The organism is Hungatella effluvii, from assembly GCF_003201875.1.
Lineage (GTDB): Bacteria > Bacillota > Clostridia > Lachnospirales > Lachnospiraceae > Hungatella > Hungatella effluvii.
Window position 1 is genome coordinate 173015 of sequence record NZ_QJKD01000011.1, and the last position, 57671, is coordinate 230685.

Below are 57671 nucleotides of genomic sequence, written 5' to 3' on the forward strand. Positions count from 1 at the left end.
GTTTTCCGAGGTGGCCGCAGTGGTACCGGGCCGTGTGCTGCTCACCTCATTTTCCGTCCTGATGGCAAGATATAAAGGATTCCTGGATGCGGCGGCAAGCGGAGTGAAGGCCGTGAACCAGCTGCAGGACGGGGACCGGATTCTCATATCCGAGGGATGTACCCACCACCGGCAGTGCAATGATATCGGCACGGTGAAGATTCCGGCCTGGATTAAGAAATATACAGGGAAGAATGTCATCATCGAAACGTCCTCGGGGCGAAGCTTTCCGGAAGACTTATCCGGTTACCGCCTGGTGATCCACTGCGGCGGCTGTATGCTTAATGAGAGAGAAGTCAGATACCGCATGCAGTGCGCGGGGGACGCGGGCGTTCCCTTTACGAATTACGGTATGGTCATTGCGCAGATGAAGGGGATTCTGGAGCGAAGCGTGGAAATCTTCCGGAAGGTTCAGTGATTAGTCCGGGAAAATTATTTCCGGCTTGCGGGAATAGAAGCAGAGCAGGAAGGATAACGGGATCCGCGTTATCTTTCCTGCTTTTTGTTTCCGGCTGTGAACACAATAGAAAATGGAAAAAAATACCATATATGGAGTTTAAGGACTACTCAGCGTGCGTTCCAAATACTGTTTATTTCATGTAAAATAATAAAAGAAGTATTTTACATCAGGAAGGATTTATTTTACATGAATGATAACAGAAGTAAAAATCAGCCACGAGTACGGAAATTTCCATCAGAGCCGGCCGGGGAGAAGGGCCCGGGACGTGCATCAAAGGGCGGACGAAAAAAAGAGGAACTGCTGCGTGAAATGGGAAACCGCCTGAGGCAAATCAGGCTGGAAAAGAACTGGACTCAGGATAAGATGGCGGAATGTCTCGGTATTACGAAAGCATTCTATGGAAAAATCGAGAGGGGAGAGAGCAGCATTGCCCTGGAAAAACTGGCCCTGTTGAATGAAACCATGGACATTGACTTAAACTATCTGATAACCGGGGAGACAATTCCGGTACTTCCGATCAATTTCCAGGATGTTCCCCGCGAGAAACGATACAGCATGGAACAGCTTATCAAGTATGCCGTCAGTCTGGCATCAGCAAAAGAGGAGTGACAAAGAAATGAGAATTTTATCGTTGACAATCAGACTTCACGCCCCGTGGGTCCATTCTTTAAAGGAGAAGCGGATGGTGGTGAAGAGTCTGACTGCAAAGCTTCGCAATAAATATAACGTATCCGCAGCAGAGACCGATGAACAGGATATTCACCAGATTATCGTCATCGGAGTGGCCTCAATTGCCGCAAACCACGCGCAGGCCGACAGTATGGAGGAGGAAATTCTGCATTTTGTGGAGTCGAATACGGAGGCGGAGCTGGTGGAACACGTGAAAGAAGTATTTTAAAGGCAGGGATAAAAAATGGCTTTGTAAAAGAAACTTGACAGAAGTGGAAAAAAGGAATATAGTTACTATACTGTAAAGTTACTTAACAAGAGCGGAGGCAGCTACATGAACGATTATTCACAGATGACGGTACTTATGGAACGTATCATTCATAAATACAATCAGTGGGAGAACAGAAAACGCACGTATGGCACAAAGATGCTGCTGACCCGATCAGAGATTCACACGATCGCGGCCGTGGGAGACAATCCGGGAATCAATATCACTGCTCTGGCCTCTGCGCTGGGAGTTACGAAAGCTGCTGCCTCGCAGATGATATATAAACTTGTGGATAAAGGCGTCGTGGAGAAGGCGGTATCCCCCTATTCGGACACGGAGGTGGTCTTAAACCTGACGGAGGAAGGGCAGAAGAATTATATCGCCCACAGGGATATCCACACCCGCTCGGATGAAGAATCTCTCCGGCTGATTCAGGAGATGCCGGAGCCGTTCTGCAGAGAGATGATTCAGTTCCTGACCGCGTTTGAAGAAATTATGGATAAGAGATTAAAAGAAGAATAGGCTGTCGCTGGCAGCATTTCTTTTTCTTACATTGTTAAGTATATTTACAGTATATTATATTTACAGTATATCATATTAACGGTGCGTTATATTAACAGCACATTACATTAACAGCGTACCACATTAATAGAGAAGCATAAGGAGGAAATCATGATGCAGGAATATCGCACGAAGGAACTTTACGGAGATTTTTATGAGAATGAAGGAAAACCGCTGGTGGTAATCATAGGCGGCAGCAGGCCGGGACTTCCGGCGCCTTTGAACCAAGATTTTTTAGAACGATTAAAGAAAGATTTTCAGGTTCTGCTGCTGGCGTACTTCGGCGCCGGTGATCTTCCGGAGAGTCTTGAGCGCCTGCCGCTGGAATACTTTGTAAATGCGGTATCCGCCGTAAAACAGGAGTATGGCATCGACGACAAAGAGGTGATTGTAATCGGCCAGTCGAAGGGAGGGGAAGCCGCGCTGCTGCTGACAAACTATATGAGATCGGCCGTGACAATCGCGCTGGTTCCTTCCTGCTATGCGTTCCAGGGACTGCCCGCGGAATTCACCCTGGAGAGCTTTACAAACAGGAAGTCCTCCTGGTCCTTTCAGGGAAAAGAACTGCCCTATATCAAATTCTATTTTGACCGGGAAATTGTAAAGGAGATTATGGATGGAAATTACTGTACGTGTTATGAAGCATCGATAGAGAAGAACGGGAATGAAGATGCGCTCATCCGCGTTGACGGATACACCGGGAAAATACTTCTGATTTCTGAGGAAAACGACAGGTACTGGCCGAGCCGGGCGATGAGTGAGCAGCTGGTTAAGAGAAGCGGAAACAGAGAAAATATGAGACATATATCCATGAAGCTGGACGGCCATTATCTCATGAATTATGAGGAGTCAGCCGGGGAAATCGTGAAGTACCTGGAAGAGTATCTGGCCGGTAAAAGGTGAAGCTCCCTTAAATTTTGAAAGGGAGAGGCTAAAAAAAATCCAGATAATTTACTAAAAAAGTTTATTTACTAAAAAATTTGAATACTTAAAATTAATGGATTGACAAGAAACGACATTATTGTTATACTAATCCCAACAAATGCAAAGAGGCAGAAAATGGAGTTCATTTTCTGCATTTTTTGTAAATATTTGCTTTAGCGAACTAAAGCGAAAGGCATAGGAGGACTCGTTATGAGAAAACGTAGAAGTGTACTTGCAGCAATATTACTGTCCGCGATGGCTCTTACAACCGCATGTGGTGGGAGCGGCGGCACGACAGAAACGAGCGGCGGCGGGAACGTTCAGGCTGAAGCAGGATCGGAAGCGGGAAATACGGGGGAGGAAACCGTAGTACAGATTGGCCAGACCTCAGAGGTAGCCAACTTAAACCCGACGATTCAGCCGAGAACACCGGACAGCAACGTGCAGTGTATGATCTTTAACTATCTGGTTATTCCGGACGAAGAACTGAACTACGTGGGGGATTTGGCAGAAGGATGGGATGTATCGGACGACGGCAGGACGTATACCTTCCATTTAAGAGACGGCGTAAAGTGGCATGACGGAGAACCATTTACCTCCGCCGACGTCGCATTTACATTAACCTCTCTGGCGGCGCCGACCTACAAGGGAGGCGCGGACAGCCGTATCGTCTCCATCGTCGGAGCCAAAGCGTACCAGGAAGGAAGCGCAGACAGCGTATCCGGCATTACCACACCGGATGATAAGACGGTTGTCGTGGAGCTGGAAGAGGCGAATGCCGCGTTTATCGGCAACATGTATACCTGTATTCTTCCGAAGCACATTCTGGAGAATGTGGATCCAGGCACATGGGATACCGACGATTTTAACCGTCATCCCATCGGAACCGGCAAGTATAAATTCGTTGAGTGGAAGTCGGGCCAGTACATCGAACTGGAGAAGAACGAAGATTACTTCGGCACAAAGCCAAGCATTGACCGCGTCTATGTGAAGTTCGGCGACGAGACAACACTGACCGCTTCCTTAATCAATGGCGAGCTGGACGTTCTGTATGGCTTAAGCGCTTCTGAGATTGAGACCGTAGAGGCCATGGGCGGCGTCAGAGTGGAAGCATATGATATGTTAAGCGTATACTATATCGGCTTAAACCAGTTAAATGAGGACTTAAGTGATTTAAAGGTACGCCAGGCACTGGCTTACGGTATTGACAAAGATAAGATTGTAGCGACGATTTATGGAGAGACCGGTTACGTTCAGGACAGCATTTTCCCGAGCAACCACTGGACCTACAGCGACGATGTAACGAAGTACCCGTACGATCCGGCGAAGGCAAAATCTCTTCTGGAAGAGGCTGGATATACCATGAATGCATCGACCGGATTCTACGAGAAGAACGGCAAGGCGCTTCATCTTACCTATGACCTCGTAACAAGCACAGACGGCAATTCTGTAGCTCAGCTGATCCAGCAGCAATGGAAGGAGATCGGCGTGGAGATGGAGATCATCGAGCAGGATTTCTCCACACTGGCTTACACGAAGCTGTTCCCATCCGATGATAACGGCAGCCCGCGCCGTGTAACGGCGGACGATTTCGCCTGCTACACCTTAGGCTTCGGCATGGAGGCCGATCCGGACGAGTACAGAATGTACTTAACCACAGCAGACGCACCGGGTACCTGGAATTTCGTTACATACAGCAACTCCAAGGTGGATGAATTATTTGAGAAGCAGCTTTACTCCACAAAACCGGAGGAGAGAGCGGCCTGCTACCATGAGATCGGCAAGCTGATTTCCGAAGATGTTCCGTGGATTCCGTTATATGGTAAAAAGAGCCTTGCAGGAGTCAGTGAGAAGGTGCAGAATTTCGCAGCAGACTTCCGCGGGATTACATTCCAGATTGAAAAATGGAACGTTGCTCAATAAATCAAACACCCCGCCGCAAGCTGCGGGGTGTTTGTCCCCGCGGGCAGCAGCCAAATGGACATGCCAGCATGCCCACCTGGCTCGTTGCTTTCGCGAGAATAAATGAATGAGGTAAATGGCCCAAAGCATATTGTTTTGGGCCATTTCACCAATGGAGAGCCGTATGAAATACGATTATACAGAAGTTTTAAAGGACCTGGTCAGGATCGATACCACCAATCCACCGGGAAATGAAAAAAAGGCGCTTGATTATATTCAAAAGATTCTTGATCGGGAAGGGATCGATTCGACGATTTACGAGAGCGCTCCCGGCAGGGGCAATCTCCTGGCCTGCCTGCCGGCCAACGAAGATGCGGCCGATAAAGATGCGTCTGATGAAGGTGCGGCAGACTGCGCGGCGGCCGAACGGCCGCTGATTCTCCTGAGCCATATTGACGTGGTCCTGGCAAAGGAATCCCAGTGGAAGCATCCTCCCTTTGCTGCGGTGGAGGAGGACGGCTTCATCTATGGGCGCGGCACCGTGGACACGAAGCAGCTGACAGTCATGGAACTGGCTGCCCTTCTGGCGCTGGCGGAAAATGGAGAGCAAAGGAAACGGGATGTCTTTCTTCTTGTGACCTGTGATGAGGAGAGCGGCAGCGCGCTCGGACTATCCGCATTTCTCGAGGAAACACTCTCCGCAGGCGGCCGTACCATCACGGGAAAGGAACTCTTTGAAAACAGTGAGGTAATCAGTGAAGGCGGAGGCTTCCCGATTCTGGTGGGAGACACGGCTTTTTACTTATGTGAGTCGGGGCAGAAGGGATGCGGCACCGTGGAATTTACCGTGGAGGCCAGAAATGCCAAAGGCCCATTCTTCGGAAGCGGAGACGGGATGGTGAGAGCCATGAAACTGGTGGCCGACATCGGGGCCCTGGAGCTGGAGCAGCGGAAGCTGCCTACGGTAGCGCGATTCGAAAAACGGCTTTCCGAATGTGCGGACGGCAATTGCCACGGTGACCCGGGCGCAGAACGCGCGAGTGATCGTTTCAGAGATGCACTGTCCCCGGTCATGAACAATATTCTGACGGCCATGAACCGGAATACCATGACGGTGACCATGATTCAGGGAAAAAACGTCAATCAGGTAAAAGTGATCTGCGACGTGCGGCTTCTGCCTGGTTACGGAACCGCATATCTGAAGGAGGTTACGGACCGCCTGGCGGAAAAATGGGATGCCGAATGCCGGATTCTATCCTTCAGCGAGGGCTATGAGAGTCAGCCGGAGGGCGGGCTGATCGGATGCCTGGAGGAAGCGACAAAGATGGAGCTGGGAGAAGACGGGGAACGGGCGGAGGTGCTTCCGTTCATTTCCATGGGATCCAGCGACGGACGTTTTCTGGTTCCCATGAAGGCGAAGGTATACGGCTACAGTCCTGTCCTTTCCTGGGACATGACCTTTGATCAGGCCGTTTCCATGGTTCACGGCGTCGATGAAAAGATTCACCGGGAATCGGTGCTGTTCGGATGCCGGGTACTTGAAAACGCGGTCTGCAGGGCGGTCTGCGGCTGATTTCACCAATGAAAATGAAAGCGAAAAGAAAGAAGGGGAACATTATGGTAGACAGAAAAAATGTAGCGGTTGAAAAGATGGACCGCGCAGTCCAGATATTAAAAGAAAATCAGATCGATATGTGGATGTTTTATTCCAGACTGAATCAGGATCCGTCACTGGAACTGATGTTCAATACCAATACAAAGAACGAGGTCCTGTTCGTGCTGACGGCGGAAGGGGATAAGATGGCGTTTGCGGAAGCGTCCGACGCGGCGGTATATGAAGCGGCCGGGATCTTTACCCGTGTGAAGACCGTGACACCGGATACGGTAATGAAGGAATTTGCAGCAGTGTGTGACGAAAAGAAGCCCAATCGGATCGCGGTCAACGATTCCACCGAGGATTCCCGCTGCGACGGCCTTGGACTGGGACTCTATAAAAAAGTATGCGGGGCTCTGGGTGAGGAACGCATGAAAGCGTTAAAGACCGGAAGCTACCGGATGCTGGAAGAACTCCGTGCGGTAAAGACACCCAGCGAGATTGCCATCATGGAAGAGTGCAGCCGCTTAACGACCGATATTTACGACGCACTTTTTGCGCGCCTCCATGTTGGACTCAGTGAAATCGATGTGGGAGATATTATGATGGAAGAGTGCGCAAAGCGGAACGTCATCACGGCCTTTGGAAATCCGCCGGAATATCCGCTGGTTCTTCTCGTCAAGGGCGGTATGTCCCACAGGAAGCCGAACGCGAAGAATATCTGCCTTCCGGGTGATATGCTGGTCATCGATTTCAGCATCCGATTTAACGGCTATACCTCCGACATCGCGCGTACCATGTATTTCTTAAAACCAGGTGAGGAGCATGCGCCGAAAGAGGTTACTGACTGCGCAAACGGGGCAATCCGTGCGGTTGGTGAGGTCATGAAGGTGATCAAACCGGGTATGAAGGGCTACGAGGTGGATGCAGTCGGAAGACAGTCCATTCTGGACAGCGGTTATCCCAATATCCCACACTCCGTAGGCCATCAGGTAGGCCTGGAAGTGCACGACGGCGGAACAACCCTCGGGCCAAACAGGGCCAGGTTAAGCTGCCAGGGCGTCTTGAGAAAGAATGAGATCTACGCGCTGGAACCGACCGTACTTCAGCCGGATGGACTTCCCTGTGCGATCATCGAGGACGACGTAATTCTGACCGATGATGGATGCAGACTGATCAGCAAACGCCAGACAGCGTTGATCGAGATCCCATACAGAGAGGCTTAATTCATGGAAAATGTGAAAGAGACACTGATTCATCTCATTTCAATTCCCTCGGTAACTGCATCTCCCTCCGAGAAGGAGGCCGTCATGTTCCTCGAACAGATATTAAAGGAGGAGGGGATCGAGACAGAGCGGATCTTTAAAGATCCGGAGCGGTTAAACCTCCTCGCCCATTTACCAGCCAAACAGCCGGAGGAAGGCCCCCTCGTGCTGATTTCCCACGTGGATGTGGTGGACGGCGATTCTGACAAATGGAACTGGCCGGTCTTCGGCGGAGTGGAAGAAGGGGGCAGAATCTACGGAAGGGGAACTCTGGATACAAAGCATTTAACCGTCATGGAGCTGAATGCATTTCTGAACCTGAAGCGGTCGGGAAGGAAGCTGAGACGCGACGTCTGGTTCCTGGCTACCATCGATGAGGAAGCGGGAAGTAAATTCGGTATGGAGTACGTGAAAGAGGCCAGGCCGGAGCTGTTTCAGAATGCCATGGTAATCAATGAAGGAGGCGGATTTCCCCTCCGGATTAACGGAAATGACTACCTGATGCTGACTGTGGGAGAAAAGGCTGTCTGCCGGGTAAAGCTTACGGCCTCGGGCCGCGGCGGCCATGCCAGTGCGCCCGGTGACGATCAGGCCATCTTAAAGCTGGCAGCCGTGCTGGAAGAGATTTTTGGAGCGGAGGATGAGCTGTGTTTCGGAAGCCACGCAACACAGGAAGCCATGGCCCGGATTCTGGGCGGCCGCACCTGTGACAATCCGGTGGCGGCCGATATCTTCGGATACGCGGGACAGAATACCATCGGCCTCCGGGATTACCAGATCGGAGACCGGAGCAATGTGATTCCGGCCGCGGCGGAAGTGGTTCTGGAGTTTAAAGTGCTTCCGGGCACGAGGGAAGAGGAGATCGAGGCGTTTGTAAAACGCCATGTGAAGGCCGGTGTGCAGTATGAGATCCTGAGCTTTGAGAGGGGATTTGAAAGCAATTTCGACAATTCCGCCTTGAAAAGCCTGATCGGGGATTTGAGGACGATCAGCAGGGAGGAGGGCTTCTCCTGCGAGGTTCTTCCCATGCTTGCGCTGGGACGCACGGATGGCCGCTTCTTCGGTTCGGAAGGCAGTATGGTTTACGGATGCTCCCCCCTGTTAATGGATGATTCCTTCGACGCAGTGCTTCCGAAGGTTCACGGAAATGACGAGAGTATATCCACGGAATCCTATCTCTTCGGATGCAGGGTGTTGGACCGCTTAATTGAGAAAAACTGTTTGTGAGCCGCAAAAGAGCGGCCTGCTATTACATAGTATGGAGGAAAATATGAAAAACTTTGAATTTCATAATCGTGTGATCCACGACGTGACTGAGAAACTGAAAGAACTGGACATAGACTTATTTTTAATCATTACCAGCGAGGGAAGCGATAAGATGACCCGGTTCATTCCCGGAGTCGATACCGTGGGTTCCGGAGCGTTCTTCTTTACAAAGGAAGGAAAACGCTACGGAGTGGCGTCTTCCATAGACGCTCAGGACGTAGAGGAATCCGGCCTGTTCGACGAGGTGATCCGCTATCAGGACTACGACAGCACGGTTGCCGGACTGCTGAAAAAGCTGAATCCGAAGCGGGTAGCCCTTGATTTTTCCGAGACGGATGCGGAATGCGACGGACTGACACTGGGGCGGTACGAGTATTATAAGGCTCATATCAAGGGACAGCTGGAGTTTTTGGAGGTCAGCTCTGATTTGTTTATTCCACAGGTTAAGGCTGTAAATCACCAATAAGATCAGGAGGTTATCGATGGGAAAATACATAAGAAAACGGTTAATACAGTCAATTCCCGTGGTGTTCGGCATTACGATACTGACCTATTTCATCATGAAACTGGCGCCGGGCGGCCCCCTGGCCAATATGATCAATCCGCGTACTTCTGCGGAGTCTATCTTAAGGGCCAAGGAAGCGATGGGCTTAAATAAGCCGATTATCATTCAGTACGTCAACTGGCTGAGGGAGCTGCTGCAGGGCAATTTCGGCTACAGCACCAATTCGGGACAGCAGGTTCTGGCCATGATTTTAGAGCGCCTTCCCGCTACGCTGCTGCTTACGGTAACAGCGTTTGTCATCAGCTTTGTGGTGGGAATTCCGCTGGGCGTATACTCTGCGACCCACAAATACTCGGCAGGAGATTACGGCCTTACCATCTTCTCCTTTATCGGTATTTCGATTCCCAGCTTCTTCTTTGGCATGGGTCTGATCTACATCTTCGCCATCAAGCTGAAATGGTTTCCGACGTCGGGCTTTGGCGATACCACCTTTAAGGGGACCGGGATGGCTCTGTTCCTGAATAAGATGAAGTACCTTGTCATGCCTGCCCTTGTGATGTCCCTGGCCAATCTGGCCACGGTCATGCGCTTTACCCGGTCGAGCATGGTGGAAACGCTGAACCAGGATTATATCCGCACGGCCAGGGCAAAAGGGCTCTCGGAGAAGGTGGTCATCTACCGCCACGCGCTGAAGAATTCCCTGATTCCCGTTATCACCATCTTCGGTTTATCCATCCCGAATTTATTCGGCGGCGCCTACATCACGGAAAAAGTGTTCAGCTGGCCGGGTATGGGGCTTCTGGGCGTTGATGCCATCGCAAACAGAGACTACGCAGTGCTTATGGGTCTGACTCTGTTTACGGCAATTCTGGTTCTCGTGGGCAATCTCGTTGCGGATATTCTCTATTCCTTCGTAGACCCGAGAATACGATACTAAGGAGGCTTCCATGGAGAAAAAAATTACATATAAAAAACGGACTAATCTCTTCAAGACGGATGCGTGGAAGCGGTTCAGCAAAAATAAACTGGCTCTGATCGGAAGCGTCATCATTCTTCTGATGATTGCCGCGGCCATACTGGCGCCCCTCATCGTACAGAATGATCCGTATGTATCTTTAACCGATGCAAACGGCCTCATTTTAAAGAACAGCTCTCCTGCGAAGAGCGGCACGATTCTGGGGACGGACAGCCTGGGACGCGATACGTTCAGCCGGGTGATCTACGCGGCCAGAGTGTCTATGAGCGTTGGCGTGGTGGCCGTTGGCATTTCCACCGGTATCGGTATTTTATTAGGAGCGCTGGCCGGTTATTTCGGCGGGTGGGTGGATACCTTTATCATGCGTGTGGTCGATGTTGTCTACTGCTTTCCGGTGCTTTTCCTGGTCATCATTATCGCAACCATCTTAAAGCCCAGCATCTATAATATTATGATTATCATCGGACTCTGTAACTGGACCGGAACGGCGAGGTTCGTCAGAGGCGAGATTTTAAGGGTCCGGGAGCTGGAGTATGTGCAGGCCTCCATCTCACTGGGGGCGACGGATGGACGCACTATTTTCCATCATATCATTCCGAATATCATGGCCCCGATTATCGTGGAAGCCACCCTTCAGATGGCGAGGGCGATCCTGACAGAAGCTTCCTTAAGCTATCTGGGTGTCGGTGTTCAGATGCCGACGGCCAGCTGGGGAAACATGCTGATGAGCGCCAACAACTTATCCACGCTGACGCTGCGCCCGTGGCAGTGGGTGCCGCCGGGAGTCTGTATTTTCCTGGCAGTGCTGAGCATCAACTTTATCGGTGACGGCTTAAGAGACGCATTTGACGCAAGACAGAAGAAGTAACCGCGGGACAGGAGTTTAGATGAAGAAGATACAATATGAAAAGAGGCTGTCGGGCCTCAGAGCTTACATCGAGGATCACGGCCTTACGGGAGCGCTGATCACTTCGTATGAAAACCGCAGATATTTCTGCGGATTTACAGGGAGCAGCGGTTACCTTCTCGTCACGCGTGACCACGTCGTTCTCATAACGGACAAACGGTATACGACCCAGGCGAAGGAGCAGACTGTGGACTGCGAGATCGTGGAGCACAGCCAGGACCGGCTGAGACTGGTGGCGGACACCATGAAGCGGCTTGGAATCACTTCTTCCGTCATGGAAAGCGGCATGACCGCCGGAGAGTATTTTTCCTTAAAGGAGCACTTGGGAGACCACAGGACCGTACTGGAGGATGAGTACTTTCTGGAGCTGCGCATGGTGAAGGACGAATGGGAAATAGAAGCCACCAGGGAGGCCATCCGGCGCGCCGAGGCAGGCTTTGACCGGCTGATTCCGAGACTTAAAATCGGTATGACGGAAAAGGATTTAGCGGACGAACTTCATTACCTGGTAAATAGAGAGGGCGCCGAGGCCATGAGCTTTGGAACCATTGTCGCCTCGGGCGCGCGAGGAGCCATGGCTCACGGATTTCCGACGAACAAGGTCATCGAAAACGGTGATATGGTGGTGGTTGACTTCGGCGTCATGTACGACGGTTACTGCTCCGATATGACGAGGACGCTGCTTTTCGGAGATATTTCCCAGGAAAACAGGAGGATTTTTAATCTGGTCCTGGAATCCGGAAAACGGGCCGTGGAAGCGGTGCGGCCGGGTGTGCACTCCAGCGAGGTGGAGGCGGCTCACAGGGCTGTATTTATCAGAGAGGGGCTGGACGATTACGCGCTTCGCGGATTGGGGCATGGAATCGGCCTTCAGATCCACGAATGTCCAAGAGTCCAGATTGGAAAGGACACGGTATTGAGGCCGAATATGATATTTACCATAGAGCCGGGCCTCTATTTCCCGGGAGTCTGCGGCGTCCGCACGGAGGATGACGTACTGGTGACGGAAAGCGGAGTGGAAAACCTTTCCCATACGCCGCATGAGATTCATATTGAATAGGAAAGGAGACCGTTAATGAGCTTATTGGAAGTAAAAGACTTAAAAACATATTTTTATACGGATGCGGGCTGCGCTAAGGCGGTGGACGGTGTATCCTTTTCCCTGGACAAGGGGAAGGTGCTGGGCATCGTGGGCGAGTCCGGATGCGGCAAGAGCGTGACCAGTTTATCGATCATGGGGCTGGTGGACCCGGTGACGGGAAGGCATGAAGGCGGGGAAATCCTGTTTCACGGGGAGGACTTAAGCAAGCTTTCGGAAAAGGAGAAGAGGAAGATCCGCGGAAATAAGATATCCATGATCTTTCAGGAACCCATGACCTCTTTAAATCCCGTGTTTACCGTCGGTTACCAGATCGAGGAGGCGCTGATGCTGCATCTCGGCATGGATAAAAACGCGGCCCGCCAGAGGGCAGTCGAACTGCTGAAGCTGGTGGAGATCCCGGAGGCGGAAAAGCGGGTGGATGAGTATCCCCACCAGCTGTCGGGCGGAATGAGACAGCGGGTGATGATCGCCATGGCGCTGTCCTGTAACCCCGAACTGCTGATCGCCGATGAACCGACTACAGCTCTCGATGTGACCATACAGGCGCAGATCCTGGAACTGTTAAATGAGCTGAAGGACAAGCTGGGCATGGCCATCATCTTTATTACCCATGACCTGGGCGTGATCTCGGAGATGGCCGACGAGGTGGTCGTCATGTATGCGGGGGAGATTGTGGAAAAGGCGGAGACACGCCAGCTTTTTGATAATCCCATGCATCCTTACACGGAGGGGCTCATGGCCTCCATCCCCGATATCGATCAGGAGGTGGACCGGCTCCAGACCCTGGAGGGACTGGTTCCCAGCCTCTATGATATGCCGTCAGGCTGCCGATTCGGCCCGCGCTGCAAGTATTATACGGAAGAGTGCGGAAAGAACCACAGCCAGTTGACCCGGCTTTCTGATCAGCGGGAAGTCAGATGCAGGAGGTATGAGCATGAGTGAAATCCTGATTCAGGCAAAAAATATAAAAAAATACTTTCCTACCAGTGACAGAAACAAGGTCGTGAAAGCCGTGGATGATATCAGTTTTGATATTTACAAGGGCGAGACCCTGGGGGTGGTAGGGGAATCCGGCTGCGGAAAATCTACCACGGGCCGCATGGTTTTAAAGCTCCTTGACTGTACGGAAGGAACCGTACTGTACAAGGGAAAAGACATTGGTAAGATGAAAGGAAAAGAAATGCGCTCCTTAAGAAAGGAAATGCAGATCATTTTCCAGGATCCTTATGCGTCGCTGGATCCGAGAAAGACGGTATTTCAAATCCTGGCAGAGCCGTTCTGGATTCACCATCCGGAGATGAGTAAGGAAGAGATCTACCGGGAAGTGGAAAAGCTGATCGAGTGCGTGGGGCTGCGTCCCGAGCATATCCTTCGCTATCCCCACGAATTTTCCGGCGGCCAGCGCCAGCGTGTGGGCATTGCGAGAGCGATCGCCCTTCATCCGGAGTTCGTGGTCTGTGATGAGCCGGTCAGCGCCCTGGATGTATCAATCCAGGCCCAGGTAATCAATCTGATGCAGGACATCAAAAAAGAGTACCAGCTGACCTACCTCTTTATCTCCCATGATCTGCGGATCATCAAGCATTTCTGCGACCGAGTCATGGTCATGTATCTGGGGAATATCGTGGAGCTTGGAACCAAAGAGGCGATCTATGGGAACCAGAGGCATCCCTATACAAAGGCGCTTTTATCAGCAGTATCCAGCGTAAAGGGGCACGGCAGCAAGAACCGGATTATCTTACAGGGCGATATTCCCAGTCCGGTGAATCCGCCCAGCGGCTGCCCGTTCCATACGAGGTGCAGCTGCTGTATGGATATCTGCAGGGAAAAGAAACCGGATTTAAAGAAGATGGCCGATGGCACGCTGGTAGCCTGTCATCTGGATATGGAATAAAACTACAACTAATTGGAGGATGGAACAATGAACAAGATCGTAACAGAAAACGCACCGAAGGCGATAGGACCGTATTCACAGGGAATGGTATTTGAAAATCTGGTATTTTCCAGCGGACAGATACCAGTCAATCCGGCGACCGGCGAAACCGAAGGAACCACCATCGAGACACAGGCGGCTCAGTCCTGCAAGAATGTGGCGGCGGTGCTGGAAGCGGCCGGAAGCAGCATGGAGCGCGTGATCAAAACCACCTGCTTCCTCGCGGACATGGCGGATTTCCCTGTGTTTAACCAGATTTACGAGACGTATTTTGTCAGCAGCCCGGCGCGTTCCTGTGTCGCGGTAAAGACGCTGCCGAAGAACGTGCTGTGCGAAATTGAAGCGATCGCTTATAAGGAATAGAAGAGGAGAGGACCATGGCTTTATTCGATGGAAATAATATAAAACTGGATGTGCTGAAAAAATGGGCTTACAATTACCGCTGGGCAGAGGTGCCGGAGGGAACCATTCCTTTGACGGCCGCCGATCCTGACTATCCGGTGGCGCCGGAGATCCGGAAGGCGCTTCGCGATTACGTCGACAACGGCTACTTTTCCTACACGCCGAAGATGGGCTATCCGGAGTTTATGGAGGCGGCCTCCAGAGCGCTGTGGGAGCGGAAACACGAGAAAATCAGTGAGGATTGTATCCTTCCGATTGACAGTGCGGCCAGAGGGATGTATATTATCGCTGAGACGTTTTTAAAACCAGGCGATGAGATGATCGTGTTTGACCCGGTGGATTACTTATTTAAGGAGTCCTGCCTCGCTGCCGGCGGCGTGCCGGTTCTGTTCCCGGCGAAGCTGAAAGACGGTTATATCGACTTGAGCGAGCTGGAAAACTATATAACGCCAAAGACGAAGATGATCGGGCTGTGCAATCCTCACAATCCATATGGAGTCCTCTACCGTCAGGAGGATTTGGAACACATCATGAGCCTCTGCGAGAAATACGGTCTGTATATTATGAACGATGAGATCTGGTCCGATATTGTGTATCCGGAGAATCAGTTTTTAAGCATTCTCTCTCTCGGAGAGGAACGGACAGGTCGTGTCATGAGCGTCTTCGGCTTCTCCAAGAGCTTTGGTATAGCGGGACTTCGGGCGGGAATGATCTACTGTACGGACAAAGCGGTGTTTGACCGCCTTGTGGATAAGTCCGCGGTGATGACTACGGCGGGCGGTATCGCTTCTGTATCCCAGATCGCGGGAATTGCATGCTTAAAGGAGTGCTACTACTGGGTAGATGAATTTATCGGCCATCTGGTAAAGAACCGGGATTACGCGGTGGAGAGAATCAACCGTATGCCGGTGATCCGCTGCCATAAACCGCAGGCCACGTATCTTCTGTATGTGGATATCAGTGGTCTGGGTGTGCCTTCCTCTCAGTTTACCGATTACCTGATCGAACACGCCGGCCTTGCACTGGTTCCGGGAGGGGACGCGTTCTTTGGCCCGGGATCCGAGGGCGGCATGAGAATCTGTTTTGCCACCAGCCATGAGATTCTGGAAGAAGGCTTAAACCGGCTGGAAAAGGGATTAAAGATGTTTCTGGAAGAAAATAAATAAGGAAAAGGTCGAGTTAATGATGCATGAAAATCTTCAGGTAATTCAAAAAATGTTAAGGAGCATCCATCAGATGCTCGGCGACAGGTATGAGGTCATTCTGCACGACTTAAGCCATGTGGAAAGCTCAATCGTTGGAATAGAAGGAAGCATCACCCACAGAAAGATTGGGGGACCGGCAACGAATTACCTGATTCAATTGCTGAGAGAGTACGGGGATGAGGCAAAAGACAGCATCAATTATAAAAACGTTATGCCTGACGGGCGTGTACTGCGTTCTTCCACCATTTTCATCAGAGACAACGATGGGAAAATCATCGGTTCGCTCTGTATCAACCAGGATCTGACGGATTTTATGGTTGCCAACCGGCTGCTGGAGCGGCTGGTGGAATTTAAGAATGAGGAGCACGAAGTGCCGAAGGAGATGTTTGCCCAGGATATTTCTGAGGTCATGGAATCCATGGTCGGCAGCGAGCTGGCCCTGGTGAATAAGCCGGTGGCCTACATGCAGAAAGAAGACAAACTGGCCCTGGTGGACGATTTGGAGCACAAGGGAATCTTTGATGTCAAGGGCTCTGTGGAATACGTAGCGGAGTGCCTGGGCGTGACAAACTTTACTGTTTATAATTATTTAAAAGAAATCAGAACAAAGCATAAGTAACCGCGTCAAGCGGATTGGGAGTCCCTGCAGGGCAAATGGCTGCAGGGGCTTCTTCTTGTTCCATAGGAATATTAATTCTATTCTGCCCGATATAAAATGTATCTGCTCTCTGTACGAAATCCCTGTTTTGTTGTATGATAATAGAGATAATTTTTATAATGGGAGGAATGGAACGATGAACTTACTGGGCAGCCTTGCAATCGCGTTTTCCATGTACTCTGTAATCCCCGTGCCCCAGGTATCCTGGACGAAGGAGCGGATGAAATACGCCATGTGCTTCTTCCCGTTAATCGGTGTGGTGATCGGAGCCTTGACATACGGTTCCGTGCTGGTGCTTACGATGCTTAAGCTGGACTGGATGGCTAAAATATTACCGGTCCTGGTGCCTCTCATCGTCACGGGCGGAATCCATATGGATGGGTTTCTCGACGTGACAGATGCCAGAGCCTCGCACGCGCCGGTGGAAAAGAAACTGGAGATTTTAAAGGACCCTCATACGGGGGCTTTCGCCATTATCGGCTGCTGCGTGTATCTGCTGCTCTATGTGGCGGTTTTCGGAGAGATGAAACCGGTGCTTCTGGGGGCCTACGGAGGGATTTTTGTGATATCAAGGGCGCTTTCCGGACTTGCCGTGGTGACCTTTCCGATGGCGAAGAACAGCGGACTCGCCGCGTCATTTTCCGGACAGGCACAGAAGAAGACGGTCGCCGTGACCATGTGGTGTTATCTGGTTCTGGCAGAAGGCTGGATTCTGTATGCGGGAGGAGCCGCGGCCGCATCGATAACAGCGGTTGGCGCCGCTCTGACATTTTTGTACTATTACCGTATGGCGAAAAAGGAATTCGGCGGAATTACGGGAGATTTGGCCGGATACTTCCTTCAGGTGTGCGAGCTGGTATTGACAGCGGTGCTGGCGGCTGTGACCCGCTTTGCCATATAAAGAACAGGAGAATATTTATGATATTTATTACGGGCGGTGCGTGGCAGGGGAAGACGGCATTTGCGGAAACACTTGCAGCAGGCCGGGCCACGCCGGGAATAGGAGAACACGTACTTTACACCGGTTCTAAAACGGAAGAGAGAACGCTTCCGGTGGCCAGCGGACGGAGGGATCCGTTCGAAACGGCCCTTGAGCGGCCGGTTATCAGCGGATTTCATTACTTTGTGAGACGACTGCTCTGGGAAGAGCGGGATGTCAATGAATTTATAGCCGCGATTGAGGCGAAGAATCCGGATGTCGTGATTACCGCAGACGAGATAGGATGCGGTATCGTTCCGGTAGACCCGGAGGAGCGGGCATGGCGGGAGGCAGCCGGGAGGGCGGCAGAAAAGCTGGCGGCAGATTCCGAAGCGGTGTACCGCATGATCTGCGGCATCGCCACCAGGCTGAAATGAGGGAGAACAGATGATACGTTACCATATACTGGCTGCATTTGCGGGCTGTGCCCTTGATGCGCTGTTTGGAGATCCACGGAGTATACCCCACCCGGTCTGCGGCATCGGTAACCTGATCGCATGGCTGGAGGCGCGGCTCCGCAAATGGTTTCCTGCAAACGAAAAGTCGGAGAGAAGGGCGGGAACCGTGCTGGTCGCGGCTGTTCTTCTGATCACAGGACTTGCCTCGCTGCTCGTTCTGGCCGCCGCGTACGCGGTTCATCCATTGGCAGGAGTGGCGGTGGAAAGCGTGATGTGCGGGCAGATGATGGCCTGGCGTTCTTTGAAAAAGGAGAGCATGAAGGTGTATGACGCACTGGCGGCCGGGGACACAGAGGGCGCAAGAACCGCAGTCTCCATGATCGTAGGGCGGGATACCGAAGGTCTCACAGACCTGGGAATTACGAAGGCTGCGGTGGAGACTGTGGCGGAAAATACCTCGGATGGAATCATCGCCCCGCTCTTTTACATGGTGCTGGGAGGCGGAACCGGGATATTTCTCTATAAGGCGGTTAATACCATGGATTCCATGGTTGGATATAAAAATGACAAATACATAAACTTCGGAAGAACAGCAGCCGGACTGGACGATGTGTGCAACTACATTCCTGCCAGGCTTTCGGCCTGTTTCATGATCGCGGCGGGTTATGTCCTGGAGGCGGCAGAAGGAGCCGAAAACCGTCATTACAGCGGAAGAGGCGGAATCCGGATCTTCAGACGTGACCGTTATAACCATAAGAGTCCCAACTCCGCCCAGACGGAATCAGTCTGTGCCGGCGTACTGGGAATTCAGCTGGCGGGAAACGCATTCTACTTCGGAAAGCTGTACGAGAAACCGACTATCGGTGATGCAGACCGGTCCGTGGAATATGAGGATATCCGGCGGGCAAACACGCTGATGACGGGAACGTATGCGGCGGCGCTGTTTGCAGCGGCGGTTCTTGGGCTTCTGGTTACAATACCATTTATTAGATAATCCGGCACTGCACAACAGACTGTAAAATTATAACAGTTCAGACGGCTCATCTTCTTGACCCCAAAAGCCGGTCAAGAAGCATCGGATATCCATCCGATGTAAAAATCAGTGCAAAAACGGTCTTATAAGCAGGCTTAACGCCCGCCTTTGCACTGATTTTTCCGCCGTCTGAACTGTTACGTAAAATGACAGAATGGAGATATACATCATGGAATACCAGCATGGAGGAGACATATATACGAATCGGGTGGAGCTGGATTACTCCGCCAACCTAAACCCGCTCGGGCTTCCCGAGGGTGTGAAAAATGCTTACATCGGGGCGGCAGACTGCTGCAGCGTGTATCCGGACAGCCGGTGCCAGGCCCTTCGAACGAAGCTGGCGGATTACCACCGGATCGGAAGGGAGGCTGTTCTCTGCGGAAACGGTGCGGCGGAGCTTATCTTTCTGATTGTACAGGCGAAGCGTCCGAAGCGGGCGCTGTTAATCGCCCCTTCCTTTCTGGAATATGAGCAGGCGTTAAAGGCCGCAGGATGCGGGACGACCTGGTTCGACTTAAAGGAAGAGGAAGACTTTGCCCTTTCGGTACCGGAGCTCCTCGCGCGTTTAAAGGAGGCAGAGGCGGCCGGACAGCGGCCGGATATCCTGTTCCTCTGCAATCCCAATAATCCCACCGGATTTGCGGTGGAACGGGAAGCGCTGATCCCTCTTCTGGAATACTGCGAAGAACGCGGCATTGTCTGTGTGGTGGATGAGTGTTTTATTGAGTTCCTGGATGAGCCGGAGCGCTTTTCCGTGATGAAGGAACTGCGGTCGGGACGTTTCCGCCGGCTGTTTATTCTGAAGGCATTTACGAAGCTTTACGCCATGGCCGGGCTGCGGCTGGGTTACGGTATTTCTCTGGACCGGAAACTTCTGGAAGCAATGGACGGCTGTCGTCAGCCGTGGAGTGTCTCCGGTCCGGCTCAAGCGGCGGGCGAGGCCGCGCTTGGGGAGACGGAGTATGTGAACCGGGCGAGGGAGCTGGTGAACCGGGAGCGAAGCTGGCTGAAGGCGCAGATGGAGGGCCTGGGGCTTTTCGTCTACGATTCCAGAGCCAACTATCTGTTTTTCAGGGATCCGGCGCAGGGCAGGGCCCGGACGCCGGAATCCCGCAGCCTCTATGACGCCTGCTTGAAAAACGGTGTCTTAATCCGTTCCTGCGCCAATTACCGGGGGCTTGACGGACGGTTTTACCGGGTCTGCGTAAAGGACAGGGCCAATAACGAGACATTTATCCGGGAGCTGAAAAAGGCGATGGAAGAGAGGGATTAAGATCAATGGCAAAATCAGTTATGATACAGGGGACGATGTCCAACGCGGGCAAGAGTCTGATCGCGGCAGGGTTATGCCGGGTCTTTAAGCAGGACGGCTACCGGGTCGCCCCTTTCAAATCGCAGAATATGGCGTTAAACTCTTATATAACGGAGGACGGGCTGGAGATGGGACGCGCCCAGGTGGTGCAGGCGGAAGCAGCCGGAATTAAACCGCAGGCGGATATGAATCCGATTCTGCTGAAGCCGACTTCCGACTCCGGTTCCCAGGTCATTGTTCATGGCGTACCGATCGGAACGATGCCGGCGAAAGAGTATTTTGCATATAAAAAGACGCTGATTCCCGAGGTGGAAAAGGCATACCGGAGACTGGAGGAGGAGTACGATATCATCGTGATCGAAGGTGCCGGAAGCCCGGCGGAGATCAATCTGAAGAAGGATGATATCGTGAACATGGGCATGGCGAAGATGGCGGATGCGCCGGTCCTTTTGGTGGGAGATATCGACCGCGGCGGAGTGTTTGCCCAGCTTTACGGGACTGTGGCCCTGCTTTCGGAAGAAGAGCGGGCGCGGGTGAAGGGGCTCGTCGTCAATAAATTCAGGGGAGACAAGACCATTCTGGAGCCGGGGCTGGACATGATCGAGGACCTGTGCGGCATACCGGTTACGGGAGTGATTCCTTATGCCGATGTGGACATCGAGGATGAGGACAGCCTGGGACACCATTTAAGCGGGACAGAAAAAGGGAAAAAGACGCTGGTGGACATTGCCGTCATACGGCTGCCCAGAATTTCCAATTTTACGGATTTCCAGGTCTTTTCCTGTATGCCGGAAGTCGGCCTTACGTATGTGAACCGTTTGTCGGATCTGGGAAAACCGGACCTGATCCTGCTTCCCGGGACGAAGAACACGATAGAAGATTTACTCTGGATGCGGGAGAACGGCCTGGAGGCGGCAGTGCTGAAGCTGGCGTCCGCCGGCGTTCCGGTGTTCGGAATCTGCGGCGGCTTTCAGATGCTGGGAGAAAGCCTGGAGGACCCGTTCGGTGTGGAGACGGAAACCTACAGAGGGCGGCCGGTGGAAGGGCTTAAGCTTCTTCCGGTAAGGACCGTATTCGGGAAAGAGAAGACGAGAACCCGGGTGACCGGTTCCTGTGCCTCCGTGGGCGGAATCCTGGAGGAGCTTTCGGGCATGGAGATCGAGGGATACGAAATCCACATGGGCGAGACGGTCCGCGCGGTGCCGCCCCTGTCCTATGTGATGGAGCAGAACGGCTCTCATCTGGCCAAGATGGATGGATGCCAGAGAAATCATGTCTATGGCACGTACATCCATGGATTCTTTGACCGGGAGGGAATCGCAGAGACGGTTGTGAGCGCTCTCCTTGAGAAAAAGGGGCTGACTGCAGTGCGAAACGAAGAGTTTCATTACGCCGCCTACCGGGAGCAGCAGTACGACCGTCTCGCGGCAGTCATCAGAGAGAGCTTTGATATGGCGGCGGTTTACGAAATGATGGGAATCGACAGCAATCGCATGACAGATAGCAGAAAGGAAGATTCAGAATGATAAAGACGGAACTGGAACGGGTGCTTCCCGGTGACATAGAGAAAAGGAGCTTTGAGATTATCACAGAGGAGCTGGGGGACCGGGTCCTGGACCCGGAAAATGAACTGGTCATCAAACGCGTAATCCACACGACCGCCGACTTCGACTATGCGGACAGCTTAATCTTTTCCGAACACGCAGTGGAGCTGGCGAAGGCGGCGATTAAAGAAGGCGTCCGCTTCATCACAGACACCAATATGGGGAAATCGGGCGTCAACCGGGCGGCCCTCCAAAAATGCGGCTGTACGGTGGACTGTTTCATGGCCGATGAAGACGTGGCGGAGGCGGCGAAACGGCTCGGAACCACCAGAGCCTGCGCCAGTATGGAGAAGGCGGCCGATTTGGGCGGAGACTGTATCTTTGCAGTCGGCAATGCCCCCACGGCGCTGGTCCGGCTGTACGAGCTGATTAAAGAGGGCAGGCTGAAACCGAAACTGGTGATCGGTGTGCCGGTAGGCTTTGTCAACGTAGTTCAGTCGAAGGAGATGATCCTTTCACTGCCCGACACCCCGTTTATTGTGGCGAGAGGACGGAAGGGCGGAAGCAATGTGGCGGCCGCCATCTGCAACGCGCTGCTGTATCAGTGCATATAACGGAACTGCATAGAGACAAAATCTTATTATTTACAGGAGAGAAGGGGTATAGATCATGAATTTATACAGCATTATTTTGGTGGACGACGAGGAAGAGGTCCGCAAGAGCATTATCAAACAGATCGACTGGGAATCAGCCGGATTCAAGGTGGTGGGGGATGCCGAGAACGGAGAAGACGCGCTGGAAAAGATCGATGTTTTAGAGCCGGATGTGGTACTGACCGATATCCGCATGCCCTATATGGATGGCCTTACGCTGGCGGAGAAAATCCGGCAGAGGTATCCTTCCATGAAGGTGGTTATTTTCTCGGGCTACGACGATTTCGAGTACGCCCAGAAGGCGATTAAGCTGAACGTGACGGAGTACATTCTAAAACCGGTCAACGTGGAGGAGCTGACCTCCATTCTGAAACATATCAAATCCAATTTAGACGAGGAGATCGAAGAGAAGCGCAATGTGAGCCGCCTTCGTGAAAATTACAGAAAGAGCCTGCCGATTATCCGCGAGCAGTTTTTCAACGACATGGTGCACCGGAGGCTGTCGGATGATTTGATCGAGTCGAAGCTTAAGGAATACGATATCCCGATTACGGGAGCCAGGAAATGGGTGATCGCGGCCATCGATGTGGAAAAGAGCGACGACAGAAGCAAAAAAACACTGTCACTCCACGAGGAGGAGGAACTGATTCCGATCTCCGTCATGCAGATTGTGAGGGAAAAACTGAAAAGCTACTGTCGTTTTTTCTTATTCCAATCCACGGCCGAAGCCGAAATGGTGGTGATCGCGGCGCTCGACGACGATAATACGACGACGGGGCTCATCGATGTTCTGGGAGATATCTGTAAGGAGGCCAAACGTATTCTGGAGGTTCCGGTCACCATTGGCATCGGCCACAGCGTGACCGGCCTGTCGAAGATCGCAGGCTCCTACCAGTCGGCGGTGGAAGCCCTGGGATATAAGGCGGTGGTAGGCAGCGGAATCACGATCTACATCAACGATATGGAGCCGGTGGGCAGCGGCAAGCTGGAATTTGACAATGCAGATGAGTCTGATTTTATTTCCGCAGTTAAGTTCGGACCGGATGAGAAGATCGAGGCCGTAACGGCCAGAATCTCCGGCAAGCTGGAATCGGCAAAGGTGCATTACCGCCAGCAGCAGGTGTATGTGTTTGGCGTCCTGAACACCATCATTCAGATGATCCAGCAGTATGATTTAAACCTGGAGGAGATTCTGGGAGGCGAGCTGGAATACTTAAGCGTCATCGATAAGCTTCAGAAGCGGGAGGAGTTCGGCGAGTGGCTGTTAAAGACGGCGCACAAGATGAACCAGGCCATCAATCAGGAGCGTGACATAACGACGCGCCAGGTGATCCAGCAGGCGAAGCAGTATATCATGGACAACTATCAGAACCCCGATCTGTCCGTGGAAATGATCTGCCGCCACCTGCACATGAGCCCGGCTTATTTCTCGACCATGTTCAAGAAGGAGACGGGGCAGGCCTACATCGCCTATCTCACGGAAATCCGCTTAAATAAGGCTGTGGAACTGTTAAACAAGACAGACGACAAGACGTACGTCATCGCCTCCAAGGTGGGTTACCAGGAGCAGAACTATTTCAGCTACGTATTCAAGAAAAAATTTGGAGTGTCACCGACGAAATTCCGTGGAGCCAGATAAATGAATAAAAAGAAAAACGGCAAGAGGATTCATAACAACAGTATACGGTATACGATCTTTACGTATTTTACCGTGACTGCCTTAGCAGCCAGTCTGCTCATCACATTTTCCATCTACCAGCGTCTGTCGAGCCAGGTGTCCGAGACGGTCATGGAGGAAAACCAGAGTCTGATCGGCCAGGTGGCGCGGTCTGTGGAGAGCTATCTGCGCACGGTCATGAAGCTGTCGGATTCCCTGTATTACGGTGCGGTCAAGAATGCGGACCTGTCCTCGGAGTCCATCAACAGCGAGATCACCCTGCTGTACGACAACAACAAGGACAATGTGGACAATATCGCCCTGTTCTCCCAGGATGGGGCTTTAAAGGAGGCGGTACCGGCGGCCAGAATCAAGACGAATCTGGACGTAACCGGAGACGGCTGGTTTTCCAACGCCCTGGAGAAGACGGAGAACCAGCACTTCTCCAATCCTCACGTCCAGTATATTTTCGACGGCAATGAAAGCCAGTACCGGTGGGTGATCTCTCTGTCCCGGGCGGTGGAGCTGACGGAAGGGACATCGACGGCGCAGGGCGTCCTTTTGGTGGATCTAAGCTACTCCAGCCTGGCGCATCTGTTTGAGGGCGTGACCACAGGCACAGGAGGCTACGTCTATTTAATCAGCAACGACGGGGAAATCCTCTACCATCCGAAGATCCAGCTGATCGATTCCGGACGGGTCTCCGAGAATAATTTAACGGCAGCCGGATACAAGGACGGAAACCATCTGGAAAAGTTCGAGGGGCGGGAGCGGATCATCACCGTGAAGTCCGTCGGTTACACGGGCTGGAAGGTCGTAGGGGTGACTCCAAAGAACGTGGTATCCCTAAACTCCATAAAGACAAGGCTGTTTATCATTTTCCTGATCACCCTGATTCTCTTTATTTTAACAATTATCAACTCCTATATTTCGTCCAGAATCACGAATCCCATCAAGGAACTGGAGAAATCCGTGGGAATTCTGGAGGAGGGAAATTTGGAGACGCCGGTCTATATCGGCGGATCGTATGAGATTCAGCATCTGGGAACCTCCATCAATAATATGGCCAGACAGATCCGGGTGCTCATGAACGATATTGTGACGGAGCATGAGGCCAAGAGAAAGCAGGAATTTGACACGCTGCAGTCTCAGATCAACCCGCATTTCCTTTATAACACTCTGGATATCATCGTCTGGATGATTGAAAATGAGCAGAAGGCGGAGGCGGTCAAGGTAGTGACGGCGCTTGCGCGGTTCTTCCGTATCAGCCTGAGCAAGGGCAAGAGTATCATCACCGTGCACGACGAGCTGGAGCACGTGCGCAACTATCTGATGATTCAGCACATGCGTTTTAAGAACAAGTTTTCTTACTACATCGACGCCGCGGATGACTGCCTGGAGCTGGCCAGTTTAAAGCTGATGCTCCAGCCGCTGGTGGAGAACGCGATCTACCACGGGATGGAATTCATGGATGGCGACGGCGAGATCACGCTTAAGGTGTGGAAGGAAGGGGAGGACTTATACTTCACGGTCCGCGACAACGGGCTGGGCATGACCCGGGAACAGGTGGAAAGCCTGTTTTCCGACTCGATTTTAGTGACCTCCAAGAAGGGATCCGGAATCGGCGTAAAGAATGTGAATGAGCGGATCAAACTTTATTTTGGCGAGGAGTACGGACTTAGGATCGATTCAGAACCGGACGAGGGGACGGAGATTACCATCCGCCTTCCCGCCGTTCCCTACAGCCGGATTCTGGCGGAGGGCGGAGAAAGATGAAGATGACAAGGCGGGAAAAGATGATATGGAGTCTGCTTGCGGGAGTTTTAGTCCTCCTGTTTCTGCTGTCCTCCACGGATTTGATTATTAAGGAAAAGAAGACGGAGATTTATCCGATATCCATTGTGATTGGAGATACCACGGATGATTACTACACAAATTTCCGCAAGGGCGTGGACAAGGCCGCGGATGAGTACAACGTGGATGTCAACTTCATTACCCTGTACGAGAAGGGAGATGTTACGGAGCAGATGGAGCTGTTAAAGCGCGAGATTGACGACGGAGCGAAGGCGGTGGTACTGGTGCCTTTAAAGCAGCAGGAGTGCAGCGCCATACTGGATGGAATGGTCCTAAGCAGCCCGCTGATCGTCATGGGAACCATCTTCCCGGGCGACTGGGCCATGAGCGGAATCTCACAGGATTACCAGGAGACGGGGAAGATGCTGGGGGAAGCCATTGCAGGGGAAGATACTCCGGACAAGCCGGTTCTCGTATTCTCCGAGGGGCTGGAGTACGGCTACAACAAAGAAGTGTACAGCAGCCTTCTGGCGGCGCTCTCCCAGGCGGGCTTCCATGTGCAGCTCTACGAAAAGTACAGAAGCGGCACTTCCGGCGCCCTTACGGCGGAAAGTGAAGATGGCTTCCGCCGCACGATTGAAGAAAACACGGTTTCCGGCAGCGGGGATGAGATCTTCGTTGCCCTGGACGTGCAGAGCCTGGACCAGGTGGCGGATATCATCGCGGGAAGCCCGGATTCTGGAAAAGACACACCGAATCTCTATGGCTTCGGCAGCACGACGAAGATATTGAATCAGATGGACCGCGGCGTGATAAAGGGCCTTGTGACGACAAAACAGTTCGATGCCGGATACTTAAGTATTGTGAAGGCCGTGGAGGCCATCGAGAAGCGCGGCGACCGGGATCAGATCGTGCTGGAATCGTATTACATCGAAAAAGATGATTTGAAAGAGACACGTTTTGAGAAAATTCTTTATCCAATTGAGTAAGGAACAGAGGAGAGCAAATGAAAAAGAAACATGCATGCATCGCAGTCGTGATAATAGCCGTTATCCTTGTATCGGGCTCCCTGCTTTTCCAAAGCCGAAGCCGCGGTGAAAAAGAAGAGAAAAAGATGCTCAGGATCGGTGTGACACTTTATCGGGGAGATGACCCATTTATCAATAATATCCGCGGAAAAATGGAGGAGAAGGCAAAAGTCTATGAGAAGGAGACTGGAGTTAAAGTGATTCTTGATGTGGCGGATGAGAAAGGGAATCAGAATACACAAAACAGCCAGGTGGACCGGTTTATTTCCCTGGGGGTAGACGTGATCTGTGTCAATATGGTGGACCGCTCATCTGCTTCCTATATTATCAGCAGAGCTATGGATGCCGACATTCCAGTGGTATTTTTCAACAGAGAACCGGTGGAAGAGGATATGAGACGTTGGGAGAAGCTTTATTACGTGGGGGAAGATGCCAAGGAATCGGCGGTTTTGCAGGGAAATATTCTGGTGGAAGCTTATAAGAAAGACCCTGCTGTTCTGGATTTAAATGGTGACGGCAAGGTAAGCTATGTGCTTCTTGAGGGAGAAACGAGCCATCAGGATTCCCTGATCAGAACGGAGTGGTCGATTCAGACCTTAAAAGATGGAGGCGTTCCCCTGGAAAAGATCACCGGGGGTATTGCAAACTGGGAGAAGAGCCAGGGCTCCGCGTGGATGGAGAAATGGCTCGATGAATATCCGGATAAAATCGAGCTCGTGATCAGCAACAATGACGAAATGGCTCTGGGTGCGGCTGACGCGGTGGAGCGGAAGAAAATCACGAGACCTATCAAGATCGTGGGGATCGACGGAACGCCCCAGGGAATCGAGGGGCTGAGTTCCGGGAAGCTCTTTGGAACCGTGCAGTGTGACAGCGAGGAGTACGCAAATGTGGTGTTCCAGATCGCCGCTGCGGCCGGACTTGGACAGAATGTACAGGAAATCGTGAGTTTGGAAGGAGGAAAATACTATAATTGCAGGCAGACTGCACTAACAGCCGATAAAAAATAAAAAGTCTTGTGCATGTTGCGATTCAAACCATGGAAAAACAGGTAAAAAACAGAATATCTAAGAAATTTTATATAAAAACGAAAAAAATCATATGGAAATATGCCTAAAATAAAGATATAATATGGGTGTCGATGAGGAAAAATGACGAATCGGCAAATACTATACTATATCTAGGGAGGATTTATCATGAGATTACTCAAAAAAGTAGTAGCAGTAGGTATGGCGTCCACTATGGTATTTTCCATGGCAGGATGTGGCTCCAAGACAGCAGAAACACCAACAACAGCAGCTCCGGCAGAGACGACAACCGCCGCAGCAGCAGGAGAGACAACAGCAGCTCCGGCAGAGACAAAAGCCGCTGATGCAAAAGTGGAGAACAAGGATAAGCCCTTAGTATGGTTTAACCGTCAGCCCTCCAGCAGTGCCACAGGACAGCTTGACATGACGGCGCTGAACTACAACAAGGATACATATTACGTAGGTTTCGATGCAAATCAGGGTGCTGAACTTCAGGGTACCATGGTGAAAGAGTACATCGAAAAGAATATTGACACCATCGACCGCAACGGTGACGGAGTCATCGGTTATGTTCTGGCTATCGGCGATATCGGACATAACGATTCCATCGCTCGTACAAGAGGCGTTCGTAAGGCCCTTGGAACAGCGGTAGAAAAAGACGGCAACATTGTCAGTGATCCGATTGGTACAAACACAGATGGTAAGGCAACAGCCGTACAGGATGGAACACTTGAAGTCGGCGGAAAGACATATGTCGTTCGCGAACTTGCTTCCCAGGAGATGAAGAACTCCGCAGGAGCTACATGGGATGCAGCGACTGCAGGCAACGGAATTGGCACATGGTCTTCTTCTTTCGGCGATCAGATTGATATCGTTGCTTCCAACAACGACGGTATGGGAATGTCCATGTTCAACGCATGGTCCAAGGACAACAAAGTTCCTACATTTGGTTATGATGCAAACAGTGATGCAGTAGCCGCTATCGCAGAAGGCTACGGCGGAACCATCAGCCAGCATGCAGATGTTCAGGCATACTTAACACTTCGTGTTCTTCGCAACGCTCTCGATGGAGTTGATATTGATACTGGTATCGGTACAGCGGACGATGCAGGCAACGTTCTGAGCAGCGATGTATATGTATACAAAACAGATGAGCGTTCTTACTATGCATTAAACGTTGCTGTTACAGCAGATAACTATAACGATTTCATGGATTCCACAATGGTTTATGCACCAGTAGCAAATCAGCTGGATGCTGCTGCCCATCCGGAAAAGAATGTATGGCTGAATATTTACAATTCAGCTGATAACTTCCTGGGTTCAACCTACCAGCCACTTCTTCAGAAGTACGACAAGCTGCTTAACTTAAAGGTTGAGTACATCGGCGGTGATGGCCAGACAGAGTCCAATATCACAAACCGTCTTGGAAATCCGAGCCAGTACGATGCATTTGCAATTAACATGGTTAAGACAGATAACGCGGCTTCTTACACATCTTTACTTGATCAGTAAGATTCACTAATATTAAAGATGGGCAGGCTATTAGGGAGAAGAGATTCTCCCTAATAACCTCTTTTAATAATCAGGCGTTTTTTAGCAGAGGAGTAAAAACAATGGCAGATAAGAAAGATGATATCGTCTTATCAATACGCGGTATGAGCAAGTCCTTTGGCCGAAACAGGGTTCTGGACCATATCAATCTGGATGTGAAGCGCGGAACCGTTATGGGGCTTATGGGTGAAAACGGCGCCGGGAAGTCCACCATGATGAAGTGCCTGTTTGGTACCTACCAGAAGGACGAGGGAAATATCTTCCTGAAAGGAAAGGAAGTAAGCTTTTCCGGACCGAAGGATGCCCTTGAAAACGGAATTGCAATGGTTCACCAGGAACTGAATCAGTGTCTGGAAAGAAATGTTATTGACAATCTGTTCCTCGGTCGTTATCCGGTCAATTCCATGGGGATTGTTGATGAAGGCAGAATGAAAAAGGAAGCTTCCGAGCTTTTCAGAAAGCTGGGCATGACCGTTGACCTTACTCAGCCCATGCGGAACATGTCTGTATCACAGAGGCAGATGTGTGAGATTGCCAAGGCAATCTCCTATAATTCCCAGGTAATCGTTCTCGATGAGCCTACTTCCTCCTTAACGGTACAGGAAGTGGATAAACTTTTCGAGATGATGAGAATGTTAAAAGAGCAGGGAATTGCCCTGATCTACATCTCTCATAAGATGGATGAGATTTTTGAAATTTGTGATGAGATATCAGTGCTTCGTGACGGCAACCTGGTTATGACAAAGAGCACCAAGGATGCCAACATGAATGAGCTGATTGCGGCCATGGTAGGCCGTTCACTTGACAACCGGTTCCCTCCGGTTGACAATACCCCCAAGGATGTGATTTTGTCCATCCAGCATTTATCCACGAAGTTTGAACCCCATTTGCAGGATGTTTCCTTCGATGTAAGAGAAGGGGAGATCTTCGGGCTGTATGGACTGGTGGGCGCAGGGCGTACGGAGCTTCTGGAGACGATCTTTGGTGTCCGTACCCGAGCCGCAGGGCGTGTTTACTTTAATAAGCGCCTTATGAATTTCGGAAGTGCGAAGGAAGCCATGGAGCATGGATTTGCTATGATCACTGAGGAACGAAAGGCCAATGGGCTTTTCCTGAAGGGTGATCTTACGTTTAATACCACCATTGCAAACCTGGAGCAGTATAAGACCGGGATCGCGCTCTCTGATGTAAAGATGGTAAATGCGACTTCGAAGGAAATCAAAATCATGCATACCAAGTGTATGGGGCCGGACGATATGATATCGAGCCTTTCCGGCGGTAACCAGCAAAAGGTTATTTTTGGAAAATGGCTGGAACGCGAGCCTCAGGTTTTCATGATGGATGAACCTACAAGAGGGATCGATGTCGGCGCGAAATACGAAATATATGAGTTGATCATCAATATGGCGAAGCAGGGAAAGACAATTATAGTTGTTTCCTCTGAGATGCCGGAGATTCTGGGAATTACGAACCGTATTGGTGTTATGTCCAATGGACGGCTGTCTGGAATTGTGAATACAAAAGAAACAAACCAGGAAGAGCTTTTAAGACTCAGTGCAAAATACCTATAATGGGGGAGATTGATGGATATGGCGAATGGAAATGGTAAGACTCTTACAGCTGAACAGGAACTTAAGCTGCGCCAGCCAATTGAGGATTATGTTGGTAAGATACAGAGTAAGATCGACAGCCTCAGAGCGGACGGCACAAACAGAGCAGTCGCTCTTCAGAACTCGATTGACGCAATAAAGAGAGACCGCAGCATCACGAAGGGTGAAAAAGAATCCAGGATTACAGCGTATAAGGCTGAGCTGGATAAAGCAAAAGCAGTTGAAGCAAAAAATAAAGATGAGATTTCAAAATTAATTTCTGACGCAACAGCGTATCTGAAGGCACACTTTGATAAGGATTATTATCAGCCGCTGAAGGAGAGCTGTGAGCAGGAAAAGGTGCTCGCAAAGGAAAAGTACAACAAAAAGATTGCGGAGCTGGAGAAAGAACACCAGAGCACCATGTCAAAGCTTTCTGACCATCAGGAAGTGAAGGATGAAAAGTATGTTCATAAGAACCGGATGTTTGATGCGAAAATGGATTTGGAAAAGGAACTTCAGCAGATCAAGGACAGAAGACACGCGGCATTTGTCTGGCAGTATCATCTGATCGACTTACTGCGCATCTCCAAATTCACCTTCACGGAGTCCAGGGCCCAGAAATGGGAGAACTATAAATATACGTTCAACCGCAGGGAATTTTTACTGCAGAATGGTTTGTATATCGCGATTATCCTGATTTTTATCGGGCTGTGTATCGCCACGCCGATCATCAAGGGCGTGCCGCTGCTTACCTATAACAATATTTTAAATATTCTTCAGCAGGCTTCCCCGCGTATGTTCCTTGCACTCGGTGTAGCGGGACTCATTCTCCTTACCGGTACGGACCTTTCCATTGGCCGTATGGTTGGTATGGGTATGACGACTGCAACCATCATTATGCACCAGGGCGTCAATACGGGTATGGTTTTCGGCCATGTATTTGATTTTACGGGTCTTCCCATCGGTGTAAGAGTTGTTTTCGCTCTGTTTATGTGTATCGTTCTGTGTACATGTTTTACCGCAATCGGAGGCTTCTTTACAGCCAGATTCAAGATGCATCCTTTTATTTCAACCATGGCAAACATGCTGGTAATCTTCGGCCTTGTTACGTATGCGACAAAAGGTGTATCCTTCGGTGCAATTGAATCGTCGATTCCGAAGATGATCATCCCGAGACTGAATGGTTTCCCGACCATCATCCTTTGGGCGGTAGCAGCCATTGCAATCGTATGGTTTATCTGGAACAAGACAACATTCGGCAAGAATTTATACGCAGTCGGCGGAAACCCGGAAGCAGCGGCTGTTTCAGGTATTTCCGTATTCTGGGTAACTATGGGCGCATTTATCCTGGCTGGTATTCTTTACGGCTTTGGCGCATGGCTGGAATGTGCAAGAATGGTAGGCTCCGGTTCCGCGGCTTATGGCCAGGGCTGGGAGATGGACGCGATCGCAGCCTGTGTAGTGGGCGGCGTATCCTTTACCGGTGGTATTGGTAAGATTTCAGGCGTAGTAGTCGGCGTACTTATTTTCACCGTACTGATCTACTCCCTTACTATCCTCGGTATCGACACAAACCTCCAGTTCGTATTTGAAGGTATCATCATTATCACGGCAGTAACACTTGACTGTCTGAAATACGTTCAGAAGAAATAAACTTATAATACGGTTGGGCGAAAAAAAGCATGAAAGAATTGGCTGCATACTGGCGCAAATTCTTTCATGTTTTTTGATGGTAAGCTCACTCCAAAGCTTCGTCCTTCAACTCAAAGCAGCTCCATACCTGCCAGCCCCGACAACCGGCTGTTCTGATACTCCCCGGAGTACGTCACATCCCTCCCAAACCATTCCGGAGGAACAAACGCGTTCGCCTCCTCCTCCGTCTCAAACTCCACTTCCGCCAGCATAAGCCCCTGAAACTTCCCTTCAAACACATCGAATTCGATAGTCAAATGCGAGCCCACGACAGGAATCAAGTACCGTTTCTTCGTAAGAATATTCCCATCGGCCTTTCCGATCAAATGCTCATAAGCCTCCTTTGTAAGAGGCAGATTATACTCCTCTCTGGCCAGCTTCCCTCTTGACTTATACGTAAGATAATACGTATCATCCTCCCGTCTCACCCGCACCACCGGCTCTGTACACAAGTATCCCTGCTCAATCGCATGATAAGGATACTCTTTATATCCGGGCAGTGGATCATTTATAAAAAATTTACGTTCTATTTCCATCGATTTCCCTCCATTAAGATATGTGTAATTATTGTAAAAATAGTATACCATAGCCCACAAAGAAAATGTAGGCAAGCCTTTTAATTTATATTTTAATGTTGGTTTTCCCAGCACAGCCAGTACACAGCCCCAGGGTTTGCGGTTAGGGCGAGGGGGACGGGGAAGAACCTGCGACAGTTTCCTTTTCCGAGGCACGCAGGAACTTAAGCCGGAAGGCAGGAAAAAAGGGTGGTGAAATCTGGCCTCCAAGCCAGATTTCAAGTGCACATGGAGGAGAAGTCCTTCAGGAGTTCTCCGTAATTTGCGCGATCCGCCCTTTTTTCCTGTCTTCCGGCTTTAGTTCCTGCCGCCGAGGAAACAAGAAGCTGTCGCAGGTTCTCCCCCGTCCCCCTCGCCCTAACCGCAAACCCTGGGGCGTACCCCCAAATAATTGTTTCTTCCCAACTCAAGCTGAAACAGTAGATTAAATACCCTAAAAGTGGTAATATAAAATCTACAGACAAAAAACAGGAGAATACATCATGAAAAAGAGAGAAAACTGTATTTTTCCCATCTGTCTGCTGCTGGCTCTGGCGGTCTGCTTTCTGGCGGCGTGTTCGTCTGGAAAAGGCGGGACACAGGAATCGCCGGCGGCGTCGAAAAGTGCGTCCAAAAGTATGTCGGAAAGTGCCAATGACAGCGGGAAAGGTGCGGATGACAGCGGTGAAAGTGCGGAAGCAGTGGATAAGAAGCTGCGGATCGGCGTCGCCATCTACCGGTACGACGATAATTTTATGAAGCTGTACCGGGAGGAACTGAGGCAGTATCTGGAGGAAGCGTATAACGCGGAGGTTGTGATGCGGAACGCCAGGGGAGAGCAGGAGGAACAGATCTCCCAGGTGAATGAGTTCATCGAGGCCGGATACGACGGGATTATTGTGAATCTGGTGGACACGGACCGGGCGGGTGTGATTGCAGATTCCTGCCATGAGGCCGGGATTCCCCTTGTATTTATCAACCGGGAGCCGAAGGCGGACGAGCAGGCCAGATGGAAGGCGGAGAAGATGGCGGTTTCCTGCATTGGAACGGATTCGAAGCAGGCCGGAACCTATCAGGGCGGCATCATACTGGAGACGGAGAAACGCGGAGATTTTAACGGGGATGGAGTCGTGTCCTACGTTATGATTATGGGAGAAAAGGACAATGAGGACAGCAATTACCGTACCGAGTATTCCATAAAGGCGCTGGAGGACGGCGGCATGAAGACGGAAAAGCTGTTTTCGGGCCATGCTGACTGGAATAAGGAAGAGGGCCGGAAGCTGGCGGAAAAGGCGCTTGCACTTTATGGCAGGCGGATTGAGGTCATTTTCTGCAACAATGACGCCATGGCCAATGGCGCGTGGGAAGCCATCGACGCGGCCGGGCGGAAAACCGGAAAGGACATTTACTTAGTGGGCGTGGATGCCCTGGAGGAGACGGTTCAGTACATCAAGGAAGGCAAAGTTACGGGAACCGTGTTGAACGACCACACGGGACAGTCTCATACAGCCGCAGATGTGCTGATGAAGATGATTCATGGTGACGAGGCAGAAACAAGGTATCTGGTGGATTATGTGAAGATTTCTACCATCAGTACCCTGCAAAAATAAACAGACAGAGAGGATTATTATCATGGGAAAAGTATATGCATTTGTAGCAAACGGATCAGAAGAGGTGGAGCTGCTGGCAGTCGTGGATGTTCTGCTCAGAGGCGGACAGGATGTGAAGCTGGTTTCCATTACAGGAAGTAAAGATGTGGTTAGCGCGCATCAGATAAAGCTGCAGGCGGATCTTGAATTTTCCGAGGCAGATTTTTCAGATGCGGATGTTCTGTTTTTACCGGGTGGTATGCCGGGAACGAGAAATCTGGCAGCTCATGAGGGCTTGTGCGGGGAACTGTTAAAGGCGGATAAGGCTGGAACGAGACTGGCTGCCATCTGTGCCGGCCCCAGCGTCCTTGGCGGACTGGGAATCCTGGAAGGGAGAAAGGCGACGTGCTACCCAGGCTTTGAAGGCGAACTGAAGGGCGCGGAATATACGAGACAGGGCGTTGTGACGGATGGCAATGTGACAACCGCACGGGGCCTTGGCTATGCGCTGGATCTGGGAATCGAACTGCTGGCTTTATTGACGGACAGGGAACATGCGGGTCAGATCAAAGATTCGATCCAGTATGACCAGATTCCAATGTAAGGATAAGGATGTGATGGGGATGAAGATGAAAAAAAGTTGGGTATTGCCGGTTCTGGCTGCAGGGATGTTGGCTGCCGGCTTAGCGGGATGTGAAAAGAAGGATCCTTACGGCCTCTCGGCTAAGGATCCGGTGACGATTACCATATGGCACTACTATAACGGCGTCCAGAAGGAAGGCTTCGATCAGCTGGTTCAGACATTTAACGAGTCGGAGGGCCGGGAAAAGGGCATAATCGTGGAGGCCTTCAGCAAGGGCAGCATCGACGATTTAAGCCAGGCCGTGACAGACAGCATCGATAAGAAGATCGGCTCGGATCCGGTTCCGGACGTCTTTGCAGCTTATGCCGATAAGGTCTATGAGATCGACCAGAGAGACATGGCGGTTGATTTAAGCAAGTATCTGACCGCCGATGAGATCGGAGAGTATGTGGATGCCTACATAGAAGAAGGCCGGTTTGACGGAAGCGAAGGAATCAAGGTGTTCCCGGTGGCGAAGTCGACGGAAGTATTTGCGATCAACAAGACGGACTGGGATAAGTTTGCCGAGGCAACCGGTGAGACGGACGCCGCGTTTTCTTCCTGGGAAGGAATCACGCGTGTGGCGGAGAAATATTACAAGTGGACCGACAGCCTGACGGAAACGCCTGATGACGGAAAGGCATTTTTCGGAAGAGATGCATTTGCCAACTATATTATCGTCGGAAGCCTGCAGCTTGGACATGAGATTTTCCGCGTGGAAAATGGGACTGTGATTATGGATTTTGACAGAACCACCATGAAGCGGCTATGGGATAACTACTATATTCCGTATGTCAACGGCTATTTCGGCGCATTTGGAAAGTTCAGGAGCGACGATGTGAAGACGGGACAGCTGGCAGCCTTCGTGGGTTCAACCAGCGGATTCGCCTATTTCCCAACCAGCGTGACGCTGGAGGATGGAACCAGCTATCCTATCGAGAGCAAGGTCTATCCGCTTCCCAACTTCTCAGGGACTGAGCCGTGTGCCGTTCAGCAGGGCGCCGGTATGATGATCTTAAAGTCTGAAGAGAAAAGGGAGTATGCAGCGTCCATCTTTTTGAAGTGGTTTACGGGAGTTGACAATAACATCAGATTTTCCGTTTCCTCCGGCTATCTGCCGGTTAAGAAGGAAGCGGGAGTAAAGGAACGGCTGGAGACCGTGCTGGCGGAGAATGGTGAGGAAGACGCGGCAGGAGAGAACCTGCTGATCGGCCTAGAGACTGCCAACAAGTATCAGCTGTATACGACGAAGCCTTTCGAGGGCGGAGATCAGGCGCGGGCCATTTTAAACGCTACCATGGCGGATAAGGCCAGAGATGACAGAGAGACCGTGCTGTCCCTCATGGCGCAGGGAATGTCCAGGGAAGAAGCTGTAGAGCAGTTTACAGAAGAATCTAACTTTGAACAGTGGTATGAGCATACAAAAGAACAACTGGAGACAATCATCGGAGAGTAGTTATGAAAAAAGGCAGGAGTGAATCTATCAGAACCCATCTGCTCTGGCCGTTGTTGGTGCTGTTGATTATACAGGCACTGATTATGGCCGGAATGGTTCTGTTCGGCGGTGTTTCTAAAAAACTGAAGAATAATGAAATCCATATTTTAAGTGAGAATACGGATAACACCAGGCTCTATCTGGAGAAGGAGACGATCCACCAGTGGATCAATGTCGTCAATGACTCCGGATCCATGGCGTCTGAGATTCAGTCGGTTTTAGACGAACAGCATAAAGATGCGTCCTGTATTTCAAGCGATTATGATTTAAACCGGGAGATTGCTGACGGGATTATGAACAGAGCCATCGATCTCATGCGCCGCAGCTATGGTACGGGAATATTCGTCGTGCTGGACGGTCCGGCCGCGCAGAACAGTGCTGAAAATACGAAGGCCGGGTTTTACATACGTGATTCCAATCCCGGCAGGAGTTATAATCAGGATAATTCGTCCCTGCTTCTGGAACGGGGGCTTCCTTCTCTTGCCAATAAATACGGGATTCCTCTGGATTCCTTCTGGGACCTGGGGTTTGACATGACAGCCGATGACGGCAGCACTGATTTCTATAAAAAACCGTTTTATTCCTCCATGGAAAATCAGGCCGGGGCAGAGGAACGGTTAAATTTTGCCTATTTAAGCAAGCCGTTCCGACTGAGTCCCAAAGACATTCCTGTCATCACGTATTCTGCCCCTATCATCCTGGAGGACGGAAGCGTCGTGGGCGTGTTCGGGCTGGAGATGGGAATCGGAAGGATTGAGCAGGTGCTCAGCTCCGACAGGACGGAGAGCAGCTTCGAGGTCTGCTATGCCCTGGGAGTCCGTCAGGCGGGAGAGAATACCATTACTCCCGTAGCATCGTCAGGCTATCTTTATAATCAGTATTTTAAGGGCGATGAGTACTTAGAGTACACGGATAACGAGGAGGAAGGCATCGGCGAACTGCGTTCCTCCGACCGGGCCAGCTGGTATGCCAGCGTAAAACAGCTGGATGTGTATAACTATAATACGCCGTTTGAACAGGAGGAATGGGTCCTGGTCGGGATGGCAAGGAAGAACGATCTGCTGTCCTTTTATAATTCCATTCGAAGCATGCTGCTGAGTTCCATTCTGATTCCGATTATTTTAAGTGTATTCGGCGTCTTCATCATCGGCAAGATCGTGACGGACCCGATTCGCGGCCTGGTTAATGAGGTGCGTAAACGTTCGGGAGAACACGGCCTTACACTGACACGGGTTCACATCGGGGAGATCGATGAACTGACAGAGACCATCGAACAGCTGAGTGCAGATGTAGAGCGGTCCGCATCGAAGATTTCCAGCATTTTGGAGCATGCGAATGTACTGATCGGCGTGTTTGAATATGAAGAAAATAATGCGAGCGTATTCTGCAGCCGTTCCATTTTTGAGATGATGGGATGGGAAGAACCGGGGGAGCCGTACTGCTATATGGACAGTGAGGAGTTTCGGCAGCGGATGGAGGCCGGTATCAGGAATACAAAGAGAGACGGAGAAAATTACCTGTTTCATGTAGATGCGCGCCCGACGGCAGATGAAGCGGAGAGGAGCGCGTCTGACCGGGCAAATGCGGTCGGTAAGGGACGCTGGGTCCGTCTCATCCTCGATACACAGGAGGCGGGAACGGTCCTCGGCGTGCTGTCGGATGTGACGGGCGACGTGGAGGAGAAGGCGAAGCTGGAGCGGGAGAGAAATTACGACCTGCTCACCAACCTCTATAACAGAAGGGCATTCCGGGAACAGCTGGTGGTGGCCATGGCGGATGGGACTATTCAGACCGCGGCTGTGGCCATGTGGGATCTCGATAATTTAAAGTATATTAACGATACGTACGGCCATGACGAGGGCGACCGCTATATCGTTCTGTTTGCCAACTGCTTAAAGCGGCTGGAAGAGGAAGGCGCCATCGTATCGCGCTATTCCGGCGATGAATTCGTCACGCTTATTTACGGGGGCGGCGGAAAAGAGGAGATCAGGCGGAGAGTCCAGTCCTTCATGCAGTTTTTGCAGTCCACCAGCCTGGAGATGAAGGGCGGGTATCAGATTCCTGTCCGCGTTTCTGGAGGCATGGCGTGGTATCCGGACGACGCCGTGGACTTTGACACACTATTAAATTACGCTGATTTTGCCATGTATATGGTAAAGCACAGCGTGAAGGGCATTATCATGGAATTTGATTCCAACGATTACTCCAACAATTCCTACATGCTGGCCGGCCGGGAAGAATTAAACCGGATGCTGGAGACGCGGGAAGTGGATTTTGCATTCCAGCCAATTACAAGGCGGGACGGAAGCGTCTTTGGCTATGAGCTGTTGATGCGGCCTAATTTTACGAATTTAAAGGGGATCAAAGAGGTGCTGAATCTGGCGCGGGCTCAGGCGAAGCTTACGCAGATGGAGACGCTGACCTGGTATGCCGGTCTGAAGGCTGTGGAAAAACAGGATCAGGCGGGTGCGCTGGGACAGACGGAACGGCTTTTCATCAACTCCATTGCCAGCGCCTGTATGTCGAAGGAGGAGGAAGCCGATCTCTGGAACCGGTACAGCAGCTATCTGTCCCGTGTCGTGACGGAGCTTACGGAAGGGGAACCCGTGAATCAGGAGTATATGAGCCGTAAAATCGCGGTGACCAAAAAGTGGAACGGCCTTATCGCGATCGACGATTTCGGCGCCGGCTACAACAGTGAAACCGTGCTTCTCGACATGGCGCCCGACATTATCAAGGTGGATATGAGTCTCGTGCAGCGGATCCATGAAGATCCCAACCGTCAGCTGATTCTGAATAATATCCTGGACTTTGCGGGGCAGAATCATATCACGGTTCTGGCAGAGGGCGTGGAGACGAAGGAGGAACTGGAATTTCTGATTCAATGCGGCGTTGAGCTGTTCCAGGGATACTATATCGGACGGCCTCAGATGGAAATCCGTCCAATCGATCCGTACATTGTCAGGAAAATGCAGGATTTTGCCCAAAAATCGGACTTTTCACAGAAATAGTACTGGAATTTACCGAATGAGTATGCTATAATGCTAAATTGAAGTGTAACGCCCTGTCGGTATGGCGGTTCACATATATATTCAAGGAGGAACCCATAGAATGAGTTTACAAGTAGAGAAATTAGAAAAGAACATGGCAAAATTAACCGTAGAGGTACCAGCTGAACAGTTTGAAAAAGCGCTCACCACGGCTTTTAATAAGAATAAGAGCAGATTCAACATACCTGGCTTTAGAAAAGGAAAAGCTCCTCAGGCCATGGTAGAGAAGATGTACGGCGTAGAGGTATTATATGAGGATGCCATCAACGAAGCACTCGACGCAACATACGGCGATGCCGTAACAGAGAGTGAACTGGACGTTGTATCCAGACCTGAAATCGACGTTGTACAGGTTGAAAAGGGTAAAGAATTAATCTACACAGCTACCGTAGCTGTTAAGCCGGAAGTGACTCTCGGCGAGTACAAAGGAATCGAAGTAGAGAAGGCCTCCGCTGAAGTGAGCGACGAGGACATCGAAGCAGAGCTTAAGAAGGTTCAGGAGCAGAACTCCAGACTGATCACCGTAGAGGACAGAGCAGTAGAAGACGGAGACCAGACGGTTGTTGATTTCGAAGGATTTGTAGACGGAACTCCGTTTGAAGGCGGAAAGGGCGAGGATTATCCTTTAACCATCGGTTCCCATTCCTTCATCGATACATTTGAAGAGCAGTTAATCGGTAAGAACATCGGAGAAGAGTGCGAAGTAAACGTAACCTTCCCGGAGGAATACCATGCAAAAGAACTTGCCGGTAAGCCAGCAGTATTTAAGGTAACCGTTAAGGAGATCAAGAGAAAAGAGCTTCCGGAGTTAAACGATGAGTTTGCCGGAGAAGTTTCCGAATTCGAGACTCTCGAAGAGTACAAGAACGATGTAAAGGCCAAGCTTTCCTTAACAAAGCAGAAAGAAGCCGCTACAGAGAATGAGAATCATGTTGTTGACAAGGTAGTGGAGAATGCCACAATGGATATTCCTGAGCCGATGATCGACAGCCAGGTAAACAACATGGTCAACGATTATGCAAGAAGAATGCAGAGCCAGGGCCTTTCCCTTGAGCAGTACATGCAGTTCACCGGCATGACGATCGATACTTTAAAAGAGCAGATGAAGCCGCAGGCTGTTAAGAGAATTCAGACAAGACTCGTATTAGAGGCGATTGTAAAAGCTGAAAACATCACAGTTTCCGATGAAGCTGTTGAGAAAGAGATCGCAGACATGGCTGAATCTTATAAGATGGAAGTTGCCCAGATCAAGGAATATATGGGAGAGAACGGCATCGAGCAGATGAAGGAAGACTTGGCAGTTCAGGAAGCGGTTGATTTCCTGGTTGCTGAGGCAAAGTTAGTTTAAATACGTTCTGAAGACCGGGGAGATTCCTGACTATGTTTGGAATCTGCTCGGCTTTCGTAATATAAGGACAGGAGGAAACAATATGAGTTTAGTACCTTATGTCATTGAATCGACGAGTAAGGGCGAGCGTTCTTACGATATTTATTCAAGACTCTTAAAAGAAAGAATTATTTTCCTGGGTGAAGAAGTGACGGACGTGTCCGCAAGCATCGTTGTAGCCCAGCTTCTGTTTCTGGAGGCGGAAGATCCTAACAAGGACATCAACCTCTACATCAACAGCCCGGGTGGCTCCGTAACCGCGGGTATGGCGATCTACGATACGATGAACTATATCAAGTGTGACGTTTCCACCGTATGTATGGGCATGGCGGCCAGCATGGGCGCATTTTTACTGTCCGGCGGTGCAAAGGGAAAGAGATTCGCTCTTCCGAACGCGGAGGTCATGATTCATCAGCCTTCCGGCGGCGCACAGGGACAGGCGACCGAGATCCGGATTGTGGCGGAAAACATTTTAAAGATCAAGAAGCGTTTGAACGAGATCCTGGCTGCAAACACAGGCCAGCCGTATGAGGTGATTGAACGCGATACAGAGCGTGATAACTACATGAACGCAGAAGAAGCAAAGGCTTACGGCCTGATTGATGAAATTATCTACAGCCACGAGCATTAAGCCAGTATTAAGGTAGTGATTAATTGAGAAAGAATGAGGTGTGTATATGCCGGTCAGAACAGACGACAAAATCCGATGCTCTTTTTGCGGGAAAACGCAGGACCAGGTAAAGAAGCTGATTGCCGGTTCCAATAATGTCTATATCTGTGATGAGTGTATTGATCTCTGCGCAGAGATATTAGAAGAAGAGTTCGACAGCCATGAAGAAGAAGGACCTGATTTCAGCGACATCAACTTAATGAAGCCGAAGGAGATCAAGTCATTTCTGGATGACTATGTCATCGGACAGGATAGCGCAAAAAAGGTGCTGTCCGTAGCGGTCTATAATCACTATAAGAGAATCACATCCAGAAGAAATATGGATGTGGATGTACAGAAGAGTAATATCCTGATGCTGGGACCGACCGGTTCCGGTAAGACGTATCTGGCACAGACGCTTGCAAAGGTGCTCAACGTGCCGTTTGCCATCGCGGACGCCACGGCGCTTACCGAGGCGGGATACGTGGGCGAGGATGTGGAGAACATTCTGCTCAAGCTGATTCAGTCTGCAGATTACGATATCAGCAGGGCTGAGTACGGCATTATCTATATCGATGAGATTGATAAGATTACGAAAAAATCCGAAAACGTGTCCATCACGAGAGACGTATCCGGTGAAGGGGTGCAGCAGGCACTCTTAAAGATTCTGGAGGGAACGGTCGCCAGCGTGCCGCCTCAGGGCGGAAGAAAGCATCCTCATCAGGAGCTTCTTCAGATCGATACCACCAACATTCTGTTCATCTGCGGCGGTGCCTTCGACGGGCTCGAGAAGATCATCGAGAGCCGTTTAAGCGCGGGCTCCATCGGTTTCAACGCCGAGATCGTGGATAAGAACAGAACCGATATCGACGACCTGTTGAAGAAAGTACTTCCGCAGGATCTCGTAAAATTCGGTCTGATTCCGGAATTCATCGGCCGTGTGCCGGTTACCGTGTCATTAGAGCTTCTCGACAAGGCAGCTCTGGTAAAGATTCTGACAGAACCGAGAAACGCCCTGATCAAGCAGTATCAGAAGCTGTTTGAGCTGGACGATGTAAAACTGGAGCTGACCGAGGAAGCAGTCGAAAGGATTGCGGAGCTGGCAGTGGAGAGAAAGACGGGAGCCAGAGGCCTGCGTTCCATTATGGAAAGCGTTATGATGGATATCATGTATGAGATTCCATCCGACAGCAACATCGGTATCTGTACGATCACCAAGGCTGTTGTGAATAAAGAGGGAGAACCGGAGATCATCTACAGAGATACGACGGTACCCAGAAAATCCCTGGCCCAGAAACTGAGAAAAGATAAGACAGGCGAGATTGCATAGGATCCAGAGAAAGTTCGGAAAGGTGTTACAGCAGGAAGAACTGCTGCAGCACCTTTCCTTATTTCCGCGTGCAGTAAGCTAGCACAGCGTTGCATAAGTTCCGGCGAATTCTGCACTCGCTATTCACGCCAGGACCACGCCCACGAAGCTAGACGTAGGGTCCACTACGCCGTCGCTTCGCGGACGCGCCCCTGACGCAAATATCAAGCACATAATTCACCGAAATTTACACAACGCTGTACTAGATGGATCCATCTGTCCTGTCGGGATGCAAAGGAGAGAAATATGGAAGATAAGACAATAACGATGCCGGTCATTGCTTTGCGTGGCATGACTGTCCTTCCTAAAATGATGATACATTTCGACATCAGCCGCAGCAAGTCCATCGCGGCTGTGGAGAAGGCGATGATCGGAGACCAGAGAGTCTGTCTCGTTACTCAGAAGAACAGCGAGGAGGCCGATCCGGGAGTCGACGAGCTTCATTCTGTGGGCTGTGTGGCGCTGATCAAGCAGCTGGTGAAGATTCCGAATAACGTGGTTCGCGTTATGGTCGAGGGCCAGGAGCGTGTGGAGCTTCTGGGACTGGACAGCGAGGAACCCATGCTAGTCGGTGAGATCGGAACCTTAACGGAGTCGGAGGATTCCCTGGACTACGTCACGAGACAGGCCATGGTGCGTATTCTGAAAGAAAAGCTGGAGGAATACGGCAAGGAGAATCCCCGGATGCTGAAGGAGGTCTTCCCGAACCTGATGATGGTTACGGACTTAGGCGAGCTTTTGGATCAGATTGCGATCCAGCTTCCATGGGACTACAAGAACCGCCAGAAGGTTCTGGAGTGTGTGCTGCTGGAAGAACGATATGAGACCGTCATGAGAAATCTTCTGACTGAGATCGAGATTACCCGTGTGAAACGGGAGATCCAGGGACGTGTCAAGGAGAATGTGGATAAGAATCAGAAGGACTATATCCTGCGGGAGCAGCTGAAGGTGATCCGTGAGGAGCTGGGCGAGGACAACCCGCTGTCCGATGCCGACGAGTATGAGAAGCAGCTTAAGGCTTTAAAGGCAGACAAGGAGACGAAGGACAAGATTCACAGAGAGATTGAACGGTTGGGGGCCATGCCGGGCGGAAGCCAGGAGGCCAACGTACTCCGCATGTATCTGGAGACGGTGCTGGATCTTCCGTGGAAAAAGGTGTCGAAGGACAATAACAACATATCGCATGCCGAGGAGATTTTAAACGCGGATCACTATGGGCTGGAAAAGGTTAAGGAGAGAATCCTGGAATATCTGGCCGTCCGTGTTCTGACGAAGAAAGGAACGAGCCCGATTATCTGCCTTGTGGGACCTCCGGGAACCGGTAAGACGTCTATCGCGCGCTCCGTGGCCAGGGCGCTGAACAAGCAGTACGTCCGCATCAGCCTTGGCGGAATCCACGATGAGGCGGAGGTCAGGGGCCACAGAAAGACATACGTCGGCGCCATGCCGGGCCGCATCGTGGAAGCCATGCGGCAGGCCGGAGTCAGTAATCCGCTGATGCTTCTGGATGAGATCGACAAGGTGAGCAGCGACTATAAGGGAGACACTTCCTCCGCGCTGCTGGAGGTGCTGGACAGCGAACAGAATGTGAAGTTCCGCGACCACTATGTGGAACTCCCCATCGATTTGTCCAATGTACTTTTTATCGCCACGGCGAATACGACGCAGACCATACCGGGACCGCTGCTCGACCGTATGGAAGTGATTGAAGTAAACAGCTATACGGAGAATGAAAAGTTCCATATTGCGAAAAACTATCTGGTAAGAAAGCAGCTGGAGCGGAATGGTCTGACGGAAGAACAGGTTTCCATTAGCGACAAGGCACTTGAGAAGATTATCCATAATTATACCAGGGAAGCCGGAGTGAGAAATCTGGAGCGCCGGATCGGGGATATCTGCCGGAAGGCTGCCAGAGAGTTCCTGGAAGATAAGAAGAAGGCCATCAGAATTACGGAAAATGGGCTGGAAAAGTATCTGGGTAAGGAGAAGATTACCTTTGAGGATGTCAATGAGGAAGATCAGGTGGGAATCGTCAGAGGACTGGCGTGGACCAGCGTAGGCGGAGACACTCTGCAGATCGAGGTCAACGTCATGCCCGGCAAGGGAACGATGCAGATGACAGGCCAGATGGGCGATGTGATGAAGGAATCGGCCCAGACGGCATTAAGCTATATCCGTTCCATTTGCCCGGAGTACGGCGTGGCGGACGATTACTTTGAAAAACACGATATCCACCTCCATATTCCGGAGGGAGCAGTTCCGAAGGATGGCCCGTCGGCAGGCATTACCATGGCGACCGCCATGCTGTCGGCTGTCACGGGGAGAAAGGTGGAGGCGAAGCTGGCCATGACGGGAGAGATCACACTGCGCGGAAGGGCACTTCCGATCGGCGGCTTAAAGGAGAAGATCCTGGCTGCCAGGATGGCACATATGAAGAGAGTTCTCGTGCCGGATAAGAACAGGCCCGACATTGCGGAGCTGTCGAAGGAGATCACGAAGGGGCTGACCATCATTTTTGTGAAGGATATGGCAGACGTGCTGAAGGAAGCCCTTGTAAGCGAATAGAAAGGAAGCCATATGATAATCAAAACAGTAGAGCTGGAGACCGTGTGCGGAATTACCAGTAAGCTGCCGGACAATACGAAGCCGGAGTTTGCATTTGCGGGTAAGTCCAATGTGGGGAAGTCGTCGCTGATCAACGCGCTGATGAACCGCAAGGCGTACGCGCGCACGTCTTCCCAGCCGGGCAAGACCCAGACCATCAATTTTTACAATATCAACGATGCCCTTTATTACGTGGATTTACCGGGGTACGGCTACGCAAAGGTAGCTCAGGAGGTAAAGGCCAAGTGGGGGAAGATGATTGAAAACTATCTTCACCAGTCTCCCATGCTGAAGCGCGTGTTCCTGCTTATCGACATCCGCCATGATCCATCCGTCAACGACAAGACCATGTACGACTGGATCGTGTACAACGGATATCAGCCGGTTATCATTGCGACGAAGCTGGACAAGATCAACCGGAGCCAGGTGCAGAAGCATATGAAGATGGTCCGTCAGGGACTGGGAATCGGCCAGGATGTGACGGTTATCCCATTTTCTGCTGAAACGAAACAGGGAAGAGACGAAATATGGGCTCTGATCGAGGAAATGATGGGAGAGTCTTGACAAGGAGACAAAATCTTTTTATAATGAACCTATTTATGAGATAGTGCAGAGGAGAAAAAGTTATGAAAAAAACAGGAAAGAGTTTGGCAGCAGCCTGCCTTGCGGTGGTTTTAGCCGTGTCGGCGCTGACTGCGTGTGGGAGCAAGAATGCGGCAGAGAGTACGCCGGCCGCCGGAGCAGAGGCGAATGAAGGCGGAGAGAAGGTATTGAAGGTTGCGATGGAGTGCAGCTACGCGCCGTATAACTGGACCCAGCCTACGGATGCCAACGGCGCTGTCGCGATTTCGGGAGGCTCCGATTTTGCGTACGGCTATGACGTTATGATGGCGAAAAAGATCGCCGACACGCTCGGCTATAAGTTAGAGATCGTTAAGCTGGACTGGGATTCCCTGGTACCGGCCGTACAGTCGGGAAAGGTTGACTGTGTCATTGCGGGACAGTCCATCACCGCTGAGCGCCTTCAGTCTGTAGATTTTACGGAGCCGTATTACTACGCGACGATCGTAACTCTGGTAAAGACAGGCGGAAAGTATGAGAACGCGGCCAGCGTTGCAGACCTTGCAGGCGCCACCGCTACCTCTCAGTTAAACACAATCTGGTACGACAACTGCCTGCCGCAGATCCCGGATGGCAACATCCAGCCGGCACAGGAGTCTGCACCGGCCATGCTGGTAGCTTTAAACTCCGGCAGGTGTGATCTGGTTGTGACAGACAAGCCTACCGGACAGGCTGCACTCATTGCGTATCCGGATTTCAAGCTGCTTGATTTCACGGGCAAGGATGGCGAGTTCCAGGTATCGGATGAAGATATCAACATCGGTATTTCTTTGAAGAAGGGGAATACAGAGTTAAAGGACGCCATCAACAGTGTATTGGCTACGATGACAAAAGATGATTATAATAAGATGATGGAAGAAGCGATTTCCGTTCAGCCATTATCAGAATAATCTTAAATTACAGAAATCGGCAGGGCATGCAGGCACGGGACAGAGCAGTTTTATTCCGTGCCGCTTGTTCTGTTTCAATTAAATTGGAGGTAATCTTATGTCGCTGCCGTCAGATTTTTTTGGAAGGATTCTATTTATCCTGCAGAAATACGGAGTATCATTTTTAAACGGCGCCGGAAAGACTATGGCGATCGCCCTTGTCGGTACACTGATCGGCTGTATCATCGGATTCGCGGTCGGAATCGTCCAGACAATACCGGTGGATAAGAAGGATAATCCTGTTAAAAGGGGAGTTCTGGGACTTATCAAGCTGATCTTAAATATCTACGTGGAGGTATTCCGCGGGACGCCCATGATGGTTCAGGCCATGTTTATTTACTATGGATCTTCCGTTCTGTTTGGATTTAACATGTCCCAGACGTTTGCCGCTTACTTTATTATATCCATTAATACGGGAGCTTACATGGCGGAGACGGTGCGCGGCGGCATCCTTTCCATCGATCCGGGACAGACAGAGGGTGCGAAAGCCATCGGTATGAATCATATCCAGACTATGGTCAATGTCATCATGCCTCAGGCGCTGCGCAACATCATGCCTCAGATTGGCAATAACTTAATCATTAACATCAAGGATTCTTCCGTGCTTTCCGTGATTGGCGTCGTAGAGCTGTTCTATGCGACGAAGGGCGTGGCCGGCGCTTACTATACGTACTTTGAGGCATTTACCATTACGATGGTGATTTACTTTATCCTTACCTTCACCTGCTCCAGAATTCTGCGTCACTGGGAGAAGAAGATGGACGGTCCGGACAGCTACGATCTCGCTACCACGGATACGCTTGCCTACACCAGCGGCCTGGTGAAATTCCCAGATCCAAACGAGAAGGAGGATAAGTAATTATGGCAGGAAATACAGTACTGGAAATCCATCATTTAAGCAAGACGTTCGGAACGAACGTGGTTCTCCGGGATATCGATTTCTCCGTGGATGAGGGCGATGTGACGTGCATCATAGGCGCCTCCGGTTCCGGTAAATCCACACTGCTGCGCTGTGTCAACCTTCTGGAGACACCGACTACGGGAGAGATCCTGTATCACGATAAGGATATCACCGACAGAAAGATGAACGCCGCATCCTACCGTACGCGCGTGGGAATGGTGTTCCAGAACTTCAACCTCTTTAATAACATGACAGTGCTTGACAACTGCATGGTCGGCCAGATCAAGGTTTTAAAGAAAGATAAGGAAGAAGCAAAACGTAAGGCCATGCTTTATCTGGAGAAGGTAGGGATGGCTCCCTATATTAACGCGAAGCCGAGGCAGCTGTCCGGCGGCCAGAAGCAGCGTGTGGCAATCGCCAGGGCGCTCGCCATGGAACCGGAGATTCTGTTGTTTGACGAGCCGACGTCCGCTCTGGACCCGCAGATGGTGGGCGAGGTGCTTGCCGTCATGAGGACGCTTGCAAAAGAGGGATTGACCATGATTATCGTCACCCACGAGATGGCGTTCGCCCGCGACGTATCGAACCATGTCGTCTATATGGCGGGCGGGGTGATCGAGGAAGAGGGCGCTCCGGCGGATATCTTCGGAAACCCGCAGAAGAACTCGACCAAGGAGTTTTTGAACCGGTTTATGCAGGGGTAGGCGGAGGAAATAACGGATAGCCGAAGCGGTATAAAAGTTCATATGGAAGGTTTGTGTTGGAAGCCCTGCAAAGTCTGGTGATTTTGCAGGGCTTTTTTGTGGAATCCTATCATGGATAATTAAAAAGAATTGTAGTTTTCTTGTATATACGAATGGCTTGAGTTCCGGTATGATAGAGGAAAAGGCAACGAAAAAACGCGTGGAGAGGAATTCGGTGAAGAATATGCGAAGAGCGATAATGTGCTGTGCGGGAATGGCACTGGCATCGGTGTTTCTTCTGACCTCCTGTGCAAGACTGGAGATGGGAACGCTGGAAACAAAGGAGAGCGGAGAGAATCAGCCGGAAAAGACGGATTTGACGCTGATGATTGATGAGACGACGGTGTCTTACTACGGCGATATGATGGAGGAACTGGAACTGGAATTTCCTGAATATAGGATTCATTCCATCGACTGGAGTCTGCCGGAGGTGGAGAAGACGGTTAAGACCGCAATGACGAGGGATGAGTCCATCGAGGTGGTGAAATGGTTTCCCAATCAGATGGAAAATTTTATATCCAGCCATGCCGCTATGGATTTAAGTCCGTACATGGACGGAGAATGGAAAAATATCTGGGAGGACTGGGCACTCGATATCGGTACGTATGATGGTAAGGTATACTGCCTTCCTTCTGTCGTGGTCTATCCCGTACTGGAGGTAAATGAAGAAATTCTGGAGCAGGCGGGCGTGACGGTCAGGGAGGAGTGGACTCTGACGGAGTTTGAAGATGCGTGTGAGCAGATCAAAAGCTATACGGGAGTATACCCTTTCGGCATCAGAGATTCTCGTGTTTGCTGGTTTATGCGCAACGCGCTTTTGCAGATCTGGGAGGACGGGGAGGAGATGAAACGGTTCCAGTCCGGCGAGATATCCTTCCTGGATCCGCGGGTGACGGAGGCATTTGACCGGGTGATGGGGCTGTTCCGCAGGGACTATGCCTATCCGGGGCAGGGGGCATTCTCTCAGACAAATGAGCAGATTAATGAGGCCTTTGAGAGAGGGGAGATTGCCATGATGTTTAATGTCAACAACAGTGTGAAAGAGAGCCTGGAACGGATGGAGGCTGCGGGAAGAAGCCGGATCAGAGTCGTGAGTTTTCCAACCATGGCTGCAGAATCGTGTGACTATCTGCTGGGCGGCTGTGAGGGCTTCTTTATTCCGGCGAACACAGACCATCCGGATGAGGCCGTCCGTCTGCTGAAGTTCCTGACCAGCAGCCGTATCTTTACGGAATTGAAAAATCAGGGATTTGCCGTTCCGGCTCATCTGGGAGAGGAGAAGGAAGGAAAGATTACCTCGGATTCCGGCAAGGTCTATTCTCAGGAACTGATGAATCTGTCCTCCAAGCTGTACAATTATATCAATTACGAACTCCCGGCCGCTTATTATATGGACAGGGAGACTACCCTTAAGGAACTGGAAACCATGCGCCTGGAAGCGGGAAAGGGGAGGCAGCCGTAATAGATATTTACATATTTTCGTAGTTATGCCAAATACCTTCCTGAAGCAGGTGATGTTATTCTATAACCATCAAATAAATAACTTATCGGGAGGTAAAAAGACATGTCTATTGCAATTGCAAGAGCGAAGGAAATTCAGTATGAGATCAGGGAGGGATACGGTGAGACCGAGGTTTTGGAAGGGGTCTATCCTCTGGTTCACGGATTCAAATGTGTGCTGAAAGCGGGGTATGATGTGAAACCCGAGGTATATGCGGATAAGACTGCCGTATACTGTTTTACCAGGGGAACCGGCTACATAACGGATGGACTCAGGGCTTACAATATCGATGAGCTGAGCTTCTATATTCCGGATTTTTCCAGAGAGTTTACGATTCATGCGGTGAGTGATATGGAGATCATGAAGATTGTTGTGGATCTTCTGGAGTCTGACAAGGCAGCCTATGAGGACACGCACATGGTTCTTCCTTCCTTCAAATGTTTCTCGGAGACGGAGCCATACGATCAGAGCTGCAAGGGGCCGAATACCAGAAGCTGGAGTGTAATTCACAGCGGAAATCTGGCCAGAGTCCTGATGGGAATTGTCTGCGCCGAAGGAGAAGGCACGGTTGAGAAGGGACATCCATCTGTGGCTCAGTACAATTACGCACTGGAAGGTGCAGATTTTGAGCTTACCGTAGACGGGGAGACCATCAATACGAAGGAGGGAGACTGGAGCTACGTGCCTGCAGGACTGGATCACTCACTCGTTTCCGAAAAGGGAAAGAAGGTATTCTATATTTGGTTTGAGCACATGGTGGATGAGGTGAAGCTTTCCTGATTTGAGTATGGCAGGGCTCGACAAAGGCGGAACGGATCAAACCATTCCGTCTTTGCTCCGGTTCCGCCGCTGGCAGTAAATAGAGCATGATGCAGTATAATGGGGAAAAGGGAGGGGGGACCACCCATGGAGCGATATCGGGATTATCCGCTGCAGCAGAAGCTGGTTATGGCACTTATGGTATGTATTGTCATACCGCTTACGGTTTTGGGGCTGTTTCTGAATTCGTATGTTGCGGGAAATACAAGAAAAAAGGAATACCAGATCAACCAGACCCTGGTGAGCCAGGTGGCTGGAGATTTGGACTCGCTGTTTACCAACATAGAGGAGTTGAAGTACGACTGCCTGACGGATTTCAGTCTGCAGGACATTATTACGGGAAAGGGAAATGTCACCGATTACAGCTCGGTGGGCAATTGGCTCGATTCCATTATCCGCAATGAACCGTGTTTCCACTCAATCTGTATTGCGGATGAGGGCGAGGTGATGATTCAGCGGGGAACGTATCTCGTCAGTGAGGAAGAGGCAAGGATTCGTCAGGCGATGGAGAAGGTGTCGGGCGGATTCTGGACCGGTCCCAGGCAGGCAAAGCGTGTGGCCGGAGGTGGGGAAGAGAGAGAGGATATGGTTCTCTCCTACTACTGCGGCATTAACAATTACGAGCAGATCGGAAAGATCGAGGCGGCTATGATCGTTAACGTGGACGAGGAAGAGTTAAGCCGGCGTTACAGCAGTTTTGTGACACCGCAGTCACTGGTTACCTGTCTTGTGGATGGTGAGGGAACGGTGCTTTCCTCAACCGATAAGACGAAAATGGGAAGCGTACTGCCGGTCTTCAACACGGTTTTTGAGGCGTGGGAACAGCAGGGAAATGGATATGTAACGGCCGGCTATGAAAGGGAGCGTGTGGTGGCCTTCTACGTCAGGAGTTCTGTGAACGACTGGTATTTTATAAATCTTGTGCCCCGGAGCGCATTTTTGTCGGGCAGCCGAACCAGTATGCTGGTGATCGTCTGCTCTTTTCTGCTGTGTATATTCTTTGGAATTACGTTTGCACTGATTCAGAAACGTTTCGTAATCGGCCCCATACGGAAACTGGTGGTGAAGATAGACCGGGTTGAGACAGGGAATTTTACGGAGGAATGCTCCGTATATCCGGGTGATGAAATCGGTGCTTTAAACCGGGAATTCGACGAGATGTCGCGCCGGCTGAAGAGGCTGATCGAGGAGGTCTACACAACGAAGATCAAGGAGCAGGAGGCAGAGCTAAATGCGCTGATTGCACAGATAAACCCTCATTTCCTCTATAATACCCTGGATTCGATTCACTGGCTGGCTGTCAAAAACCGGGACTACGCCGTAGGGGAACAGCTGGAGGCACTGTCTGCCATCTTTCGCCATGTGCTGAACCGTGGTGAGGAGTGTGTGACGATCGCCAGCGAGGTGGAGTTTATCCAGAATTATATGGCTATCATGGAGTCACGTTTTGGCCGTCGGGTAAAGATACAAATTCAGGCGGAGCCTGGGCTGGAACAAGTGTTGATTCCCAAACTCATCATTCAGCCGCTGGTGGAGAATGGAATTCTGCATGGATTGGAACCGAAAAAAGAGGGCGGGACGATTCTTATAACCATTGAGGTGCAGGGGGATAACCTGGTGATTGCCGTGGAGGATGACGGAGTCGGGGCGGATGAGGCCGAGATTACGGAAAAGATGAAGAACAGGGAGAGCGGAAAGGATACGTTTGCGCTGAAAAATATTGACGACAGGATTAAACTCCGGTATGGAAGCGCTTATGGTTTATACTTCGAATCGAAGCCCGGTAAAGGCACGAGAGTACTGGTCATGATGCCATTGGAACAAAGCTGTTAAATCGCTGCTGTAAGGAGGAGTGGGATGAATCTGATGATTGTTGATGATGATATACAGATCCGCGAAGGGATCCAGTATGGGATCGATTGGGATACGATAGGGATCACCGGAGTGAAAAGCTACGGCGATGGCATCGAAGCGCTGGAAGACTACGACGACTTCGCGCCTCAGATTATCCTGGCAGATATCCGTATGCCTGCCATGGATGGCCTGGAATTTTTAAAGTGTGTAAAGGAGCGGTCGGAAGCGGTAAAGGTTATCCTGATCAGCGCCTATTCTGATTTTGAGTACTGCCAGAAGGCCATCCAGCTGGGCGCCTCCGGCTACGAGCTGAAGCCGCTGAAGGTGGGAAGCCTGATCCAGAAGATCCAGGAAATGACGGAGCTGGTCAGGAAGGAAGCTGAGGGGAAGGAGGCCTACGATCGCTACGTGGCCTCCTACAGAGAGAAGCTGGTGGAGGAACTTTTTACGGGAAAGATTACGGACAGGAATGTGATCATCGAGCTTCTGCGAATGCATTTTCAACTGGAGGATGCCAGAAATTTGATCTGTATGGTTATGGCTGAGGATAAAGGGACAGAAGGGTTGGGAGATGAAATCAGGCAGTACCTTCATTCTCTATTAAGAAATGACCAGATTCTGCTGGAATTTCGGAACCAGTTTGTCGTTTTGACAAAGACAAAGGACTCAGCTATGTATACACTGGAGAGACAGAACCATATGAAGAACCTGTGGTATCAGATAAAACAGTACGGAGGCAGCAAAGGGCTGTCTCTGTCGGCGGGGATCTCGGGTATGGTGCCGGCGGAACGAATCTGTGCTGGTTATGAGACCGCTCTGCAGGCGCTGGGATACCGCTTTTTAAACGGGCCTGGCAGCTTTCAGATTATGGACAGGCAGGGAAAGAAGGAGACGGCAGGGCTGTGCCTGCCACTAGAATACGAGGCAGGGCTGAAAAAACACGATCTTCCGGAGCTTCTCAACGCCGTAAACATGTTTGGCGCGGTGGTATTAAAGTCAGAAAATACAGATCTGAAGCAGATCAAGGACCTGATCATGAACGGAATCGTCCGCCTTGCCCAGGAGATGGACCAACGTGCCGGGGCTGGCAGAGCGCTGGAAGAAGCAGCGTATCTTTCTGTGTGCCTGCAGATCTGGAAGGCGGAGTGCGAACGAATCATGAAGGCGCATGAGGAGAGCTGCAATGCCAATTATTCCTCGAATATCCGAAAGGCTATCGCCTATATTCATGAGCATTATGCTAAGGATCTGCTGGTTGAGGAGGTGGCCGCCTATACTGGAAAGACACCGAACTACTTCAGCAGTATTTTCCGTACGGAGGTCGGTATGACCTTTCGGGAGTATTTAAACCATTACCGTATTGAGCGGGCCAGAGAACTGATTGAGGGATCAGACATGATGATCTATGAGATTGCGGAACGGGTAGGCTACAGCGATTATACGTATTTTTCCCAGGTGTTTAAAAAGGTAACCGGAATATCGCCCACCAGTCTGCGGGGGCGGCTGAAAATCTAAATATCGTAGATTTTTTCATTATTGTGTAGGTTTTTCGGATATGGCATCCTACTCTGTTATTTTATAATAATTCCATCAGATACAGAAGAATAAAAAGAAACAGGAGGAATTGTTATGAGGAGACAGGTAAGAATGTTGTTGTCCGTAGTTCTGACGGGGTGTATGGTATTAGGGATGACAGCATGCGGGGAAAAGAGCAGCGGGGGAGCGACTGCTCCGGCAGAAGGGAATGAGCGTGTAGCTGCGGAAAGCAGTACAGCAGAGACGGCAGCGGGGCAGACGGGAGAGGTGGCAGAAGAAGGCGAAGCAGCAAAACTGGTCATGCTGATTGAGGAACCTAACGTATCATACTTTCCGGTCTTTCTGGAAAATATCAGAGAAAAGTATCCACAATACAGTATCACATCCAAGACCTGGGACCAGTCGCAGGTAGAGAAGACTGTGAAAACGGCTTTTGCCGGCGGTGAGTCGGTGGATATTGTTAAGTACTTTCCAAACCAGATGGAAACGTTTCTATCCGCGGATATGGCTCTGGATTTAACGCCGTATATGGATAAAGAGTGGAAGAGTATTTTCACGGAAAATGCCCTGGATATTGGTACATACGACGGGAAGCTGTACTGCCTGCCGATCACGACAGTATACCCGGATATTGATGTGAATGTGGACATCTTTGAAGAGGCAGGCGTGGAAGTAAAGGAGCACTGGACATGGGAGGAATTTGCAGATGCATGTGAGAAAATCAAGCAGAATACGGATGTATTCCCGTTTGCAATCTGCGACACCCGTGTCGGCTGGTTTCAGCGAAACGCATTTTTACAGATATGGGATACAAAAGAGGAGCTGGAGTCCTTTAACCGGGGAGAAATCTCCTTTAAAGATGAGCGCGTGGTAACGGCGCTTGACAGGATTAACGATCTGTTCGCAAAAGAATATGCCTATCCGGGGAATGGAGCTTTTTCACAGACAAAGGATCAGACACAGGCGGCATTTTCACAGGGAAAGATTGCGATGCTCTTTAATGTGAACAATGGCGGAAAAAAGATCCGTAATGTCATGGAAGAGGCAGGAATGACCAATATAAGAACCATAAGCTGGCCAACTATGGCGACGGGGGAGTGTGACTATGTGCTGGGCGGCTGCGACGGCTATTTCGTATCATCCAACACAAAAAATACGGAGGCATGCATCAATATCCTGAAGTATCTGACCAGCAAGGAGGCGTTTGAACTTCAGGTCGAAGACGGTGATGTGGTCCCTGCCAATGTGGAGGGAGGAACGAATGAAGAATTTTCCCGCGATTCCGCCAGGGTGTATCCGAAAGAGATACTGGCACTTTCCGCTGAATTGAATGATTACGTCTATTATAACATCGGTGCAAACTATTTTTATGACAAGGAAGGTACCCTTGAGGAACTGGAATCCTTGAGAACTTCGGCGCAGTAAAAATAGATGGGGGTGCTGTGGGATCTGGTTCCCGGAGCACCCCCAAAAATTAAGGAAAAGAGGGGATTTTGTGAACAGACCGGCAAAAAAAATGCACAGCAGGCTAGACCGGCATTTGATGGGAATCGGTATTCTATTTCTGCTTCCGGCAGCAATTCTGATTACATTTACCACACTCGTTCCCATAGTCTGGAATGGCGTGTTATCACTATGCGAGTGGAACGGCAACGGACCGATGGAGTTTATCGGCCTGAAAAATTACGTTAAAGTATTTACGGATAAAGCGACAATGAAAACCATAGGCAACTCCCTGGTGATCGCGGCCGGGTCCACGGCGGTTTCCATGCTGCTTGGAATCCTGCTGGCGCTGATGATCTATAAGACGGGAAAGAGGGAAGGCTCGATTTTTCGCTTTATCTTCTACAGTCCAAGCATGATACCAATGACTGTGGCGGGTCTCCTGTTTGTTTTTGTGCTGTCTCCGGATGACGGATTACTAAATAATTTATTTGTGGTCATGGGCCTGGGATCAATGCAGCACGCATGGCTGTCCGAACCGGGGCTGGTGCTGATTACACTGGCCATCGTATCCGGCTTCATGGGAAGCGGGACGATTATGATGATGGTCTATACAGCTATTCTCGGTATACCGGAATCCTTGTTTGAATCGGCAAAGCTGGATGGCGCCAATTACTGGAAAGAAGTGAAACTGATTATTCTCCCTCTGATCAAGCCGACGATCTGCATGGTGTTTTCCATGGAAGTCATGTGGTCGTTTAAGACGTACGATATGGTGTGGACGATGACACAGGGCGGCCCGGGATCCATGTCGAAGACCGCACCGATCACGATGATCCAGAATGCTTTTACCTACAATAAGTTCGGATATGCCTCTGCAATCGGTCTGGTATTTACCGTAATTGTGCTGGTATGCATTACATTAGTAAGGAGGGCGATGAAGAGTGAAATCTATGAGTACTGATACGGCTGCAGTGAAAAGAAAATGGAATGGAGATGACTGGGTACGGATAACGATTCGCCTTATACTGATTATTTTTGCAGTGGTTTACATCTATCCCATCATATTTGCGGGTATTACATCATTTAAAACTCTCCCGGAGTTCTA

The 57671-nt window shown here is 50.7% G+C and carries 51 protein-coding genes (2 of these 51 running past the window's edge); 50 read left to right on the forward strand and 1 reads right to left on the reverse strand.

Going from position 1 to position 57671, the window contains the following annotated elements; translation table 11 throughout:
* The 31 genes from hydF to DFR60_RS20210 all read left to right on the forward strand — a co-directional run.
* A protein-coding gene (hydF, locus tag DFR60_RS20060) for a [FeFe] hydrogenase H-cluster maturation GTPase HydF (protein WP_110324474.1) crosses the window boundary here: on the forward strand, window positions 1–457 show its end. 752 nt of this gene lie to the left of the window's left edge; 457 of the gene's 1209 nt are visible here — the last part of the coding sequence; its start codon lies off the left edge, out of view; the stop codon is at window positions 455–457.
* A 228-nt stretch (window positions 458–685) separates the two neighbouring features.
* Window positions 686–1108, forward strand: a complete 423-nt coding sequence (locus DFR60_RS20065) for a helix-turn-helix domain-containing protein (protein ID WP_110324475.1) — start codon at window positions 686–688, stop codon at window positions 1106–1108.
* Window positions 1109–1115: 7 nt separating this feature from the next.
* Window positions 1116–1397, forward strand: coding sequence for a DUF503 domain-containing protein (locus tag DFR60_RS20070; protein ID WP_025530730.1), 282 nt, complete (start codon window positions 1116–1118; stop codon window positions 1395–1397).
* Between the two features lie 105 nt (window positions 1398–1502).
* The gene (locus DFR60_RS20075) at window positions 1503–1958 is read left to right on the forward strand and encodes a MarR family winged helix-turn-helix transcriptional regulator (RefSeq protein ID WP_110324476.1); all 456 of its coding nucleotides are present in this window, start codon (window positions 1503–1505) and stop codon (window positions 1956–1958) included.
* A 150-nt stretch (window positions 1959–2108) separates the two neighbouring features.
* Window positions 2109–2900: an acyl-CoA thioester hydrolase/BAAT C-terminal domain-containing protein gene (locus DFR60_RS20080; protein WP_207659558.1), complete on the forward strand. Its 792-nt coding sequence runs from the start codon at window positions 2109–2111 to the stop codon at window positions 2898–2900.
* Window positions 2901–3131: 231 nt separating this feature from the next.
* The gene (locus DFR60_RS20085; protein WP_110324478.1) at window positions 3132–4844 is read left to right on the forward strand and encodes an ABC transporter substrate-binding protein; all 1713 of its coding nucleotides are present in this window, start codon (window positions 3132–3134) and stop codon (window positions 4842–4844) included.
* 163 nt (window positions 4845–5007) lie between these two features.
* Complete coding sequence (locus DFR60_RS20090) at window positions 5008–6396, forward strand: M20/M25/M40 family metallo-hydrolase (RefSeq protein WP_110324479.1); 1389 nt, start codon at window positions 5008–5010, stop codon at window positions 6394–6396.
* Window positions 6397–6440: 44 nt separating this feature from the next.
* Window positions 6441–7643 carry a M24 family metallopeptidase gene (locus DFR60_RS20095; protein ID WP_110324534.1) on the forward strand — a complete coding sequence of 401 codons (1203 nt, stop codon included), beginning with the start codon at window positions 6441–6443 and terminating at the stop codon, window positions 7641–7643.
* A 3-nt stretch (window positions 7644–7646) separates the two neighbouring features.
* Window positions 7647–8909 carry a M20/M25/M40 family metallo-hydrolase gene (locus DFR60_RS20100; RefSeq protein WP_110324480.1) on the forward strand — a complete coding sequence of 421 codons (1263 nt, stop codon included), beginning with the start codon at window positions 7647–7649 and terminating at the stop codon, window positions 8907–8909.
* Between the two features lie 43 nt (window positions 8910–8952).
* Complete coding sequence (locus DFR60_RS20105; protein ID WP_110324481.1) at window positions 8953–9414, forward strand: aminopeptidase P family N-terminal domain-containing protein; 462 nt, start codon at window positions 8953–8955, stop codon at window positions 9412–9414.
* 16 nt (window positions 9415–9430) lie between these two features.
* Entirely contained in the window at window positions 9431–10390 is a 960-nt protein-coding gene (locus DFR60_RS20110) for an ABC transporter permease (protein WP_025530738.1), read from the forward strand.
* A 10-nt stretch (window positions 10391–10400) separates the two neighbouring features.
* Complete coding sequence (gene opp4C / locus DFR60_RS20115; RefSeq protein ID WP_002603512.1) at window positions 10401–11297, forward strand: oligopeptide ABC transporter permease; 897 nt, start codon at window positions 10401–10403, stop codon at window positions 11295–11297.
* A gap of 19 nt (window positions 11298–11316) precedes the next feature.
* Window positions 11317–12396: a M24 family metallopeptidase gene (locus DFR60_RS20120; protein WP_110324482.1), complete on the forward strand. Its 1080-nt coding sequence runs from the start codon at window positions 11317–11319 to the stop codon at window positions 12394–12396.
* A 15-nt stretch (window positions 12397–12411) separates the two neighbouring features.
* Window positions 12412–13380 (forward strand): ABC transporter ATP-binding protein, encoded by a 969-nt coding sequence (locus DFR60_RS20125; RefSeq protein ID WP_110324483.1) that lies wholly within the window; start codon window positions 12412–12414, stop codon window positions 13378–13380.
* Window positions 13373–14332, forward strand: coding sequence for an ABC transporter ATP-binding protein (locus DFR60_RS20130; RefSeq protein WP_110324484.1), 960 nt, complete (start codon window positions 13373–13375; stop codon window positions 14330–14332). Before DFR60_RS20125 ends, DFR60_RS20130 begins: the two co-directional genes overlap by 8 nt.
* A 27-nt stretch (window positions 14333–14359) precedes the next feature.
* Entirely contained in the window at window positions 14360–14734 is a 375-nt protein-coding gene (locus DFR60_RS20135) for a RidA family protein (protein ID WP_110324485.1), read from the forward strand.
* A gap of 14 nt (window positions 14735–14748) precedes the next feature.
* A complete protein-coding gene (locus DFR60_RS20140; RefSeq protein ID WP_110324486.1) occupies window positions 14749–15939 on the forward strand; it encodes an aminotransferase class I/II-fold pyridoxal phosphate-dependent enzyme in 1191 nt (396 codons plus the stop codon).
* 16 nt (window positions 15940–15955) lie between these two features.
* Complete coding sequence (locus tag DFR60_RS20145) at window positions 15956–16597, forward strand: helix-turn-helix transcriptional regulator (protein WP_025530740.1); 642 nt, start codon at window positions 15956–15958, stop codon at window positions 16595–16597.
* Between the two features lie 175 nt (window positions 16598–16772).
* Window positions 16773–17537, forward strand: a complete 765-nt coding sequence (locus DFR60_RS20150) for an adenosylcobinamide-GDP ribazoletransferase (RefSeq protein ID WP_110324487.1) — start codon at window positions 16773–16775, stop codon at window positions 17535–17537.
* 17 nt (window positions 17538–17554) lie between these two features.
* The gene (locus tag DFR60_RS20155) at window positions 17555–17992 is read left to right on the forward strand and encodes a bifunctional adenosylcobinamide kinase/adenosylcobinamide-phosphate guanylyltransferase (protein ID WP_110324488.1); all 438 of its coding nucleotides are present in this window, start codon (window positions 17555–17557) and stop codon (window positions 17990–17992) included.
* 10 nt (window positions 17993–18002) lie between these two features.
* Window positions 18003–19007 carry an adenosylcobinamide-phosphate synthase CbiB gene (gene cbiB, locus DFR60_RS20160; RefSeq protein WP_110324489.1) on the forward strand — a complete coding sequence of 335 codons (1005 nt, stop codon included), beginning with the start codon at window positions 18003–18005 and terminating at the stop codon, window positions 19005–19007.
* A 208-nt stretch (window positions 19008–19215) separates the two neighbouring features.
* Window positions 19216–20319, forward strand: a complete 1104-nt coding sequence (locus DFR60_RS20165; protein WP_110324490.1) for a pyridoxal phosphate-dependent aminotransferase — start codon at window positions 19216–19218, stop codon at window positions 20317–20319.
* A 5-nt stretch (window positions 20320–20324) separates the two neighbouring features.
* Window positions 20325–21884: a cobyric acid synthase gene (locus DFR60_RS20170; protein ID WP_110324491.1), complete on the forward strand. Its 1560-nt coding sequence runs from the start codon at window positions 20325–20327 to the stop codon at window positions 21882–21884.
* Window positions 21881–22516: a precorrin-8X methylmutase gene (locus DFR60_RS20175; protein WP_110324492.1), complete on the forward strand. Its 636-nt coding sequence runs from the start codon at window positions 21881–21883 to the stop codon at window positions 22514–22516. The genes DFR60_RS20170 and DFR60_RS20175 overlap by 4 nt, the downstream gene beginning before the upstream one ends.
* 55 nt (window positions 22517–22571) lie before the next feature.
* Complete coding sequence (locus DFR60_RS20180) at window positions 22572–24194, forward strand: response regulator (protein WP_110324493.1); 1623 nt, start codon at window positions 22572–22574, stop codon at window positions 24192–24194.
* The gene (locus DFR60_RS20185) at window positions 24195–25988 is read left to right on the forward strand and encodes a sensor histidine kinase (RefSeq protein ID WP_110324494.1); all 1794 of its coding nucleotides are present in this window, start codon (window positions 24195–24197) and stop codon (window positions 25986–25988) included. It begins immediately after the preceding gene.
* Window positions 25985–26995 carry a substrate-binding domain-containing protein gene (locus DFR60_RS20190; RefSeq protein ID WP_110324495.1) on the forward strand — a complete coding sequence of 337 codons (1011 nt, stop codon included), beginning with the start codon at window positions 25985–25987 and terminating at the stop codon, window positions 26993–26995. Before DFR60_RS20185 ends, DFR60_RS20190 begins: the two co-directional genes overlap by 4 nt.
* 17 nt (window positions 26996–27012) lie before the next feature.
* Window positions 27013–28044, forward strand: a complete 1032-nt coding sequence (locus DFR60_RS20195) for a galactose ABC transporter substrate-binding protein (protein WP_110324496.1) — start codon at window positions 27013–27015, stop codon at window positions 28042–28044.
* Window positions 28045–28263: 219 nt separating this feature from the next.
* Entirely contained in the window at window positions 28264–29574 is a 1311-nt protein-coding gene (locus DFR60_RS20200) for a substrate-binding domain-containing protein (protein WP_432764123.1), read from the forward strand.
* 101 nt (window positions 29575–29675) lie between these two features.
* Complete coding sequence (locus DFR60_RS20205) at window positions 29676–31184, forward strand: sugar ABC transporter ATP-binding protein (RefSeq protein WP_110324498.1); 1509 nt, start codon at window positions 29676–29678, stop codon at window positions 31182–31184.
* 18 nt (window positions 31185–31202) lie between these two features.
* Window positions 31203–32858, forward strand: coding sequence for a galactose/methyl galactoside ABC transporter permease MglC (locus DFR60_RS20210; RefSeq protein WP_110324535.1), 1656 nt, complete (start codon window positions 31203–31205; stop codon window positions 32856–32858).
* Window positions 32859–32968: 110 nt separating this feature from the next.
* On the opposite strand, the gene DFR60_RS20215 is transcribed toward DFR60_RS20210, so the two are convergent.
* Window positions 32969–33433 (reverse strand): CYTH domain-containing protein, encoded by a 465-nt coding sequence (locus tag DFR60_RS20215; protein WP_110324499.1) that lies wholly within the window; start codon window positions 33431–33433, stop codon window positions 32969–32971.
* Between the two features lie 521 nt (window positions 33434–33954).
* Here DFR60_RS20215 and DFR60_RS20220 point away from each other — a divergent pair.
* The 19 genes from DFR60_RS20220 to DFR60_RS20315 all read left to right on the forward strand — a co-directional run.
* Window positions 33955–35061: a galactose ABC transporter substrate-binding protein gene (locus tag DFR60_RS20220; RefSeq protein WP_110324500.1), complete on the forward strand. Its 1107-nt coding sequence runs from the start codon at window positions 33955–33957 to the stop codon at window positions 35059–35061.
* 22 nt (window positions 35062–35083) lie between these two features.
* Window positions 35084–35644: a DJ-1 family glyoxalase III gene (locus DFR60_RS20225; protein WP_110324501.1), complete on the forward strand. Its 561-nt coding sequence runs from the start codon at window positions 35084–35086 to the stop codon at window positions 35642–35644.
* A gap of 19 nt (window positions 35645–35663) precedes the next feature.
* Window positions 35664–37118, forward strand: coding sequence for an extracellular solute-binding protein (locus DFR60_RS20230; protein ID WP_243005132.1), 1455 nt, complete (start codon window positions 35664–35666; stop codon window positions 37116–37118).
* A gap of 2 nt (window positions 37119–37120) precedes the next feature.
* Window positions 37121–40168 carry a bifunctional diguanylate cyclase/phosphodiesterase gene (locus DFR60_RS20235; RefSeq protein ID WP_110324503.1) on the forward strand — a complete coding sequence of 1016 codons (3048 nt, stop codon included), beginning with the start codon at window positions 37121–37123 and terminating at the stop codon, window positions 40166–40168.
* Window positions 40169–40268: 100 nt separating this feature from the next.
* Window positions 40269–41555 (forward strand): trigger factor, encoded by a 1287-nt coding sequence (tig, locus tag DFR60_RS20240; protein WP_002603538.1) that lies wholly within the window; start codon window positions 40269–40271, stop codon window positions 41553–41555.
* A gap of 82 nt (window positions 41556–41637) precedes the next feature.
* Window positions 41638–42225, forward strand: a complete 588-nt coding sequence (gene clpP / locus DFR60_RS20245) for an ATP-dependent Clp endopeptidase proteolytic subunit ClpP (protein WP_002603539.1) — start codon at window positions 41638–41640, stop codon at window positions 42223–42225.
* 46 nt (window positions 42226–42271) lie between these two features.
* Complete coding sequence (gene clpX, locus DFR60_RS20250; protein WP_025530433.1) at window positions 42272–43573, forward strand: ATP-dependent Clp protease ATP-binding subunit ClpX; 1302 nt, start codon at window positions 42272–42274, stop codon at window positions 43571–43573.
* Window positions 43574–43858: 285 nt separating this feature from the next.
* On the forward strand, window positions 43859–46177 hold the full coding sequence (gene lon / locus DFR60_RS20260) for an endopeptidase La (protein ID WP_110324504.1): 2319 nt from the start codon (window positions 43859–43861) through the stop codon (window positions 46175–46177).
* Between the two features lie 12 nt (window positions 46178–46189).
* Window positions 46190–46780 carry a ribosome biogenesis GTP-binding protein YihA/YsxC gene (gene yihA, locus DFR60_RS20265; protein ID WP_002603542.1) on the forward strand — a complete coding sequence of 197 codons (591 nt, stop codon included), beginning with the start codon at window positions 46190–46192 and terminating at the stop codon, window positions 46778–46780.
* Between the two features lie 62 nt (window positions 46781–46842).
* Window positions 46843–47727, forward strand: coding sequence for a transporter substrate-binding domain-containing protein (locus tag DFR60_RS20270; protein ID WP_110324505.1), 885 nt, complete (start codon window positions 46843–46845; stop codon window positions 47725–47727).
* Window positions 47728–47830: 103 nt separating this feature from the next.
* Complete coding sequence (locus DFR60_RS20275) at window positions 47831–48625, forward strand: amino acid ABC transporter permease (protein ID WP_172683640.1); 795 nt, start codon at window positions 47831–47833, stop codon at window positions 48623–48625.
* Window positions 48626–48627: 2 nt separating this feature from the next.
* Complete coding sequence (locus DFR60_RS20280) at window positions 48628–49371, forward strand: amino acid ABC transporter ATP-binding protein (protein WP_110324506.1); 744 nt, start codon at window positions 48628–48630, stop codon at window positions 49369–49371.
* Between the two features lie 223 nt (window positions 49372–49594).
* A complete protein-coding gene (locus DFR60_RS20285; protein WP_167437658.1) occupies window positions 49595–50872 on the forward strand; it encodes an ABC transporter substrate-binding protein in 1278 nt (425 codons plus the stop codon).
* Between the two features lie 102 nt (window positions 50873–50974).
* On the forward strand, window positions 50975–51691 hold the full coding sequence (locus DFR60_RS20290) for a cupin domain-containing protein (protein ID WP_110324508.1): 717 nt from the start codon (window positions 50975–50977) through the stop codon (window positions 51689–51691).
* 126 nt (window positions 51692–51817) lie between these two features.
* Entirely contained in the window at window positions 51818–53563 is a 1746-nt protein-coding gene (locus DFR60_RS20295) for a cache domain-containing sensor histidine kinase (protein WP_167437659.1), read from the forward strand.
* A 24-nt stretch (window positions 53564–53587) separates the two neighbouring features.
* The gene (locus DFR60_RS20300) at window positions 53588–55099 is read left to right on the forward strand and encodes a helix-turn-helix domain-containing protein (protein ID WP_110324510.1); all 1512 of its coding nucleotides are present in this window, start codon (window positions 53588–53590) and stop codon (window positions 55097–55099) included.
* A 114-nt stretch (window positions 55100–55213) separates the two neighbouring features.
* Window positions 55214–56545: an ABC transporter substrate-binding protein gene (locus tag DFR60_RS20305; RefSeq protein WP_110324511.1), complete on the forward strand. Its 1332-nt coding sequence runs from the start codon at window positions 55214–55216 to the stop codon at window positions 56543–56545.
* Window positions 56546–56615: 70 nt separating this feature from the next.
* A complete protein-coding gene (locus tag DFR60_RS20310; protein ID WP_110324512.1) occupies window positions 56616–57527 on the forward strand; it encodes a carbohydrate ABC transporter permease in 912 nt (303 codons plus the stop codon).
* Window positions 57517–57671, forward strand: the beginning of a protein-coding gene (locus tag DFR60_RS20315) for a carbohydrate ABC transporter permease (protein ID WP_055657178.1). The gene runs 712 nt beyond the window's last position; 155 of the gene's 867 nt are visible here — the first part of the coding sequence; its start codon is at window positions 57517–57519; its stop codon lies off the right edge, out of view. The genes DFR60_RS20310 and DFR60_RS20315 overlap by 11 nt, the downstream gene beginning before the upstream one ends.

Coding starts and splice junctions, on each gene's coding strand:
- DFR60_RS20140 (WP_110324486.1), top strand. CDS start 14,749: ATGGCTTTATTCGATGGAAATAATATAAAACTGGATGTGCTGAAAAAA.
- DFR60_RS20295 (WP_167437659.1), top strand. CDS start 51,818: ATGGAGCGATATCGGGATTATCCGCTGCAGCAGAAGCTGGTTATGGCA.
- DFR60_RS20195 (WP_110324496.1), top strand. CDS start 27,013: ATGAAAAAGAAACATGCATGCATCGCAGTCGTGATAATAGCCGTTATC.
- DFR60_RS20175 (WP_110324492.1), top strand. CDS start 21,881: ATGATAAAGACGGAACTGGAACGGGTGCTTCCCGGTGACATAGAGAAA.
- DFR60_RS20100 (WP_110324480.1), top strand. CDS start 7,647: ATGGAAAATGTGAAAGAGACACTGATTCATCTCATTTCAATTCCCTCG.
- DFR60_RS20220 (WP_110324500.1), top strand. CDS start 33,955: ATGAAAAAGAGAGAAAACTGTATTTTTCCCATCTGTCTGCTGCTGGCT.
- opp4C (WP_002603512.1), top strand. CDS start 10,401: ATGGAGAAAAAAATTACATATAAAAAACGGACTAATCTCTTCAAGACG.
- DFR60_RS20230 (WP_243005132.1), top strand. CDS start 35,664: ATGAAGATGAAAAAAAGTTGGGTATTGCCGGTTCTGGCTGCAGGGATG.
- DFR60_RS20210 (WP_110324535.1), top strand. CDS start 31,203: ATGGCGAATGGAAATGGTAAGACTCTTACAGCTGAACAGGAACTTAAG.
- DFR60_RS20290 (WP_110324508.1), top strand. CDS start 50,975: ATGTCTATTGCAATTGCAAGAGCGAAGGAAATTCAGTATGAGATCAGG.
- DFR60_RS20225 (WP_110324501.1), top strand. CDS start 35,084: ATGGGAAAAGTATATGCATTTGTAGCAAACGGATCAGAAGAGGTGGAG.
- DFR60_RS20120 (WP_110324482.1), top strand. CDS start 11,317: ATGAAGAAGATACAATATGAAAAGAGGCTGTCGGGCCTCAGAGCTTAC.
- DFR60_RS20305 (WP_110324511.1), top strand. CDS start 55,214: ATGAGGAGACAGGTAAGAATGTTGTTGTCCGTAGTTCTGACGGGGTGT.
- DFR60_RS20095 (WP_110324534.1), top strand. CDS start 6,441: ATGGTAGACAGAAAAAATGTAGCGGTTGAAAAGATGGACCGCGCAGTC.
- DFR60_RS20090 (WP_110324479.1), top strand. CDS start 5,008: ATGAAATACGATTATACAGAAGTTTTAAAGGACCTGGTCAGGATCGAT.
- DFR60_RS20170 (WP_110324491.1), top strand. CDS start 20,325: ATGGCAAAATCAGTTATGATACAGGGGACGATGTCCAACGCGGGCAAG.
- lon (WP_110324504.1), top strand. CDS start 43,859: ATGGAAGATAAGACAATAACGATGCCGGTCATTGCTTTGCGTGGCATG.
- DFR60_RS20130 (WP_110324484.1), top strand. CDS start 13,373: ATGAGTGAAATCCTGATTCAGGCAAAAAATATAAAAAAATACTTTCCT.
- DFR60_RS20205 (WP_110324498.1), top strand. CDS start 29,676: ATGGCAGATAAGAAAGATGATATCGTCTTATCAATACGCGGTATGAGC.
- DFR60_RS20285 (WP_167437658.1), top strand. CDS start 49,595: ATGCGAAGAGCGATAATGTGCTGTGCGGGAATGGCACTGGCATCGGTG.
- DFR60_RS20150 (WP_110324487.1), top strand. CDS start 16,773: ATGAACTTACTGGGCAGCCTTGCAATCGCGTTTTCCATGTACTCTGTA.
- DFR60_RS20070 (WP_025530730.1), top strand. CDS start 1,116: ATGAGAATTTTATCGTTGACAATCAGACTTCACGCCCCGTGGGTCCAT.
- DFR60_RS20185 (WP_110324494.1), top strand. CDS start 24,195: ATGAATAAAAAGAAAAACGGCAAGAGGATTCATAACAACAGTATACGG.
- DFR60_RS20235 (WP_110324503.1), top strand. CDS start 37,121: ATGAAAAAAGGCAGGAGTGAATCTATCAGAACCCATCTGCTCTGGCCG.
- DFR60_RS20110 (WP_025530738.1), top strand. CDS start 9,431: ATGGGAAAATACATAAGAAAACGGTTAATACAGTCAATTCCCGTGGTG.
- DFR60_RS20215 (WP_110324499.1), bottom strand. CDS start 33,433: ATGGAAATAGAACGTAAATTTTTTATAAATGATCCACTGCCCGGATAT.
- DFR60_RS20145 (WP_025530740.1), top strand. CDS start 15,956: ATGATGCATGAAAATCTTCAGGTAATTCAAAAAATGTTAAGGAGCATC.
- cbiB (WP_110324489.1), top strand. CDS start 18,003: ATGATACGTTACCATATACTGGCTGCATTTGCGGGCTGTGCCCTTGAT.
- clpP (WP_002603539.1), top strand. CDS start 41,638: ATGAGTTTAGTACCTTATGTCATTGAATCGACGAGTAAGGGCGAGCGT.
- DFR60_RS20190 (WP_110324495.1), top strand. CDS start 25,985: ATGAAGATGACAAGGCGGGAAAAGATGATATGGAGTCTGCTTGCGGGA.
- tig (WP_002603538.1), top strand. CDS start 40,269: ATGAGTTTACAAGTAGAGAAATTAGAAAAGAACATGGCAAAATTAACC.
- yihA (WP_002603542.1), top strand. CDS start 46,190: ATGATAATCAAAACAGTAGAGCTGGAGACCGTGTGCGGAATTACCAGT.
- DFR60_RS20200 (WP_432764123.1), top strand. CDS start 28,264: ATGGCGTCCACTATGGTATTTTCCATGGCAGGATGTGGCTCCAAGACA.
- DFR60_RS20180 (WP_110324493.1), top strand. CDS start 22,572: ATGAATTTATACAGCATTATTTTGGTGGACGACGAGGAAGAGGTCCGC.
- DFR60_RS20165 (WP_110324490.1), top strand. CDS start 19,216: ATGGAATACCAGCATGGAGGAGACATATATACGAATCGGGTGGAGCTG.
- DFR60_RS20080 (WP_207659558.1), top strand. CDS start 2,109: ATGATGCAGGAATATCGCACGAAGGAACTTTACGGAGATTTTTATGAG.
- DFR60_RS20085 (WP_110324478.1), top strand. CDS start 3,132: ATGAGAAAACGTAGAAGTGTACTTGCAGCAATATTACTGTCCGCGATG.
- DFR60_RS20135 (WP_110324485.1), top strand. CDS start 14,360: ATGAACAAGATCGTAACAGAAAACGCACCGAAGGCGATAGGACCGTAT.
- DFR60_RS20125 (WP_110324483.1), top strand. CDS start 12,412: ATGAGCTTATTGGAAGTAAAAGACTTAAAAACATATTTTTATACGGAT.
- DFR60_RS20280 (WP_110324506.1), top strand. CDS start 48,628: ATGGCAGGAAATACAGTACTGGAAATCCATCATTTAAGCAAGACGTTC.
- DFR60_RS20155 (WP_110324488.1), top strand. CDS start 17,555: ATGATATTTATTACGGGCGGTGCGTGGCAGGGGAAGACGGCATTTGCG.
- DFR60_RS20300 (WP_110324510.1), top strand. CDS start 53,588: ATGAATCTGATGATTGTTGATGATGATATACAGATCCGCGAAGGGATC.
- DFR60_RS20105 (WP_110324481.1), top strand. CDS start 8,953: ATGAAAAACTTTGAATTTCATAATCGTGTGATCCACGACGTGACTGAG.
- clpX (WP_025530433.1), top strand. CDS start 42,272: ATGCCGGTCAGAACAGACGACAAAATCCGATGCTCTTTTTGCGGGAAA.
- DFR60_RS20065 (WP_110324475.1), top strand. CDS start 686: ATGAATGATAACAGAAGTAAAAATCAGCCACGAGTACGGAAATTTCCA.
- DFR60_RS20270 (WP_110324505.1), top strand. CDS start 46,843: ATGAAAAAAACAGGAAAGAGTTTGGCAGCAGCCTGCCTTGCGGTGGTT.
- DFR60_RS20075 (WP_110324476.1), top strand. CDS start 1,503: ATGAACGATTATTCACAGATGACGGTACTTATGGAACGTATCATTCAT.